Origin of the sequence: Acidianus manzaensis (assembly GCF_002116695.1) — an archaeon.
GTDB classification, from domain to species: Archaea; Thermoproteota; Thermoprotei_A; order Sulfolobales; family Sulfolobaceae; genus Acidianus; species Acidianus manzaensis.
The window spans coordinates 1529082-1585456 of sequence record NZ_CP020477.1; the positions used below are offsets into that span (position 1 = coordinate 1529082).

73 protein-coding genes, 5 tRNA genes and 1 pseudogene (2 of these 79 cut by a window edge) are annotated in these 56375 nt (G+C 30.7%); 68 read left to right on the plus strand and 11 right to left on the minus strand.

Annotation, left to right across the window (positions count from 1 at the left end):
* From B6F84_RS07410 to B6F84_RS07435, 6 genes are all read left to right on the plus strand, one after another.
* Window positions 1–814 carry the 3' portion of a ribosome biogenesis/translation initiation ATPase RLI gene (locus B6F84_RS07410; RefSeq protein ID WP_148691657.1) on the plus strand. The gene continues 989 nt to the left of window position 1, outside the view, so the window shows 814 of its 1803 coding nt (coding positions 990–1803); the start codon falls outside the window, past its left edge; the stop codon is at window positions 812–814.
* Between the two features lie 31 nt (window positions 815–845).
* Window positions 846–1997, plus strand: coding sequence for a fructose-1,6-bisphosphate aldolase/phosphatase (gene fbp / locus B6F84_RS07415; RefSeq protein ID WP_148691658.1), 1152 nt, complete (start codon window positions 846–848; stop codon window positions 1995–1997).
* 43 nt (window positions 1998–2040) lie between these two features.
* Window positions 2041–2271, plus strand: coding sequence for a 30S ribosomal protein S17e (locus tag B6F84_RS07420; protein ID WP_148691659.1), 231 nt, complete (start codon window positions 2041–2043; stop codon window positions 2269–2271).
* Window positions 2268–2516, plus strand: coding sequence for a Urm1-like protein (urm1, locus tag B6F84_RS07425; RefSeq protein ID WP_148691660.1), 249 nt, complete (start codon window positions 2268–2270; stop codon window positions 2514–2516). The genes B6F84_RS07420 and urm1 overlap by 4 nt, the downstream gene beginning before the upstream one ends.
* 3 nt (window positions 2517–2519) lie before the next feature.
* Window positions 2520–2882 (plus strand): hypothetical protein, encoded by a 363-nt coding sequence (locus tag B6F84_RS07430; protein ID WP_148691661.1) that lies wholly within the window; start codon window positions 2520–2522, stop codon window positions 2880–2882.
* A 164-nt stretch (window positions 2883–3046) separates the two neighbouring features.
* Window positions 3047–4528 carry a DNA-translocating ATPase CedD gene (locus tag B6F84_RS07435; RefSeq protein WP_236748918.1) on the plus strand — a complete coding sequence of 494 codons (1482 nt, stop codon included), beginning with the start codon at window positions 3047–3049 and terminating at the stop codon, window positions 4526–4528.
* Here the strand turns inward: B6F84_RS07435 and thsB are convergent.
* Both thsB and B6F84_RS07445 read right to left on the minus strand, forming a co-directional pair.
* A complete protein-coding gene (gene thsB / locus B6F84_RS07440; RefSeq protein ID WP_148691662.1) occupies window positions 4525–6183 on the minus strand; it encodes a thermosome subunit beta in 1659 nt (552 codons plus the stop codon). The genes B6F84_RS07435 and thsB overlap by 4 nt on opposite strands.
* An 84-nt stretch (window positions 6184–6267) precedes the next feature.
* Window positions 6268–6780, minus strand: coding sequence for a TFIIB-type zinc ribbon-containing protein (locus tag B6F84_RS07445; RefSeq protein ID WP_148691663.1), 513 nt, complete (start codon window positions 6778–6780; stop codon window positions 6268–6270).
* A gap of 62 nt (window positions 6781–6842) precedes the next feature.
* Here B6F84_RS07445 and B6F84_RS07450 point away from each other — a divergent pair, with 62 nt between their 5' ends.
* From B6F84_RS07450 to psmB, 3 genes are read left to right on the plus strand one after another with little or no spacing between them, the layout of a single operon-like run.
* Window positions 6843–7229, plus strand: coding sequence for a ribonuclease BN (locus B6F84_RS07450; RefSeq protein ID WP_148691664.1), 387 nt, complete (start codon window positions 6843–6845; stop codon window positions 7227–7229).
* 6 nt (window positions 7230–7235) lie between these two features.
* Window positions 7236–8525 (plus strand): histidine--tRNA ligase, encoded by a 1290-nt coding sequence (gene hisS / locus B6F84_RS07455; RefSeq protein WP_148691665.1) that lies wholly within the window; start codon window positions 7236–7238, stop codon window positions 8523–8525.
* A 36-nt stretch (window positions 8526–8561) separates the two neighbouring features.
* Window positions 8562–9152, plus strand: coding sequence for an archaeal proteasome endopeptidase complex subunit beta (gene psmB, locus B6F84_RS07460; protein ID WP_148691666.1), 591 nt, complete (start codon window positions 8562–8564; stop codon window positions 9150–9152).
* Between the two features lie 8 nt (window positions 9153–9160).
* Here psmB and B6F84_RS07465 read toward each other — a convergent pair whose 3' ends face one another.
* A complete protein-coding gene (locus B6F84_RS07465; protein WP_148691667.1) occupies window positions 9161–9535 on the minus strand; it encodes a DNA-directed RNA polymerase subunit G in 375 nt (124 codons plus the stop codon).
* A gap of 54 nt (window positions 9536–9589) precedes the next feature.
* Here B6F84_RS07465 and B6F84_RS07470 point away from each other — a divergent pair, with 54 nt between their 5' ends.
* The gene (locus B6F84_RS07470; protein ID WP_148691668.1) at window positions 9590–10027 is read left to right on the plus strand and encodes an Lsm family RNA-binding protein; all 438 of its coding nucleotides are present in this window, start codon (window positions 9590–9592) and stop codon (window positions 10025–10027) included.
* On the plus strand, window positions 10027–11511 hold the full coding sequence (gene tgtA / locus B6F84_RS07475; RefSeq protein ID WP_420807155.1) for a tRNA guanosine(15) transglycosylase TgtA: 1485 nt from the start codon (window positions 10027–10029) through the stop codon (window positions 11509–11511). Before B6F84_RS07470 ends, tgtA begins: the two co-directional genes overlap by 1 nt.
* Here tgtA and B6F84_RS07480 read toward each other — a convergent pair.
* From B6F84_RS07480 to B6F84_RS07490, 3 genes are read right to left on the minus strand one after another with little or no spacing between them, the layout of a single operon-like run.
* A complete protein-coding gene (locus B6F84_RS07480) occupies window positions 11491–12204 on the minus strand; it encodes a proteasome assembly chaperone family protein (protein WP_148691669.1) in 714 nt (237 codons plus the stop codon). The two genes, tgtA and B6F84_RS07480, sit on opposite strands and share 21 nt — an antisense overlap.
* A complete protein-coding gene (locus B6F84_RS07485) occupies window positions 12188–12703 on the minus strand; it encodes a PUA domain-containing protein (RefSeq protein WP_148691670.1) in 516 nt (171 codons plus the stop codon). Before B6F84_RS07485 ends, B6F84_RS07480 begins: the two co-directional genes overlap by 17 nt.
* Window positions 12700–13872, minus strand: coding sequence for a proteasome-activating nucleotidase (locus B6F84_RS07490; RefSeq protein WP_148691671.1), 1173 nt, complete (start codon window positions 13870–13872; stop codon window positions 12700–12702). Before B6F84_RS07490 ends, B6F84_RS07485 begins: the two co-directional genes overlap by 4 nt.
* A gap of 106 nt (window positions 13873–13978) precedes the next feature.
* On the opposite strand from B6F84_RS07490, the gene B6F84_RS07495 reads away from it, so the two are divergent.
* From B6F84_RS07495 to B6F84_RS07520, 6 genes are all read left to right on the plus strand, one after another.
* On the plus strand, window positions 13979–14443 hold the full coding sequence (locus B6F84_RS07495) for a multiprotein bridging factor aMBF1 (RefSeq protein ID WP_148692866.1): 465 nt from the start codon (window positions 13979–13981) through the stop codon (window positions 14441–14443).
* Window positions 14440–15531 (plus strand): GTPase HflX, encoded by a 1092-nt coding sequence (gene hflX, locus B6F84_RS07500; protein WP_148691672.1) that lies wholly within the window; start codon window positions 14440–14442, stop codon window positions 15529–15531. The genes B6F84_RS07495 and hflX overlap by 4 nt, the downstream gene beginning before the upstream one ends.
* Window positions 15532–15624: 93 nt before the next feature.
* A complete protein-coding gene (gene tfe, locus B6F84_RS07505) occupies window positions 15625–16137 on the plus strand; it encodes a transcription factor E (RefSeq protein ID WP_148692867.1) in 513 nt (170 codons plus the stop codon).
* Entirely contained in the window at window positions 16118–17092 is a 975-nt protein-coding gene (locus tag B6F84_RS07510; RefSeq protein ID WP_148691673.1) for a DNA cytosine methyltransferase, read from the plus strand. Before tfe ends, B6F84_RS07510 begins: the two co-directional genes overlap by 20 nt.
* Complete coding sequence (locus B6F84_RS07515) at window positions 17064–17528, plus strand: RecB-family nuclease (protein WP_148691674.1); 465 nt, start codon at window positions 17064–17066, stop codon at window positions 17526–17528. The genes B6F84_RS07510 and B6F84_RS07515 overlap by 29 nt, the downstream gene beginning before the upstream one ends.
* Window positions 17529–17557: 29 nt before the next feature.
* Window positions 17558–17632: transfer RNA gene (locus B6F84_RS07520), tRNA-Val, on the plus strand.
* A 27-nt stretch (window positions 17633–17659) separates the two neighbouring features.
* Here B6F84_RS07520 and B6F84_RS07525 read toward each other — a convergent pair.
* Window positions 17660–17875: pseudogene (locus B6F84_RS07525) on the minus strand (putative integrase); the annotation flags it as partial.
* Between the two features lie 280 nt (window positions 17876–18155).
* Here B6F84_RS07525 and B6F84_RS07530 point away from each other — a divergent pair.
* From B6F84_RS07530 to B6F84_RS07555, 6 genes are all read left to right on the plus strand, one after another.
* Window positions 18156–18383: an LSM domain-containing protein gene (locus B6F84_RS07530; protein ID WP_148691675.1), complete on the plus strand. Its 228-nt coding sequence runs from the start codon at window positions 18156–18158 to the stop codon at window positions 18381–18383.
* Window positions 18384–18398: 15 nt separating this feature from the next.
* Window positions 18399–18584 (plus strand): 50S ribosomal protein L37e, encoded by a 186-nt coding sequence (locus tag B6F84_RS07535; RefSeq protein WP_148691676.1) that lies wholly within the window; start codon window positions 18399–18401, stop codon window positions 18582–18584.
* Window positions 18584–19498, plus strand: a complete 915-nt coding sequence (gene speE, locus B6F84_RS07540) for a polyamine aminopropyltransferase (RefSeq protein ID WP_148691677.1) — start codon at window positions 18584–18586, stop codon at window positions 19496–19498. The genes B6F84_RS07535 and speE overlap by 1 nt, the downstream gene beginning before the upstream one ends.
* Window positions 19499–19531: 33 nt before the next feature.
* Window positions 19532–19638 (plus strand) — tRNA-Ser (locus B6F84_RS07545).
* 4 nt (window positions 19639–19642) lie between these two features.
* A tRNA-Leu gene (locus B6F84_RS07550) sits at window positions 19643–19727 on the plus strand.
* A gap of 493 nt (window positions 19728–20220) precedes the next feature.
* Complete coding sequence (locus tag B6F84_RS07555) at window positions 20221–21873, plus strand: hypothetical protein (protein ID WP_148691678.1); 1653 nt, start codon at window positions 20221–20223, stop codon at window positions 21871–21873.
* 798 nt (window positions 21874–22671) lie between these two features.
* On the opposite strand, the gene B6F84_RS07560 is transcribed toward B6F84_RS07555, so the two are convergent.
* Together B6F84_RS07560 and B6F84_RS07565 are read right to left on the minus strand one after the other, a co-directional pair.
* Window positions 22672–22756, minus strand: a tRNA-Tyr gene (locus B6F84_RS07560).
* 446 nt (window positions 22757–23202) lie between these two features.
* A tRNA-Leu gene (locus B6F84_RS07565) sits at window positions 23203–23317 on the minus strand.
* A gap of 90 nt (window positions 23318–23407) precedes the next feature.
* Between B6F84_RS07565 and B6F84_RS07570 the strand changes: the two genes are divergently transcribed.
* Genes B6F84_RS07570 through spn form a run of 8 tightly spaced genes read left to right on the plus strand, consistent with a single transcriptional unit; the run spans window position 23408 to window position 28460 of the window.
* Window positions 23408–23704 (plus strand): 50S ribosomal protein L21e, encoded by a 297-nt coding sequence (locus B6F84_RS07570; protein ID WP_148691679.1) that lies wholly within the window; start codon window positions 23408–23410, stop codon window positions 23702–23704.
* 6 nt (window positions 23705–23710) lie between these two features.
* Window positions 23711–24052, plus strand: a complete 342-nt coding sequence (locus B6F84_RS07575; RefSeq protein ID WP_148691680.1) for an RNA polymerase Rpb4 family protein — start codon at window positions 23711–23713, stop codon at window positions 24050–24052.
* 44 nt (window positions 24053–24096) lie between these two features.
* Window positions 24097–24723, plus strand: a complete 627-nt coding sequence (locus tag B6F84_RS07580) for a DUF655 domain-containing protein (protein WP_148692868.1) — start codon at window positions 24097–24099, stop codon at window positions 24721–24723.
* Window positions 24720–25373, plus strand: a complete 654-nt coding sequence (locus B6F84_RS07585) for a 16S ribosomal RNA methyltransferase A (protein ID WP_148691681.1) — start codon at window positions 24720–24722, stop codon at window positions 25371–25373. Before B6F84_RS07580 ends, B6F84_RS07585 begins: the two co-directional genes overlap by 4 nt.
* Window positions 25325–25930, plus strand: coding sequence for a HemK2/MTQ2 family protein methyltransferase (locus tag B6F84_RS07590; RefSeq protein WP_148691682.1), 606 nt, complete (start codon window positions 25325–25327; stop codon window positions 25928–25930). The genes B6F84_RS07585 and B6F84_RS07590 overlap by 49 nt, the downstream gene beginning before the upstream one ends.
* Window positions 25902–26594: a tRNA (cytidine-2'-O-)-methyltransferase TrmJ gene (gene trmJ, locus B6F84_RS07595; protein WP_148691683.1), complete on the plus strand. Its 693-nt coding sequence runs from the start codon at window positions 25902–25904 to the stop codon at window positions 26592–26594. Before B6F84_RS07590 ends, trmJ begins: the two co-directional genes overlap by 29 nt.
* 32 nt (window positions 26595–26626) lie before the next feature.
* Window positions 26627–27265 carry a 30S ribosomal protein S3ae gene (locus tag B6F84_RS07600; protein WP_148691684.1) on the plus strand — a complete coding sequence of 213 codons (639 nt, stop codon included), beginning with the start codon at window positions 26627–26629 and terminating at the stop codon, window positions 27263–27265.
* Window positions 27237–28460: a bifunctional sugar-1-phosphate nucleotidylyltransferase/acetyltransferase gene (gene spn, locus B6F84_RS07605; protein ID WP_148691685.1), complete on the plus strand. Its 1224-nt coding sequence runs from the start codon at window positions 27237–27239 to the stop codon at window positions 28458–28460. Before B6F84_RS07600 ends, spn begins: the two co-directional genes overlap by 29 nt.
* On the opposite strand, the gene B6F84_RS07610 is transcribed toward spn, so the two are convergent.
* Window positions 28450–29652: a redox-regulated ATPase YchF gene (locus B6F84_RS07610; RefSeq protein ID WP_148691686.1), complete on the minus strand. Its 1203-nt coding sequence runs from the start codon at window positions 29650–29652 to the stop codon at window positions 28450–28452. The two genes, spn and B6F84_RS07610, sit on opposite strands and share 11 nt — an antisense overlap.
* A gap of 69 nt (window positions 29653–29721) precedes the next feature.
* Between B6F84_RS07610 and B6F84_RS07615 the strand changes: the two genes are divergently transcribed.
* The 15 genes from B6F84_RS07615 to B6F84_RS07685 all read left to right on the plus strand — a co-directional run bounded on the left by B6F84_RS07615 (window position 29722) and on the right by B6F84_RS07685 (window position 40633).
* Window positions 29722–30369: a 50S ribosomal protein L15e gene (locus B6F84_RS07615; protein WP_148691687.1), complete on the plus strand. Its 648-nt coding sequence runs from the start codon at window positions 29722–29724 to the stop codon at window positions 30367–30369.
* 3 nt (window positions 30370–30372) lie between these two features.
* Window positions 30373–30813, plus strand: a complete 441-nt coding sequence (locus B6F84_RS07620; protein WP_148691688.1) for an RNA-binding domain-containing protein — start codon at window positions 30373–30375, stop codon at window positions 30811–30813.
* Entirely contained in the window at window positions 30788–31345 is a 558-nt protein-coding gene (locus B6F84_RS07625; protein WP_148691689.1) for an RNase P p30-like protein, read from the plus strand. Before B6F84_RS07620 ends, B6F84_RS07625 begins: the two co-directional genes overlap by 26 nt.
* On the plus strand, window positions 31326–31760 hold the full coding sequence (locus tag B6F84_RS07630; protein WP_148691690.1) for an Rpp14/Pop5 family protein: 435 nt from the start codon (window positions 31326–31328) through the stop codon (window positions 31758–31760). Before B6F84_RS07625 ends, B6F84_RS07630 begins: the two co-directional genes overlap by 20 nt.
* Before the next feature lie 96 nt (window positions 31761–31856).
* Window positions 31857–32585, plus strand: a complete 729-nt coding sequence (gene psmA, locus B6F84_RS07635; RefSeq protein WP_148691691.1) for an archaeal proteasome endopeptidase complex subunit alpha — start codon at window positions 31857–31859, stop codon at window positions 32583–32585.
* Window positions 32586–32594: 9 nt separating this feature from the next.
* Complete coding sequence (locus B6F84_RS07640; protein ID WP_148691692.1) at window positions 32595–33293, plus strand: ribosome assembly factor SBDS; 699 nt, start codon at window positions 32595–32597, stop codon at window positions 33291–33293.
* A gap of 5 nt (window positions 33294–33298) precedes the next feature.
* Window positions 33299–34039 (plus strand): exosome complex RNA-binding protein Rrp4, encoded by a 741-nt coding sequence (gene rrp4 / locus B6F84_RS07645; RefSeq protein WP_148691693.1) that lies wholly within the window; start codon window positions 33299–33301, stop codon window positions 34037–34039.
* Window positions 34017–34751 carry an exosome complex exonuclease Rrp41 gene (gene rrp41 / locus B6F84_RS07650; protein WP_148691694.1) on the plus strand — a complete coding sequence of 245 codons (735 nt, stop codon included), beginning with the start codon at window positions 34017–34019 and terminating at the stop codon, window positions 34749–34751. The genes rrp4 and rrp41 overlap by 23 nt, the downstream gene beginning before the upstream one ends.
* Window positions 34751–35581: an exosome complex protein Rrp42 gene (gene rrp42 / locus B6F84_RS07655; RefSeq protein WP_148691695.1), complete on the plus strand. Its 831-nt coding sequence runs from the start codon at window positions 34751–34753 to the stop codon at window positions 35579–35581. The genes rrp41 and rrp42 overlap by 1 nt, the downstream gene beginning before the upstream one ends.
* Before the next feature lie 16 nt (window positions 35582–35597).
* Window positions 35598–35816 carry a 50S ribosomal protein L37ae gene (locus B6F84_RS07660; protein WP_148691696.1) on the plus strand — a complete coding sequence of 73 codons (219 nt, stop codon included), beginning with the start codon at window positions 35598–35600 and terminating at the stop codon, window positions 35814–35816.
* Between the two features lie 473 nt (window positions 35817–36289).
* Entirely contained in the window at window positions 36290–36514 is a 225-nt protein-coding gene (locus B6F84_RS07665) for a hypothetical protein (RefSeq protein ID WP_236748921.1), read from the plus strand.
* Window positions 36514–36900 carry a prefoldin subunit beta gene (locus B6F84_RS07670; protein ID WP_148691697.1) on the plus strand — a complete coding sequence of 129 codons (387 nt, stop codon included), beginning with the start codon at window positions 36514–36516 and terminating at the stop codon, window positions 36898–36900. The genes B6F84_RS07665 and B6F84_RS07670 overlap by 1 nt, the downstream gene beginning before the upstream one ends.
* A 27-nt stretch (window positions 36901–36927) precedes the next feature.
* Window positions 36928–37620, plus strand: a complete 693-nt coding sequence (xpf, locus tag B6F84_RS07675) for a 3'-flap repair endonuclease Xpf (protein ID WP_187152777.1) — start codon at window positions 36928–36930, stop codon at window positions 37618–37620.
* 76 nt (window positions 37621–37696) lie between these two features.
* A complete protein-coding gene (locus B6F84_RS07680) occupies window positions 37697–39907 on the plus strand; it encodes an elongation factor EF-2 (protein WP_148691698.1) in 2211 nt (736 codons plus the stop codon).
* Between the two features lie 6 nt (window positions 39908–39913).
* Window positions 39914–40633: an HAD family hydrolase gene (locus B6F84_RS07685; protein ID WP_148691699.1), complete on the plus strand. Its 720-nt coding sequence runs from the start codon at window positions 39914–39916 to the stop codon at window positions 40631–40633.
* On the opposite strand, the gene B6F84_RS07690 is transcribed toward B6F84_RS07685, so the two are convergent.
* The gene (locus B6F84_RS07690) at window positions 40616–42040 is read right to left on the minus strand and encodes a M28 family peptidase (protein WP_187152657.1); all 1425 of its coding nucleotides are present in this window, start codon (window positions 42038–42040) and stop codon (window positions 40616–40618) included. The two genes, B6F84_RS07685 and B6F84_RS07690, sit on opposite strands and share 18 nt — an antisense overlap.
* Here B6F84_RS07690 and B6F84_RS07695 point away from each other — a divergent pair.
* The 22 genes in view from B6F84_RS07695 to B6F84_RS07800 are tightly spaced (at most 48 nt apart) and all read left to right on the plus strand, a layout consistent with a single transcriptional unit that may run on beyond the window.
* Entirely contained in the window at window positions 42039–42632 is a 594-nt protein-coding gene (locus tag B6F84_RS07695) for a DUF447 domain-containing protein (protein ID WP_148691701.1), read from the plus strand. The genes B6F84_RS07690 and B6F84_RS07695 overlap by 2 nt on opposite strands.
* Window positions 42633–42645: 13 nt before the next feature.
* Window positions 42646–43656 (plus strand): isocitrate/isopropylmalate dehydrogenase family protein, encoded by a 1011-nt coding sequence (locus B6F84_RS07700; protein ID WP_148691702.1) that lies wholly within the window; start codon window positions 42646–42648, stop codon window positions 43654–43656.
* A gap of 27 nt (window positions 43657–43683) precedes the next feature.
* Window positions 43684–46860 carry an isoleucine--tRNA ligase gene (gene ileS, locus B6F84_RS07705; protein ID WP_148691703.1) on the plus strand — a complete coding sequence of 1059 codons (3177 nt, stop codon included), beginning with the start codon at window positions 43684–43686 and terminating at the stop codon, window positions 46858–46860.
* Complete coding sequence (locus tag B6F84_RS07710) at window positions 46860–47600, plus strand: putative RNA uridine N3 methyltransferase (RefSeq protein WP_148691704.1); 741 nt, start codon at window positions 46860–46862, stop codon at window positions 47598–47600. Before ileS ends, B6F84_RS07710 begins: the two co-directional genes overlap by 1 nt.
* 48 nt (window positions 47601–47648) lie before the next feature.
* Window positions 47649–48671, plus strand: coding sequence for a 50S ribosomal protein L3 (locus B6F84_RS07715; RefSeq protein WP_148691705.1), 1023 nt, complete (start codon window positions 47649–47651; stop codon window positions 48669–48671).
* A 4-nt stretch (window positions 48672–48675) separates the two neighbouring features.
* Entirely contained in the window at window positions 48676–49473 is a 798-nt protein-coding gene (rpl4p, locus tag B6F84_RS07720) for a 50S ribosomal protein L4 (protein WP_148691706.1), read from the plus strand.
* A complete protein-coding gene (locus B6F84_RS07725) occupies window positions 49470–49721 on the plus strand; it encodes a 50S ribosomal protein L23 (protein WP_148691707.1) in 252 nt (83 codons plus the stop codon). The genes rpl4p and B6F84_RS07725 overlap by 4 nt, the downstream gene beginning before the upstream one ends.
* Before the next feature lie 10 nt (window positions 49722–49731).
* A complete protein-coding gene (locus B6F84_RS07730; protein ID WP_148691708.1) occupies window positions 49732–50448 on the plus strand; it encodes a 50S ribosomal protein L2 in 717 nt (238 codons plus the stop codon).
* A 33-nt stretch (window positions 50449–50481) separates the two neighbouring features.
* Window positions 50482–50904 carry a 30S ribosomal protein S19 gene (locus B6F84_RS07735; protein ID WP_148691709.1) on the plus strand — a complete coding sequence of 141 codons (423 nt, stop codon included), beginning with the start codon at window positions 50482–50484 and terminating at the stop codon, window positions 50902–50904.
* Between the two features lie 5 nt (window positions 50905–50909).
* A complete protein-coding gene (locus B6F84_RS07740) occupies window positions 50910–51380 on the plus strand; it encodes a 50S ribosomal protein L22 (protein ID WP_148691710.1) in 471 nt (156 codons plus the stop codon).
* Window positions 51380–52069, plus strand: coding sequence for a 30S ribosomal protein S3 (locus B6F84_RS07745; RefSeq protein WP_148691711.1), 690 nt, complete (start codon window positions 51380–51382; stop codon window positions 52067–52069). The genes B6F84_RS07740 and B6F84_RS07745 overlap by 1 nt, the downstream gene beginning before the upstream one ends.
* On the plus strand, window positions 52053–52307 hold the full coding sequence (rpmC, locus tag B6F84_RS07750) for a 50S ribosomal protein L29 (protein ID WP_148692870.1): 255 nt from the start codon (window positions 52053–52055) through the stop codon (window positions 52305–52307). The genes B6F84_RS07745 and rpmC overlap by 17 nt, the downstream gene beginning before the upstream one ends.
* On the plus strand, window positions 52304–52561 hold the full coding sequence (locus tag B6F84_RS07755; RefSeq protein WP_148691712.1) for a ribonuclease P protein subunit: 258 nt from the start codon (window positions 52304–52306) through the stop codon (window positions 52559–52561). Before rpmC ends, B6F84_RS07755 begins: the two co-directional genes overlap by 4 nt.
* Complete coding sequence (locus B6F84_RS07760; protein ID WP_148691713.1) at window positions 52554–52892, plus strand: 30S ribosomal protein S17; 339 nt, start codon at window positions 52554–52556, stop codon at window positions 52890–52892. Before B6F84_RS07755 ends, B6F84_RS07760 begins: the two co-directional genes overlap by 8 nt.
* 1 nt (window position 52893) lies before the next feature.
* Window positions 52894–53310 (plus strand): 50S ribosomal protein L14, encoded by a 417-nt coding sequence (locus B6F84_RS07765; protein WP_148691714.1) that lies wholly within the window; start codon window positions 52894–52896, stop codon window positions 53308–53310.
* A 12-nt stretch (window positions 53311–53322) separates the two neighbouring features.
* A complete protein-coding gene (gene rplX, locus B6F84_RS07770; RefSeq protein ID WP_148691715.1) occupies window positions 53323–53697 on the plus strand; it encodes a 50S ribosomal protein L24 in 375 nt (124 codons plus the stop codon).
* A gap of 2 nt (window positions 53698–53699) precedes the next feature.
* A complete protein-coding gene (locus B6F84_RS07775) occupies window positions 53700–54416 on the plus strand; it encodes a 30S ribosomal protein S4e (RefSeq protein ID WP_148691716.1) in 717 nt (238 codons plus the stop codon).
* Between the two features lies 1 nt (window position 54417).
* Window positions 54418–54945 carry a 50S ribosomal protein L5 gene (locus B6F84_RS07780; protein ID WP_148691717.1) on the plus strand — a complete coding sequence of 176 codons (528 nt, stop codon included), beginning with the start codon at window positions 54418–54420 and terminating at the stop codon, window positions 54943–54945.
* 12 nt (window positions 54946–54957) lie between these two features.
* On the plus strand, window positions 54958–55122 hold the full coding sequence (locus B6F84_RS07785; protein ID WP_148691718.1) for a 30S ribosomal protein S14: 165 nt from the start codon (window positions 54958–54960) through the stop codon (window positions 55120–55122).
* A 6-nt stretch (window positions 55123–55128) separates the two neighbouring features.
* Window positions 55129–55530 carry a 30S ribosomal protein S8 gene (locus B6F84_RS07790; protein ID WP_148691719.1) on the plus strand — a complete coding sequence of 134 codons (402 nt, stop codon included), beginning with the start codon at window positions 55129–55131 and terminating at the stop codon, window positions 55528–55530.
* 11 nt (window positions 55531–55541) lie between these two features.
* The gene (locus B6F84_RS07795; RefSeq protein WP_148691720.1) at window positions 55542–56084 is read left to right on the plus strand and encodes a 50S ribosomal protein L6; all 543 of its coding nucleotides are present in this window, start codon (window positions 55542–55544) and stop codon (window positions 56082–56084) included.
* Window positions 56084–56375: the 5' portion of a 50S ribosomal protein L32e gene (locus B6F84_RS07800; protein WP_148691721.1), read on the plus strand. 107 nt of this gene lie beyond the right edge of the window; 292 of the gene's 399 nt are visible here — the first part of the coding sequence; the start codon lies at window positions 56084–56086; the stop codon falls past the right edge of the window. Before B6F84_RS07795 ends, B6F84_RS07800 begins: the two co-directional genes overlap by 1 nt.

Below are 56375 nucleotides of genomic sequence, written 5' to 3' on the forward strand. Positions count from 1 at the left end.
TCTAACTGATTTGGATTTTTCTAAATCCAATAAAATCAAAATAGAATGGTCAGAAATTAGAAAAAAAATGTCAGATTTCTCACTTGATGTCAATTCTGGTAATGCTCGTGAAGGAGAGATAATTGGTATTGTTGGCCCAAATGGAATAGGTAAGACTACTTTTGTAAGGATATTAGTTGGAGAAATTACGCCAGACTATGGTGAAGTCTCTCCTCAAGGTCTATCTTTATCTTATAAACCTCAAAAACTCGTTCCTGAATATGAAGGTACTGTTCAACAATTCTTGGAAAATGTAAGTAAAGATATCTTATCTACTTCTTCCTGGTTTTTTGAGGAAGTAATAAGAAAATTGAATTTACATAGAATTCTAGAATCAGAAGTAAAGGATTTAAGTGGTGGAGAATTACAAAAACTTTATGTTGCAGGTGCATTGGCTAAAGAAGCTGATATTTATGTATTTGATGAGCCTTCATCATACCTAGATGTAGAAGAAAGATATACAATAGCTAAAGCTATAAAAAGAATTGTAAGAGAAAGAAAAACTGTAGCTTTTATTGTAGATCATGATCTAGCAATTCATGATTACATTGCAGATAGAATTATAGTATTTTGGGGAGAGCCAGGTAAAGAAGGATTTGCAAATTCTCCAGATAGCTTAAGAAAAGGTATGAATATATTTCTTAAAAATATGCAAATAACTTTCAGAAGGGATGCAGATACTGGAAGACCAAGAATAAATAAAATCGGAAGTTATCTTGATAGACTTCAAAAAGAAAAAGGAGAATACTACTCAATGGAATCTGTTAAAGACTAAAGCTTAATAATATGTATAGAGAAGATATCATATGAGAACTACAATAAGCGTCATAAAAGCAGATATAGGAAGCTTAGCTGGGCATCATGTAGTACATCCTGATACCATGGCAGCAGCTAATAAAGTACTTGCTGAAGCAAAAAAGAACGGAATAATTGCAGACTATTATGTTACTAATGTTGGAGACGATTTAGAATTAATAATGACACATACAAGAGGAGAACTTGATACTAAAGTTCATGAAACTGCATGGGACGCGTTTAAAGAGGCAACTAAAGTAGCCAAAGATTTGGGATTATATGCAGCAGGACAAGATTTACTATCTGATACATTTTCTGGTAACCTAAAAGGTATGGGTCCTGGTATGGCAGAGATGGAAATAGAAGAAAGACCAGCAGAACCATTTGTCGTATTTATGGCAGATAAAACAGAACCTGGAGCTTATAATTTTCCACAATATAAAATGTTTGCAGATCCTTTCAATACTGCTGGATTAGTTATAGATCCAACAATGCATGAGGGGTACAAATTTGAAATTTTAGACGTATATGAAGGAGAATCTGTAACATTACAATCACCAGAGGAAATTTATGATATATTAGCTCTTATTGGAACTCCATCTAGATATGTAATTAGGAGAGTATACAGGAAAAGTGATGGTATGATAGGTGCTGTAACTTCTATAGAGAGGCTTAACTTATTAGCAGGAAAATATGTAGGTAAAGATGATCCAGTTATGATTGTTAGGGTCCAGCATGGATTTCCCGCATTAGGCGAAACATTAGAAGCTTTCTCATTTCCGTATTTGGTACCTGGTTGGATGAGAGGAAGTCATTATGGTCCATTAATGCCAGTATCTCAAAGAGATGCTAGAGCTACAAGATTTGACGGACCACCAAGATTAATAGGTTTAGGTTTTAACGTTAAAAATGCCAAATTAGTTGGACCAAGTGACTTATTTGATGATCCTGCATTTGATGAAACAAGAAGATTAGCCTCGCAGATAGCAGATTACATGAGAAGACACGGTCCATTTATGCCACATAGATTAGAACCAACAGAAATGGAGTACACCACGTTACCATTAGTTCTAGAAAAATTAAAGCCTAGATTTAAGAAAGAATCAGACGTTGTAAAGGCAAAGCAGAGCATATATGAGAAAGAAACTGAATCAAGTGACTAAATTTTATAAAGTAGTTATTCTTTAATTTTTCTAGTGATGATTAATGGGTAATATTTATACGAGAGATATAAAGAGAATAAGTGCAGAATTATATGAAAAATATAGTACCGAAATAACTACTGATTATGCTAAAAATAAGGAAATAGTGAAAAGATATGTAGACGTGTATTCAAAAAAAGTAAGGAATAGGATTGCAGGATATTTAACTAGATATGCAAAAAGAGCTAGAAATGTTAGAACAGAAGTTAGTGAAGAGGTTACAGATGAGGAGTGACAAAAGTAATTCTTTTAGGTCCTTTAAGTCAAACCTTTGGTTTTAAAGAAAAGGAAATACAAGCTAATACTTTATTTGATATAATAAATGCTGTAGATTCTGGAAAGCATATTTTAATTGATGGAGAAAAAATTAGGTCAGGATTTATTATACTTATTGATGGTATAGATTCTAGATTATATTCAAATGCTAATATAAAACAAGATTCTGTAATTAGTATAATACCGGTAAATCATGGCGGATAAACAATGATAAATATCTTAAAAGTAGTTTTTAATGAGAACTTAAAGAAACAGATAAAATTTGACGGACACTGTATAACGCAAATAGTAAAAAATCTTCCATCTAATGCAGTACTAAGACAAGCGTGCTATATTTTTTTTCAGACATATAGAAAGTCAAAAATAAAAGATCCAACGTTATATTTTCTTTCATTATTATATTCTGATTTTCAGATTAGCAAAGTAATAGAGTATAATAAGTTAAATGAAGGCGATAACGTATATATTATAACATGTTGTAACGAAGTTACAAGTAGAGATGTTATATCTATTTTATCAAATAACGAGCGACTAATGCTAACTAGGAATGCAATAAATTCGGCTTTCTGAGTCTTATTTAAATTATTATTATTTAAAATATGGATCTAAATAGATATGGTTCAATAGTCTTATTTATTCTTGGTATACTTATAATCTTATATCAACTTCATCTATTAGTTATTAATTTTACTTATGTGATATATTTTTCTATAATAGCTATATTAGCACTTATTTTGTTAATATTTTTAAGATCTAAGTTAGGAATATTTAGCGATATTATTATAAAAAATAATATTTTTATTATAAAAACTAATAATGATACAATTTATGGTATAATTGCCAAGATATTAGGAAAACAAGAATTAGATACTCAAAATAATAGTATATTACAACGCGAATTAGATAATCTCTTAGATACATTAGCTAGGCACTCATCAGAAATAGATTATACTATAATTACTTATGTTCATAAAAGAAGAAAAACTTCAGCATTAGTTCTCTTCAAAAAATGCGATAATTGTGAAGAAGAAATTCTAGAAGAGTACAAAACTATCCAAGAATTAGCTACATCTATAGCTCCTCACATAGTTTTGCAATTAGTTAAACCTACTAAAGATCTAATTCCAATGCCAAATAGTTTTGGAAATATAGCATATGCTAGAGTTTTCGATAGAGTTTATGATTCACCAAAATCAGAAGATAACAATATAGATTTTGATATAGAATTAGGAACTTTAACTACTCCTGAGTTATCTTCAGTGCCAGTAGGAATAAGAACTTCTGATGTTTTTAGACATATAGGGATTTTTGGAACTACTGGAAGTGGAAAATCAAATACTGCATCGATAATTGCATCTCAATTGTTAGAAAAAGGATTTAACGTAGTTATTCTTGATTGGCATGGGGAGTATATAGAAAGATCAAAAAATTTTAAAGTATTAAGTAATGATAGTTTAGTAAAATTAAATATATTAAAATTCAATAGTATAGATGATACTGTAGAGATTCTATCTGATGTATTACAATTAACTGATCCTCAAAGATTTATGCTATATATATTGTTAATGAAATTAAAAAAATATCCTAGCTTCAACTTAAAAAGTTTCATCTCCGTACTATCACAAATTGAGTCTACATCAAATTGGTCAAAAGAGGTAAAAATGGCATTAGCAAGAAAAATGTATCCTATATTTACTGCAGAAGGTAAGAAAATCTTTGCGTCATCTGACTCAAATGATATTACTACATTATTACAAAGTTATCACGGTATAATAGTTAATTTAAGCTCTATAAAGAATATAAAATTACGAAAAATTTATTCTTTATTCTTGATAAAATTAATTACTGATTTATATATGGATAACAAACAAGCTATGCCCATCATTTTAATAATTGAAGAAGCTCATAATTATTTTTCAACTGATAATGATTTCACAAATAAACTTATTAGCGAAGTAAGAAAATTTGGAGTAGGATTATGTATAGTTACTCAATCTCCTTCTTCGATTTCGCCGGAAGTTATGAAAAATACTAACATAAAGATTATTCATAGTATTAAATCTGATTTAGATAAGCATATAATTTCTGACTCAATGTCATTATCATCCAATCTTGTAAATATAATGGACAAATTAGATCCAGGAGATGCGATATTATCTGCACCTAATATAAAACAGCCAATAATAATAAAAATAAATAAAATAAATTATATTTAGTCTTCTTCTGATGATTTCTTTTCTCCACTTTCTTTAGAGCTTCCTCCAGATTTCTTCCCTGCTGCTACTAGATCATCAATTCTTAATACTAATGTAGCTGCTTCTGTAGCTGCTTTTATAGCATTCATTTTTACTAATGCTGGATCTATAACTCCTTTCTGCCACATATCTATTGGTTGGCCTGCGTATAAATCTACTCCAATCCACTTGTTGTTTTCATTTTCATGTAAGCTTCTTAACTTCATTAATAGATCAATAGGATCAAATCCTGCATTCTCTATTAATATCATAACTAAATTCTCTAGTGCAGTTGCATATGCTTCAATTGCTAATTGTTCTTTTCCTCCAACTTGAGGTGCATATTTTCTTAATCTTTTTGCTATTTCTATTTCTATTGCTCCTCCACCTGCTACTGCTTTTCCATCTTTTATTACATCTGCTACTGTACCTAATGCGTCTCTTAATGCTCTTTCTGTTTCATCTACTACTCTTTCTAATCCTCCTCTTATTAAGATGCTTGTTGCTTTTGGATTCTTAGCTCCTTCTACGAATACCATTTTATCTTCTCCTATCTTCCTTTCTTCTACTAGTGCTGCATAACCTAAATCTTGAGATGATAATTCATCAATATTTGATACTACTCTTCCTCCGGTTGCCCTAGCTAATTTTTCTAGATCGCTCTTCTTAGCTCTTCTTACTGCTAATATTCCTTTCTTTGCTAGATATGATTGTGCTACTTCATCAATTCCTTTCTGGCATATTATGACATTAGCTCCAGCTGCTACTATCTTATCAACCTTATCTTTTATCAAATTCTCTTCTTCCTCTAAGAATTTCTGCATTTGTGTTGGATCGTTTATTCTAATTTCTGCATCCAATTCTGGCTTTTCTACTTCTAATGATGCGTCTATTAATGCAATTTTTGCATTTTCTATTCTCTTTGGCATTCCTGGATGTACTACTTCTTTATCTACAATTATTCCATAAACTAATTGTGTATCATTTATTCCTCCTCCAGCTTTTTTAACTATTTGAATATTATCAAGATCGACATACCATTTATCTCCTCTTAATTCAGATACTTGTGTAACTGCCTTAACTACTATGTCAGCAAGGTACTCTCTTGCACCTGCTACTGCTTTGCTGCTTAATGAAGTCATAGCAACTTTCTTAAGTAGATCGGTGTCATTTACGCTTACTGCTTCACCTATTTCTTGAATTGTTTGCAATGCTACTTCTTCTGCTTTTTTATATCCGCTTATAATTATTGTAGGATGAATATCTTTATATAGTAACTCTTCTGCTTTCTTTACTAACTCTCCTGATAATATTACTGCAGTCTTAGTTCCATCTGCTGTTTCTTCGTCTTGGCCTTTTGCTATTTGTACTAGCAATTTTGCTGCTGGATGTTGAAGATCCATCTTATCTAGTATTGTTGCTCCATCATTTGTTATTGTAATATCTCCAAGGCTATCTACTAACATCTTATCCATTCCTCTTGGTCCATATGTGCTCTTTAATGCTTCTTCTACTGCTTTTACTGCAGCTATATTTGCTCTTACTGCTTCTTTTCCATATGTCCTAGAAGAACCTTCTTTTAAAATAATAACTGGAATACCTTCTGGAGTTGTTGCGACTGTAGCTGTAGATGCCATCTAGCTCACCTTTTCCACGAAAACATTAAAAGAGGTTATATAAAAACTTTGCGTTTTTCTATACGTTACTTAATTTTAAATAAGTTACTTTGTGAGTTCAATCTTTCTGTATTTTATATTTCTAGGAATTTTATATGTAATTTTCTTAAAATATTTCTCATTTATATGTAATTTTCTTAAAATATTTCTCATTTTGTTTCCTCTATATCCAGATAGATAGAAACTTATTGCTACTCTTGTCTTTATTTTTTTACCGCTAAAGTATCCATACTTTGTTAATTCATCATAAATTTTTCTAACAGAAGTATCCATATTAAGAAGTTGTAAAGCATAGATTCCATCCTCAGTAAGGTATTTATTCTTATTGCTTAAATCTATCTTATATTTGTTTTTATATCTTATATTATCTAAGATAGATAGAAACTCCTTTGTATTTTGATTTATAGTAAGCTTATTAAAATCTATTACTATTTCATTATTATTATATCTTTCATAGTCATACATTGAATCTATAACGCTGGCACAATCTCTACATATTACTGTTCCATTTTTTATATCCCATAATAGATTTGTTGATCCGCAATAAGGGCATTGCATAAATTACATATCATTTAAAGTATTGATGAATCTTTTTTACCTAATAGGATATGAAGAGGCATATGGATGAAAGTGAAATACAATTTTCAGACTTGATCGACTGCTTATATAAGAATTGTATCTCTGATACAAATATTTCATATATAGAAGAGAAATATAAAGATAATTCTAACATATGGAATCTTCTGTGCGTAGCTTATGATCTTAAGCTAAGAGGAAAACGTGTAAAAATTTCTAAGATACCAAATTTATTGGAAATAGTAGATTCTAAAGGGAAAGTAACTGATTTAATAATTATATATACTGAGAACGCGCCATTAGAAATTTTAGAGATGTTCAAATATTTAGATTTATCGAAATCAATGAGAGTTTCAATATATTTGGCTATTATAGATAAGTATGGTGATATAACTTATTATAATCTTTCAGAAGTATCATTATCGAAGTGAAATTTAATGATATCTTTTGAGCCAGTTAGGGGTATGAAAGATTATTTTGGAGAAGAAGCAGAAAAAATAGAATTTATTTTAAGTTCTTTTAGAGATATTGTTGAAAATTCGGGATATTCAGAAATAATGACACCTATTCTTGAAGATTTTAAATTATTCTCGTTAAAGGGAGGAGAAGAATTAAGAAATACCATGTATGTTTTTAAAGATAAGGCAGATAGAGAGGTAGCACTAAGACCAGAATTTACTCCAAGTGTTGTAAGAGCTTTTTTAAATAATTTTCAGCATTATCCTAAACCATTAAGATTATACTACATGGGTACAGTATATAGGTATGATGAACCTCAATTTGGTAGATATAGAGAATTTAGACAAGCTGGAATAGAAATGCTAGGAGAAAACACACTGAATAGTGATGTAGAAGTATTACATGTTCTATATCTTTTTTATAAGAAACTAAATTTGATAAAATCTATAAAAATAAAACTAAATAATATAGCTATTTATCGCCTTTTATTTAAATATTTGAATATACCAGATGATACTCAAGAGCATATACTTCATTTAATAGACAAAAATCAGATTTTAGAAGCAATGAAAATAATCTCTAATTTTGGTAGTAAGTTTACTAATATATTCCAAGAATTATTAAATAAAAGGCAATGGAGTGAAAAGGAATTAAACGATTTTTATTCTGATTATATGGAAAAAATTGGTATAAATGGATTGGATTTAGAATTTCAAAGATTAATTGACGTATTTAATATATTTAGTTCTATTAATATTAATATATCTTTAGATTTAAGCTTTGTAAGAGGATTAGCTTACTATTCTGGAATAATTTTTGAAGTAACTACCGATACTCTGCCATTTTCTATTGCTGGAGGAGGTAGATATGATAATTTAGTAGAATTATATGGCGGTCCTAATACTCCAGCTATTGGCTTCGCTATAGGGGTAGAAAGAACATTAGAAGCATTAAACTCGATAGAGCAAAAAATGAAAAAAAATAAGAAAAAAATAGTCGTAATACCATTAGACAAGTCTGTAATAGCTTACTCAATGGATATAATAGAAACTATAAGATCTAACAATATGATATGTGTACTTAATGCAAAGGACATTCAGCTATCGAAGCTTATTCCATTTTATGCTGAGCAAAATTATAATATAGCAATAATTATAGGTAAAAAAGAGAAGGAAAATAACAATGTAACTATACGCTATTTAGACAAGAAAACTCAAGAAAGTGTACCAAAAGAGCAGATAATAGAACGTTTAAGGCAAATAATATAAATGTATAATTTAGTAAAATAGTTGAGGAGATTATTTATGGAAGAACTTCCATCTACTGCAATTGGTATTAAGGTAAATGAAGGAATAGTATTAGCAGCAGAAAGAAGATTAAGTTATGGAGGATATGTATTAAGCAAATCTGCAAAAAAAGTATATAATGTTGATAGATTTGGTATTGCTGGAGCTGGACTTTTTGGAGATTTGCAAGCACTTACAAGAATAATGACAGCTAATATTAAAGAATATGAATTACATAATGAAAGGCCAATTTCAACTAAAGCTGCAGCAAAATTATTATCAATAATTCTATATCAAAACAAGTATACTCCATTTATTTCTGAAATAATTTTTGGAGGAATTGATGATAGCACGCCACAGTTATATGTGTTAGATCCGCTAGGATCGCTATTAGACGATGTTTATGCTGCTGTAGGTTCGGGTGCGAGGGTAGCTATAGGCGTATTAGAGGCAGAATATTCTCAAAGTATGCAATTAAGTCAAGCTAAGGAACTAGCAATAAAAGCAATAAAAGCATCTATAGAGAGAGATATAACTTCAGGAGACGGTATTGACGTATTAACAATAGATACGCGTAATATAATAAATGCAGAATTCGTTCCATATTAAATAAAAAATTAACTTTTTATTGCGCAAAAATATACATGATCCATTATATTAAATCCGTATTTATTAATGAAACTTTGTTGGCTTTCTATTCTTACTATTAATCCATAAAGCGAGATAATAGTTACATAGCCATGATCTGATTTTTTTTCTGTTACTATATATCCTTGGCCACAAAAATCGTTATCAGTAAAATTTGGTCTGGTTCTAGAAATTATAATAGTTACTTTTTCATCTTTATTAAAAATATTTATTTGTCTAGTAACATCTAGCGATATATTAATATTATCTGTATTAATTTTTACAATATATAGATCTCTTAATGCTCCGGCTTCAATAGAATTTACAATACCATCTTCTTTAAATTCTGTTGTATTACTTTGCACGTCTTTTCACTTCATTATTTAAATTCGTGTATATTAATTTTATGGGGATGATAGTTGAGTATAACAAGAAAAGCTGTATATGATATAAATTCCTTATTAGATAAAAACATAATTGTTAAATTAACTAATAATAAAACGTATATAGGGCAACTAGTATCTTTTGACCTTGCTCCGTTTTTAATTACCCTAGCCAATGCAAAAGATAATGAAAACAAAATGTTCTACAAGGTTATAATAAATGGCAATTTAGTATCTGAAATTATAGTACAATCTGAGCCAATTTTTAATCCGAAAGAGTTTGCAGATATAGTACAAAAATCATTGAATTTGAGACAAGCAGATATAAAAGTTTACGATGAAGCGGGTGTAGTAGTAATTCTAGATAAAATCAAAGTTTCAGAAAACGGTGTAGAAGGAAGTGGAGCATTAGCTCAGAGAATCTATGATTTATTTAATGAATATATAGAAAAGCGCAAAAAAGAGGTAGCTTAATGATAGGGGATTTTGAAGTAAAAGATGAAGACTTAGCTGGAAGAATAGGAATATTAGAGACTAAACACGGAAAAATAGAAACACCAGTATTTTTCCCTGTAATCAATGCTTTAAAATCTGAAATAGGAATAAATGATATCATCGATATAGGATTTAATAATTTTATTACAAATGCATATATTCTAAAAAAGAATAATTTAGTAACTACCGACATTCATGAAGAATTAAAATCTCAAAAATCTGTAATAATGACTGACTCTGGAGCATATCAAATTCTAGAATATGGGGAAATAGAAATTAGCAATAAGGAAATAGTAGAATATCAAAGTAAAATAAAGCCTGATATAGCTGTAATTTTAGATATTCCTACAGGCGAAGCTGAAAACGAATTAGAAGCTAAATATACTGTAGAGGAAACAATAAAAAGAGCTACAGAAGTAGAGGATATTATAACTAGTTCCTCTGATATAATTTGGACGCATCCAATACAAGGAGGCAAATATCTAGATCTACTAAAGTATTCTGCACAAAAAGCTAATAATAATGATAAATATAAAATGTTAGCACTAGGAAGTCCTACAGTAATAATGCAAAACTATGACTATACTTCACTAATAGATATGATATATACTGTAAGAAGCAATATTAGTAGAGGCAAGCCATTACATTTATTTGGTGGAGGAGTACCTCATATTATTCCTTTTGCTATAGCTCTTGGAGTTGATTCTTTTGATTCTGCATCGTATATTCTATATGCAAGAGATAATAGGTATATAACTAGAAATAGGACATTAAGATTAGATAAAATGGAGTATTTTTCATGTAGCTGTCCAGTATGTAGTAAGTATTCTCCTAAAGATCTGCTAGAAATGGATAATAAAAATAGAACACGATTACTGGCTATTCATAATTTATATAAAATATTAGAAGAAATTAGAGAAACAAAAATAGCTATTAAAGAAGGAAGATTATTCGAATATTTACAAGAAAAAGCATATTCACATCCATCAGTATATTCTGCATTTCTTAGAATACTTAAATATCATGACTATTTAGAAAAATATGATCCGCGTGTAAAAGGAGAAGTAAGAGGAATATTGCTGTATGATTCCAATTCCTTCTATAGACCAGAAATAATTAGACATGATAAATTTATGATGCAATTTAAGCCAAAGCATAATCTTGCAGTAATAATCTGCTATGATAATCTTAATGTTCCATTCATATATGATGATTATATAAAGGATATAGCTTATGAATATGAAAATGATGCAGATATATTTATAGCAGTACCATTTTATGGATTAATTCCCCTTTCAATTTCAGAGTCATATCCATTGTCTCAATTTGAAATTCCAACTGAGATTGACGATTTAACATTAAAACTTACAGAAAATAAGATTAATGAATTTATAGAGAAAAAATATAAACAAATAAAAATCTTCAATTGTGAAAAATCTAAGTTACATATAATGTCTGTCTAAGCCAGATTTATTTATTTCTTTTTGAATGCTTTCTAATTGCTTTTGTAATTCTTCTTCTAGTTTTTTAGCATCTTCATATAATTCTGTGGTATCTACATTAAATCCAACTATTTTATTTATAACTTCTACCGCAACAGCAGCTGCTGCAGGATCTATTCTATCTCTATCAGCATATGGTAATACTACATTAGCAGGTAAATCTAGCATTTCAGCATATATAGTAAATAATGCTAGCGGCCCTACCATAATCAATTGCTTTTCTAGTAATGGATAATCTAAATTTATTGAACTCTTTGATGTTTTTAACCATCTTAATTTTTCCTCTTTTTCTCTATATCTCTTATCTAAACCACCTATCAGTAATATGTTTTTAACACCTAACTTATTTAGCCATCTTATAGTATCTTTAGCGAAATCATTCCAATCTTTTTGAACAGGAACTAAATGATTTAGTAGGACAATCGTGTTATACTCTTTATCATAAAATAGATCTAATGGGGTAGCTATTCCATAATCATCAAGAAAAGTAACATCTCTTAAATTCTTAGTTGCTATAAATCCTATTCTTTGCATATTTCTTTTCAAAACTATATATCTTGAAGCTAAATATCCTACTTCTCCTATTGTCCTAAATCCAGTTATGAATGTAGCTCCTTTTAATTCATTTTCTGATAGTTTAAGTATTAGTTCCATTTTTATTCCTCTCCTTTACTACTAAAGCTATTCCTCTCTTATATTCCATTATCTCTTCAGCAGATAATTTTAATCTTCCTACAGCTATAACGTTATCATTCTCGTTTACAATAATTCCTTGATCTCCAGCTCTTAGTTCATGATCTATCTGCTTAACATGCTTACAAAAAACATTTCCCGATTCTTGAATAGCTTTAGCTATTTCGTTTGATACAACAAGTCTTAATTTATAAGGTTTTACACATTCTACAATTTTATTTGCAGAATTAATTGTTAATGAAAATAAATTATCTTGAGCTCTTAGTACTAAAAATAAATTCTTTCTATTATCTAGAATATTTCTTATTCTATCTGTGTTTATAGATCTTTGAATATAAAAGCTTTGTTCTGAAAAAATACAATCAGCAATATCATATCCGAACTGATATGAAAAAATATCTTGAAGATAACTTAACTCTTTTTTGCTTGCTCTTTTAGGTTCAGTTACAAATTCAATCATACGTACTTCTCTTCCCTTCCTTTATATTCAGATTTTTTCTTGCTTTTAATTCTATTAATTGCCTCTATAAATTGTTTCATACTTATTTCTCTTTTACCTTCTCTTATAGATATATAACCTGCTTCAGTGCATATATTTCTAATTTCAGCTCCACTCAATCCTTCACTTAACTTAGCTAGGGTATCTAAATCTATATCATTACTTACTTTCATTTTACTTGTATATATCTTGAAAATTTGCTTTCTTCCTTCAATATTAGGTAATGGAATTTCTATTAATCTATCAAATCTTCCAGGTCTTAGTAATGCAGGATCTAGAATATCTATTCTATTCGTAGCTGCTATTATTTTTACGTTATCCAATGGTTGGAATCCATCTAATTCTGCTAATAATTGCATTAATGTTCTTTGTATTTCTCTCTCTCCACTAGTTCCTAAATCTACTCTTTTAGCCCCTATTGCATCTATTTCGTCTATAAATACTATTGAAGGAGCCTTTTTCCTTGCTAGTTCGAATACTTCTCTAACTACCTTTGCCCCCTCTCCTACAAATTTCTGAGCAAATTCTGATGCTATGACATGAATAAAAGTAGCGTTACTTTCAGTTGCTACAGCCTTAGCTAACATAGTTTTTCCAGTACCAGGTGGACCAAAAAGTAAAACTCCTTTAGGTGGCTGAATTCCTAGTTCTTTAAATATCTCTGGGTTTTTCAATGGCATTTCTATTACTTCCCTTAACTCTTGAATTTGCTCATCTAATCCTCCTATTTCTGAATATTTTACGTTTGGTTTTTCTGATACTTCCATAGATTTTATAAATGGTTCTTCTCTTTCAGGTAAAATTTTTACTATTGCAGAACCTCTTTGATTCAAAGCTACAGACATACCTACCTTAATATCATTCATTGCAATCTCATTACTTACAGAAACTATTAGATTAGGACCAGATGTGCTTCTTACTACTACTTTTCCGTCATCCAATATATCCAATACCGTAGCCTCTATTAAAGGTGGACTTAATAATTTCTCTAGCTCTGATTTATAATAATTTAGTTCTTTTCTTAAACTTTCAGCTTCAGTTTGTAGCGCATTAATTTTTTCCTCTAATAATCTTATTATTTGTTCATAATTATCGGAATTATCCCTAGAAACATCTAATTCTCCAGACAAACTTAATCCATATCAGTTATTGATTAGATAGACTAAAAATGTTTGTCACTATTTATTACTTGTGAATACCCAAAAACAGCCACAAAGATATTGCGAGTTATGTGGAATGCCAATTTCAGGTAAAGGTATAACAGTAGTGTATGAAGGTAGTGTATTGACCATCTGTAATACTTGTTATTCTAAAATTAAAAAACACGCGAAAATATACGAAGAGAAGCCTAGTCCTAAACTAAATATTCAAAAAAATATTCCATCAAATAATACACAGAAAAGTCAAGAGATAGAAATAGAAATTGTAGATGATTATTTTAAGATAATAAAGGAAGCTAGAGAAAGAATGGGTTTATCTACTAAACAACTAGCAGAAAAAATGAAAGTTTCAGAAAATATAATAAAAAGGTTTGAACAAGGAAAACTAAAGCCAACTATAGATCAAGCAAAAGCTTTAGAAAAAATTCTTTCAATAAGAATTTTAATTACTGTATCACAAGAAAACGAAAATTCTAAATCGTCAAAAAATTTTGAATTAACTCTAGGGGATATAGTGAACTTTAGAGAGGACAAAAAATGAAAGCTATACTCTTTGTATCCGAAGACTTTAAAGAAGAAGCAGAAATCTTATCTGAGACAGCAGGATATGAAATAGATGCAATATATAAATTGCCAAAAAAACCAAATCCAAAATACTATATTCAGGAAAATAGAGTAGATGAAATTTCAGGTTTAAAAAATATAGATGCAGTAATAATATTTGATTTGCTTAAGCCTAGATACTTTATTAATTTGAATAAAGTATTAAATGGAATAAAAATACTTGATAAATTATTATTATTATTAGAAATTTTTGCTTTACATGCAGGATCTAAAGAAGCTCAACTACAAATAGAACTAGCAAAATTAAAGTATGAACTACCTATAATTAAAGATGTCTATAAAAGGCATAAGATATCAGAGCAGCAAGGTCTTTTAGGTGCAGGAGTTTATGGAGTAGAATCAATTTTAAGATTATATTATAGAAAAATATCTAGAATTACAAAAGAACTTGAGCAAATGAAAAATATAAGAGAGCTTCAAGTACAAGACAGAGAAAAACAAGGTTTTCCCACACTAGCAATAACTGGATATACAAATGCAGGAAAAACATCCATTTTTAACGCTTTAACTGGATTAAAACAGAAAGTAGATTCCTCAATGTTTACGACAACTTCACCAAAGAGATATAGAATGACATTCAATAGTAAAAGCATACTATTAATAGATACAGTAGGTTTTATAAGAGGAATTCCTCCACAAATAATTGAAGCATTCTTTGTAACTTTATCAGAAATAAAATATGCTGGAATGATATTGCTTGTAGTCGATATTTCTTTAGAAGATACATTATTATTAGAAATGATAAAATCATCATTTAATATATTAAGAGAACTAGGAATTTCCGGAAAACCAATACTTATAGCAGCAAATAAAGTAGATAAACTAAAAAATAAAGAAGATATAAATAATAAGTTAGATCTAATTTACAAAGTAAGTAGTGAGATTTATTCTCCAATACTCGGCGTAATACCTACATCAGCAAAGACCATGTATAACATTGAAAATCTTAAGATAAAAATTAGTGAAGCCGTAGCTGAATACTATGATACTAAAAAAATTAATTAAGTTGATATATAAACTTTTGTCAAAAGATATAAATGTGAAAAGCAAAAGATATAGTAGTGAATAGTTTTGGCCTCCTCTGACGTAGACAACCTAATACTAAATTTAGCAAAAGATCTATTAGGTGAAGATATATCAGACTTATTACAATTCTTATTATCAAAGAAGGTAGAAATGACTGATGACGAAATAGCTAACGAGCTAGGTATAAAAGTTAACGAAATCAGAAAGAAACTTTATCTTCTTGCAGATCAAGGATTAGTAAGTTATAGAAGAAGTAGAGATAAAGATACTGGATGGTACGTATATTATTGGAAAGTAAATGTTGACCAAATAAACGAAGTGTTAATAAATAGAAAAAGAGAAATATTAGGAAAATTAAAGTCTAGGCTAGAATATGAATCTAATAACGAATTTTATATCTGTCCAGAGGATAAGAGCAAATATCCATTCGAAGAAGCCTTCGAAAACGAATTTAAATGTCCAAAATGCGGATCACAGTTAACCTATTATGACTCTCTTAAAGTTAGGAAAATTCTAGAAGAAAAAATTAATCAGCTTGAATCTGAAATAGAAGAAGAGACAAAACGTGGAGCCAAAAGTAGTTGATTTATTTAGTGGAGCAGGAGGTTTCTCACTAGGCTTTAAACTACATAATTTTAAAATAATACTATCAATTGATATAAATCACTCAGCAGCTAGAACTTATGCAACAAATTTTCCAGATACTATAGTTTTAGAAGAAGATATAAGAAACATTAATGGCGAAGACATACTCGAATTAACAAACAATGAAAAGCCAGATATATTAATAGGTAGCCCTCCTTGTGAGGGATTCACTGGAGCTAATCCAAATAGACTAAAAAATCCAGTAGATCGTCTATATCTTGATGAAAGAGGTTCATTAACACTAGAATACATAAGACTACTAGGAGAATTAAAACCTAAAATTTTTGTTATGGAGAACGTCCCAGCTATTGTAGAAACAAAAAGCTTAAGAGACGCAATACTTACTGAATTTAGTAAAGTAGGATATGATAACATTTACTTTAATTTTTTAAAAGCAGAAGATTACGGAAATCCGTCAAAAAGACTAAGAGTATTCATATCTAATATAGAAATATCTCCAACTAAACATAATGAAAAAGTTACAGTAAGTCAAGCAATAATGGATTTAGAAGACAAAATAGGTCAAATTCCTAATCATGAAATTCAAGAATTAAATGAAAAAAAGCTAAAACAGATAAGTAAACTACGATTTGGAGACTATTTAACTATGTATAAAAGCAGCAGAGGAGAAATTCCAATTTATATAAGACTCAATCCATTCGATATAGCCCCTACAGTTTTAGGTAATTCTAGATTTATACATCCATATTACGACAGATTCTTAACAGTAAGAGAGCAAGCCAGACTAATGTCATATCCAGATAATCATATATTTATTGGAAGTAGAGACGAACAATACAACCAAATAGGAGAAGCAGTTCCAGTAGCCTTATCAGCCTCTATAGCATCTTATATAAGGGGATATATTGATGGATATAATAATAGGTTTACATAATACAACAAGCTCTCAAAGACTAATAGATTTTGCAAAAGTTATATTCAATTTTGATATTAAATATTTTGTAATTACAAAAGTAAGCGGAACAGCAGCTCAAGTAGGTATACCAGAAGTAAGCAGATTAGCCTTTAAAAATAATAAATCAATAATAATTTTACCAGATCTGAAAGATGCTATTGATTTATTAAAGCCAACCCAAACATTACTAATTGGATATAATCAAGGACAAGAATTTAAATCCGATTTTATAGACAAAAATGTAAATGGTACCTACTATATCGTATTTTCTGGAATAGAAAGTGGATTTTCTAAATTAGAACAATCACTCGGTACAACTTTTAAAATTCCATACCTTAACTCTGATATAGGAGCCAACGCATTAGCCTCAATATTCTTATATTGCTATCTTCAGCAAAAAAAGGAGAAAATTTAAATAGCGTATTTTTTAATATGTATGTTGTTGGGCCCGTCGTCTAGCCTGGTTAGGACGTTGCCCTTACAAGGCAAAGGTCCTGGGTTCAAATCCCAGCGGGCCCACTGTGGGGATACACCACACCCCAAACTATTTTCTTTCATTTTAAGATATGATTCTACTATGTCATCTAAAGGACCGACGTAATGTTCCTTTCCGTCAGTACTCGACACTCTCGATAAATAGACATAATACCGTCTTTTAACTTCACGTATAATTATATCACCAAATGTATAAGTCTTCTTTTTATTAGCCGACACCCCTAAAACCCCACTCTTAATTTTACATTTCCCATTTTCATTTTTCATTACTGATGATATATAAGAAAAAATATTAGATTTTTACCATGATGTCGTCATGTAGTTAAAAATTTTACATATATAAGTTCCCTTTATCAAGATAGACTTACAATTAATTATACTGAAAAACCTAGAAATTATTTATACCTATCCGACGACACTATGGATTTTTACTGTTTCCATTATTAAGGAATCCTTCAAATTTCCTTTTTAAAGACGATAATAGAACCTTTTAACCAGAAAGATAGATTTTAAAATAAGGTCCACGTAATGCTTTTTAGGTGAAAATTTGGCAGAAACTGCTCACAAAGTTCTTGCAGAATCAGTAGGCAGTGTAGTTCTAGTGAAGTTGAAAGGCAATAAGGAAGTAAGAGGATTACTAAAGAGCTACGATCAGCACATGAACTTAGTTCTATCAGATTCAGAAGAAATACAAAGCGATGGAAGCGGTAAGAAGATAGGCACAATAGTTATAAGAGGAGATAATGTAATACTTATATCTCCAATACAGCAATAGCAAAGGTGAGATTAGATGAAAGGTACACCTTCATTTGGTAAAATGAATAAAGGGGCAACACATATAAGATGTAGAAGATGCGGAAGAAACTCATATAACCCGAGAAAGCATTATTGTGCAGCATGCGGATTTGGAAAGTCTAAGAGAATAAAAACGTACAGCTGGAAAAATAAGAAAATAAATGGGGTAAGACTAGTTTAATGAGCTCATTCGGTTGGAGTTGGCAATTAGAGTGGCAAAGTCCATGTGAATTCCATGCACATTTGATTAATAGAGTAATTGTAGATTTAAAAACTGAATTTCAAAGAATAATGGTAGTAGAATTTGCAACATACGGTAAGGCTCTAATTATTGACGGTAAAATTCAATCCAGCGTTGCAGATGAGTTCATATATCATGAAACCTTAGTACATCCTCTATTATTAAGTATAGAAAATCCTAAAAATGTTCTAATTTTAGGTGGAGGAGAAGGTGCAACTCTAAGAGAAGTTCTAAAGAACAATTTAGTTGAAAAAGCTACAATGGTTGATATTGATAAAGCAGTTATTGATTTTGCCAAGCAATACTTAACTGAATGGCACCAAGGTTCATTTGACAATAAAAGAGCAAACATAGTAATATCAGACGCAAAGAAGTTTATCGATAACACAACAGAATCTTATGACGCAATAGTTCTTGATCTTACAGATCCAATTAAAGGAAATACATCATATAAACTTTATACAAAAGAATTCTATGAAGAGATTAAACACCATTTAAATAAAGGAGGAGCTATAGTTACTCAAGCTACTTCTCCATCATTCTCATTAGACGTATTTTCGACTATAATGAATACATTAAGAAACACATTCAAACTAGTTAGCGCATCAATAGTTTATGTTCCTTCATTTGATGGATTATGGGGATTCGTATATGCATCAGATTACGTTAATCCTATAGTATTAACCAGAGATCAAATAGATAAAAAAATAAAAGAAAGAATAGTGGGAGAACTAAGATTCTATGACGGAGAGACTCATAATACAATATTTAATATTCCTAAGCACATAAGGAAAGTTATACAACAAGAAACTAGAATATCTACGGAAAATAACCCGATATATGTACCAGCTTGATTTTTAAGTATAAAATTAAAAAAGTTATATGATGCCGGGGTGCCCGAGCGGAATAAGGGGGTAGGCTCGAGATCTTTCCAGCGTTAGATGAGCGACCTACTGTCCGAAAGGACTCGCGGGTCCGAATCCCGTCCCCGGCGCATTGCGAGGGTGCCCGAGCTAGGTCAAAGGGGGTAGGTTCAGGCCCTACTGGCGAAGGCCTGCGTGGGTCCGAGTCCCACCCCTCGCATTTCCAGAGTGTATTTTGTATCTTTTTCTTTTCTGATCTAAATTGCATATACAGCTTATACTCCATAAAATTGTACACATGATGTTTGATTAACATTTAACGAAACTAGATGAGGTATTACTTTCCTTAAAAAACTTTTTAGGTATTTTTGAATTAATGAAAAAACCTTACTCCAAAAAGATAAAAGAAGCATCTTATATAAGCAATCCTGTAAAAGTCTAATCTAATCTCGATCGAGGGGAATGATCGATCTGATATCTTATAGCAGTTACGGAAAATCCCCTCAATAACCTTTTCAAAAAATAAGGAATCTTTGATCAAATTAGACTTATTTTTAAATACATACACTATAAAAAAGAATTAATCCTATTTAACTCTTAAATTAAACCATTTCAGTAGTCCAATCTAAGTTCTACTCTAATCTTATTCTTAAAACATTTAAGATCCCTTTGTTTGGATAAATTATATATAGGATAAAAAAGAAAAGATAATTGTGTCTTCAACAATATTACAAGATGAAGAATTACAAGAAGCAAACGAAGGACAAGCAGGAGAAGAAATTCTAAACTACGAATACACAAAAGGCTATATCGATAAACTCGATCTCCTATTCCAACAGTATAGTAATACAGCATGCTACAACATAATGTCATCAGCAATAGCAAACAAAATCATAACAAAAGAACAAGCACAAGAAATATCAAACCAATCAGCATGCACAATAAAAGGAGAATACGAAGCATACAACCAAAACAAATTCTGGCTATACCCAGCAATAGCAACAACAGAAGGAATAGGATCAACCACACAATCCATAATAAACATCATAAGACAAGGAATAGTAGTCAAAGAAACAGACGGAGACACATTCTACTACATAGGCGGATGCTCAAATTACTGGAGATCAGGAAACATAGTAATATTCCAAGGAGGAAAACAAATAGGAGGAGTAAAACAACACTCACCACAAATACTAGGAGGAGGAAAAATAAAAGGAGCACAACTAGACACATACTCAAGGGCAATGGAAGAAGGAACAATGGAAATATGCATAATACCACTACTACAACCAGCAAACGTTAACTGGATAAACCCAACACAATACACACTACCAAACACAAATTACCCAGAATCAATAAACCAAGTAGTACTAGGACCAAGAATAGCACACCTACTCACATACCAACCAAAAATAAACTACTACGCAATAGACTTAAAAAACACATTCTACTACATAGGTAAAGATAGGCATTATTATGTAAGTGGAGGTGTAATAAATTACTTGCATGCTACTAGTGGTACTTTTCCTTATGTTTATCCAGGATTTTATATAAATATAGAACCATTTGGTACCAACTTTAATCCGATAATATTCTTAGGAAGACTTCAAGTCCTTGCAGGCAACCCAAAACTATCACCACTATACACGAAAAGTGGGAAACTATACCCTGACTCCTATGATTATTGGCCGAGTAGCATGTTTGCTATTAATAAGGTTTCTATTGGTTGTCCTGTTTTTACTAGTTCTTGGGTTGGTGGTGATTCTTGTAGTAATTATGGTGTTTTGGGTTTGGTTTCTGGTATTTCTGAGTTTTGGCCTGAGGTTGATGGTAAGATAAGTAGTGATAGGAGTTTGTTAAATTCGATTCCTCCTGATGGTTTTGAAATTGGTTTGTATTCTTTGCAGTTGATTAAGCTTCCTTCTGATTTTTCAAGGGGTAGTATTTTGGATTTTGCTAAGGGGTTGAGGCAGGATGAGGCTGTTAGGGTTGGTTTGGAGGGTATTAGTAGGGCTAGGAGGGCTATTTCTGCTTTGGTGTCTTCTGGAATTTTGTATGGTGTTGCGTTTTCGGCTGTTTTAGCGGTTGAGGAGTGGGATAGTGAAGGGCAGATTGTTAGTGATGCTAGGCAATATGTTGATAAGTTGAATAGGGTTTATAATGAGGCTTTATCTTACGTTTCGTCTTGTATGGAGTCGTTGCCAAATATTCTTAGGAATGAAAAGGTGATGTATGTTCAGCAGGTGCAGGAGTATTTGAATGGGGTTATGGATTCTGTTAATGCGTTAGCGGATGATAGTGAGATTGTAGCATATTTGATTGGGAGTGCGATGGATTATCTTGAGTCTCAGGGAATATATTGTTAATTTTTTTTTGTAAAGTCTAGGCGGGTGTGTCAAGTGGGGTAAAAGTGTGGGGTAGGACTTGATTGTACAATTCTGCATGGGTGGGTGTTAGTTTGCTTCTTTGGTTTAGTCTGGTATTTCTGCAAATGAGCTGTTTTATTAACAAACAAAAATGTTTTTATTTAAAGTATAATAATTTTTAGTTAATTTAAACAGGAAGTTTTGATAAATTAATTTTTTATTGATTTTAAATTTTGGTAATAGTTTATGAATGGACAAATGTACTTTAGGTATCATTAGGAAGAATATTAAGTTAGATTTTTTCTTCTTTTATCTCATGTTTTTATCGAGCTTATTTCTTAGATTTTTGGATTTGATGGATATTGTTATAGTTATTACTTGGCTTATGAGTATTTGGGCACGTGTTGGTAATTTTTCTTTCTACTTACTGGTTATTATAGACTAATTTATATGATAGAATGTACTATTTGGGAATTGTTATATGAGTTCTTAACTTTGTTACTTTCTTTATCCTAATTAAGGAGTTATATTGTTATTGTAATTGAGATAAGGTCATAAAGAAGTAGATGATTATTGTATTTACTATTCCAGAATATAACTTTATGAACGTTAAACTTAGAATATAACATTAGTAACTAGAACAAAATATTTAGGAGGAAATAAAGAACCATTCTCTAAACGAATTCTTCAACTCTTTAATATAGAGATGATAAAAAATTTTTAATATAAAATGCAATATGAACTCTCCTCTTCAGAAAATATCTTAAAATTTATAACATCAACAGTAACATAATTGTATCCCGCCGCAGGGACTTGAACCCTGGACCACCCGGTATCAGCCCCTATCTACAGCCGGGCGCTCTAACCGCTGAGCTACGGCGGGGATTTGTTGTACGTTAATATCTATAGTTTTAGTCTCTATTTAAGTTTTATCCACTTAAAACGTACTATATTATTTTATCTTATCTTGTTATGTATAGCTAGAGAATTAATTCTCAAATCTGTCAAAGTGTTGAAAAGAAAAGTCAAATAGCATGGTATACTCTAAAAAAAGTATATATTATATATTAGATAGCACAGTAAATTTTTGGTCTTTCTAATTGGATTAATTATAATTAGGATCAAATAGATTAAAATTAGTGTATTTTTTATATAAGTTATTACTAATTTTCCTTATTTGGAGTATTTATCTAAATTGGGAGATTATATTTATCCGGTTATAAGAAAGATTTACAGGAATTTTAACTAGATTTTTATAAAGAATAAACTTGCTTGGTTAGATCTTGTTACTTATAGGCATTGTATATTTATCAGCTTTGTAATTTTAAATGCGGGGAGTGGGATTCGGACCCACGCAGGCCTTCGCCAGCGGATCTCTTATGCAAAGGGGGACTTAGGTAACAACTTAAGTCCGCCCCCTTTGACCATGCTCGGGCATCCCCGCATGCGCGAATATAGAATATTGTATTTCCCCTTAAATATCTTTCCCATAAATTTAATTTGGCTTTCTATGTATGCTATTGTGGGATAGTTAATGGTAGCCCATTCGAAAGGAAACAGGACAAGATCTAGAAATTTATTGAAGAAATCTCCAAGAGAAAGAGGATCAATTCCTTCGTTGAGTACGCTTATGTATGATTATAAGATAGGGGATAAAGTTGTCATTAAGATAAATCCATCGATTCATCATGGTATGCCTCATAGGAGGTATCATGGCAAGGTTGCTGAGGTTATAGGTAAGAGGGGTAAGGCTTATTTAGTTAAGCTTTATCTAGGTGATAAGGAAAAGGTATTGATAGTATCTCCAGAGCATATGAAGTTATTTAAGTGAGCCAGTTTGTCTTCTGTTACAATTATTGAAGAGCATTATATTCCATACTCAGTAGCTAAAAAATATATTTTGGAAATGATTAAGAATAATGAAAATAGTAGTGTAGTTCAGAGAACTTATGAGTATCTTAATTTGATCTCTAAATGCTCTGATGAAGATGCATTAAAAGTTATGGAAGAGTTAAAGGAAGTTGTGGAAAGGGAGGATACTAGGGCTTTACTTGCTAGTATATGTCCTGAAAGTCAGGATGATGTTAAGGCTATCCTTCAAATTGAAGGTAAGAATTATTCTGATGATGATATTACTAAGATAATTGAAGTGATTAAGAAGCATTTGCAAAAAGGTTGATATTTTTTATTAAGCTTAGTGTAATTGATTATAGTGAAATGATGATACAAAGAAAGAGACCTAGAGAAAGGTTTGTTTATGTACTAGATTATATGAAAGAAGGTAATCCTCTAGATAAACATAGGACGCATAAGAATAGGCCTATCGCTCAACTACTTGGGTATGATTATTTTATTTTAATGGAAGGAAGTGTGAATGGAGAAGATTTACAAATTGAAGATAAGATTGATTTAGATAATAATAGATCTATTCGAATTGATTTTACAATTTCTTATGAAGATTTAACGTCTGTAGCTAAGGATACTCTAGTTAGAGTGTTGAAAAAGACTATAATGGATAGGGAGCAAACATTTGTAGAATTTTTTAATAAATCTGAGTCTTTAACATTAAAATTGCATGCTCTTGAGTTGTTACCTGGAATAGGTAAGAAGACTTTACGAATTATTTTAGACGAAAGAAAGAAGAAGCCATTTGAGAGTTTTAAGGATATTGAAACTAGGGCTGGGATAAAGAATATACCAGATGTATTACTAGAGAGGATAATGATTGAAATAACAAGGAAGGATAAGTACTATCTGTTTGCATATCCTGTAGAGACTGAGTATAATAGAAAGCCTCAAGAGCAATATATTTATATAGGTTATTTGGAAAAATTAAGGCAAAAATCATGATATTATCACAAAATTTTTTAGTTGATAAATATTTTATTTCTAAATTTGTTTCGTATATTGCTAATGAAAGACCGTTAATTGAGGTAGGTTGTGGTCATGGTAATATTTCGCGGTTTATCCATCCAGACGTCTGCATTGAGATAGACGAGAGGTTTAAGGATGAATTGAAAGATTATAACTTAGTTATAGCTGATGGGCGTAAAATGCCAATATTAAGAGGTCAGATAGTTTCATCTTTGCCTTATTCTATTACTGAAGATTTTTTTAATGAAATAGTTCAAATAAACGAAATAAATAGACTGGTACTTATTTTACAAAAGGATTTTGTTGATAAGATAAAATTTTATTCTACATTTATATCTTTTATATTGAATTTTTATTTTGATATAATTTTGTATGATATAATACCTCCTTACTCATTTAGTCCTAAGCCTAAAGTATTCTCTATTATCTCTATATTTAATAGAAAGAGGAGATTTAATCCAATTGTAAATAATGCATTGAGATGTGTGAGTAATTATAGGAATAAAAAGTTAAAATCGGCAGCTAAGTTATGTGGTCTAGTATCTGGAGAAGAAAAAAGAGTGAGGGAATATAAGCCTTGTCAAGTTTTAGAACTATTGAATTCTCTGGGTATAAGCTATGCATAAATGACGAAACTTATGAGCCTGCTGAAGATACAGAACTCATATTAGATATTCTGGAAGTAAATAAGGGACAAAAAGTAGTTGAAGTAGGTTCTGGTAGCGGAATTTTAAGTATACGTGCAGCCTCTTTAGGAGGTAAGGTTATTTCTATTGATATAAATCCTTTTGCTGTTGAATCCACTTTATGTAGTATAAAGTTAAATAATGTAGAAAATGATATTAATGTAATTAACTGTAATATGTTATCATGTATAAGGGAAACAGTGTTTGATGTAGCAATTTTCAATCCTCCTTATTTGCCGTATGAAGAATATAATTCATGGATTTCATATAGTTGGTCTGGTGGTAAGTCTGGAGTTGATGTTTTAATTCGATTTTTGAAACAAGTAAAGGCAAAAAAGATTTATACAGTATATTCTAGTTTATCTGATGAAGATAAACTTTTAGACTTTATTAACAAGAATAAAATTAAAATTTCTAAGAAAGTGGAGAAAGTTTATGATTATGAAAGAATTATAGCTATTCAACTTGATGCTCAGAGTAATTTTAGTAGAGCCTGAAGGAGAATATAATGTAGGATTTATAGCTAGATTATGTAAGAATTTTTGTGTAGATGAGCTATACATTGTTAATCCTAAATGTGATTTAAAAGAGTCATTGAAGTTTTCCGCAAAAGGATATGATATATTGAATAATGCTATTATAGTTAATAATTTTGATGACGCAATAAAAGGATTAAGTATAAAAATAGCTACATCTAGTATTGCAGATTATGAAGGAGATATTTTAAGAAAATCAATAAAATCTTGGGAGATTAATGATATTATTAGCAAAGCTGATAAAGTAGGATTAATTTTTGGCAGGGAAAGTGTAGGGCTTACAAGAGAAGAAATTAGTAAATGTGATTTTCTCTTGCATATTCCAGCAAACCCAGAATATCCAGTGCTTAATTTATCTCATGCTGTAGGGATAGTATTATATGAAATATGGAAAACTAAGGGTAAAATAAGGAAAAAATATGTGAGTTATAATGAATTACTTCTTATAGATAAGTATACTAATATTCTATATAATTTGATTAAGAAGACAAATGGAGATTATTCATTATATTTAGCTATGAAGAGAGCATTATTCAAAGGTGTAGAAGACGATGAAGATGCTAAAATTATTGTGAGTTTTTTACGTAAGCTATATAATAAAATAACGCATGATGAAAAAGAATGATCTTATATACTCTTGTTTAAATGTATCATAATATGTCTAGTAAATCAAGATCTGCCAGCTCAATAAGAGATAAATGGAAGCTTAAAAAATGGTATAATATAATTTCTCCTAAATTATTTGGAGAAGTATCTTTAGGATCTACGCCAGCATTTGATGCATCAAGTACTATTGGAAGGAAAATAGAAACTACATTATATGATTTAACTGGAGATTTTAGCTTAGTATACGTTCACTTGTATTTTAAAATAAATAGAAATGAGTCAGACAAATTGTTTACAACATTTTATGGTCATGAGCTATCTAGAGATTATGTAAGATCCTTAGTTAGAAGAAAGAGTTCCAAAATTAATTCTATAGTAGAGGTTAATACTAAAGACGGATATGTGCTTAGGGTAAAAGGCTTAGCTTTAACTACATATAGAATACATAGAGATCAAAGGTCAGCCATAAGGAAAATAATGGATGATATGATAAGAAAATCAGCAGAATCGCACACATTTGATGAGTTTATACAAGAAATGATATTTGGCAAACTAGCTAGTGATATGTTTAACGAGGCAAAGAAGATAGCTCCATTAAGGAAAGTTGAGGTAGAGAAGTCTAAGGTAGTTTCGATACCTTCAGTGGAGGTAAAGAACACGGTTGAAGTCAGTAATTCTAGCAGCAGGTAAGGGCGAAAGATTAGATCCTTTAACGCAAACTAGACCTAAGGCATTTATGCCTATTTTGGGTTCTACTGTAATAGAGCGTATTATTTCTTTTCTTGAGGAATTATCAATAAAGGATATTATTGTAGTTGTATCTAAGGATCTTCCTGTTGAATATAACGAATTTATTTATAAGTTGAATAAATTTTCAAATGTAAAGATTGTAATGCAAGATACAAGATTATACGGTACTGCTGCTGCTTTATTACCTCTAAGGAGTGAAATTAACGATTCATTCTTGTTGATATATGGTGATTTATTAATAGAAAAGGAAGCGATAGAAAATATCCTAAATTCTGAATATAACTCAATTTTAGGAGTAGAAGTTAATAATCCTAAGGATTATGGTGTATTAAATATTAGAGATCAAAAATTTTTAGATAAGATCGTAGAAAAGCCAGAAAATCCTATGTCAAATTTAATAAATGGCGGTATATACAAATTGGATCAAAAAATTTTTGATTATATCGATAAAATAGGTAAATCTATAAGGGGAGAATATGAATTGCCTGATGCTTTAAATCTTATGGCTACTGAAAATAAAATTGAAGTAGTTAAATATAATAAAACTTGGATGGATATAGGTAAACCATGGGAAATAATTGATGCTAATAAAAAAATTTTAGATGTTGAAAAATCTAAAAATAATGGAGAGGTAGAAGATGGAGTTGTAATTAAAGGAAAAGTAATAATAGAAAATAATGCAAAAATATTACATGGGACTTATATTGAAGGTCCTGCTTATATAGGTTCAAATTCTCTAATAGGTCCAAATTCTTATATTAGACCTTATTCTATAATATGTGGGAATAATAGAATAGGTGCTTCGGTAGAGATAAAGGAATCTGTGATAATGGAAAATACTAAAGTTCCACATCTTAGTTATGTAGGTGATAGCGTATTGGCAGAAGATGTGAATTTAGGAGCTGGAACACTAATAGCAAATCTTAGATTTGATGAGAAGGAAGTAAAAGTTAATATAAAGGGTGAAAAAATAACTACAAAAAGAAAGAAATTTGGTGCAATAATAGGTGGTCATGTAAGAACTGGAATAAATGTAACTATATTGCCGGGAATAAAAATAGGTGCTTATGCTAGAATTTATCCTGGAGCTATTGTCAATAGAGATGTTCAAAAAGGAGAATTCTTTAAGTCTTAGCTAAAGTAGAAATTATTTTTACGACATCTCTATCTTGTAATTTATAATCTTCTCCTATTCTCATTCTTTTTCTAACATCTATAGCGTACAAGAAGCCTTTAGCTAAATCAGAGTGAATTATTGATGCTAGATCTCTTGGATTTGATCCTTTCTTTATTAGAAAGGCATCTGGTAAAACATTTCCGTTCTTATCTGTTAGTTTTTTCTCGTCCTCAACTGGATATACTACAATCATACCTAAGGCATCGAATATTGCAGAATTTATAGCTTGTTGAACGCCAGTATTGCCATAAATATCTAAAACGTTATTTTTTATGTACTCTAGCGCTTTCAAGTGTTTTTCGTTCAATTCTTTTACAATTTTGAAATTGGACTCTCCCGGTATATATTCAATGAGACCATTTTTACTAGCTTTTCGTAAAGCTAATTCTGCTTCTGCACTTGTAGGTACTACGTATTTGTATTTTTCTTTCAAATGTTCTATATTTTTCTTACTTATACTTATATCGGCTTTATTTGCTGCAATTACTATGGGTTTTGTAATTTCTCTAAGTTTTATTCCAAAGTTTCGTATATCTTCTTTTGTCCATTGCATTAGCTTCAGATTCTCTAGTTTACTTTCTTTTAATGTTTGTATTATTTGCTCTCTATTTATAGATAGACCAGAAAGTTTACCCAATAATGACTCTATAATATCCTTTCCACTAAGATCTGTAATTCTGGCAAATTTTTCCCAATCTTTTTCTACTATCGAGATAAACCATTCGTTTATTTCATCTTCTATAAATTGTATATCATCTTCTGGATTTCTACTACCAGGTGATACTTGAACTCCTTCTTCATTGGTTGATCCACTGGCATCTATAACGTGAATAAGAACATCCGCCTTTCTTAAGTCGTCTAAAAATTTATTTCCTAATCCTCTTCCTTCGTGAGCACCTGGAATAAGTCCTGCTACATCTACGAGTTTTACCGGAATAAATCTATAATCTCCTATACAAATAGAGTTTTTTGGATTGCATTTTACATGAAAATCTACATGTGCGCATAAAGATTTTACATAGGCTATGCCAATATTAGGCTCAATAGTTACAAATGGTCTATTTGCTATTTCTACATCTACGAGTGTAGCTGCAGAAAAAAATGTACTTTTACCTACGTTAGTTTTACCTATGAGTCCGATAGTTATCATAATATATTCCCTATTGTTTAAACAGTACACTTTATTAATTAGTTCTTCTACTTTGCTGATAGAAGAATAATGGCTTTGTCAATGTATGATTATATTTCACAAACATGGCAAAACAAGGAATGGAAATCTAGTATTCTAAAAAGAAGAATACTAGAGTGGAGACATGAAAATACAATAGTGAGAATAGATAAACCTACAAGATTAGATAGGGCTAGAGAATTAGGCTATAAGGCTAAGCAGGGCTTTGTTGTAGTTAGAGTAAAAGTAAGAAGAGGAGGAATGAATAAGATAAGACCAAATTCTGGAAGAAGACCAAAAAGAATGGGTATCTATGGTTATGGTCCAGGTAAGGGATATAAGTGGATTGCAGAAGAGAAAGCTAATAGAAAATATCCTAACTTAGAAGTATTAGGAAGTTATTATGTTGGTGAGGATGGAATATATAAGTATTATGAAGTAATTCTTATAGATCCTTCCCATCCAGTAATTAAAAATGATCCAGATTATAAATGGTTGCAGGATCCATCTAATAGGGGAAGAGTATTTAGAGGATTAACATCTGCAGGACGTAAAGTTAGAGGATTACATAAGAGTAGAGGTCTTAAATATACTGTATATCATAAGATTGTAAAGAAGCAAAAAGAAAGAGAACAAAAGAAGAGACATGAGGCTAATAAGTATTATAGGTTGCAGAATTATAAGATACCTGGCAAGTAAAAAATGAAAGTTAGTAGTATTTCTATTTTAGTTTTCTGTTATGAAACAGAGGATTATGATAAGATAATAAATGCTATAAACCTATTTTTTAAGGATTTCATGGATTATATTACTGTTTCAAAAAATTCGGTTGATGGTCATTATGGGGATAAGATAGTTCTAATTAAGTATGAAATAAAAGGTAAGATAGCGGAAAAATTATTTTCTTATATATTGTCGAATTTAGATAGAGCAGACTTGTTATATTTTATTTCTACTATTGACGATAGACTTGAAAAAAGTAAAATACACATGAGAATTGATAAGCAAAAATTTTTATCAGAACAAAAGCTATCGCTTAGAGATAGTGACGATATAATAAAAATTATTATTAGTTCTGTTGGTGGTACAAAAATTGTTAAAAAAGAGTTGAACGATCTTGTTAATAGAAACTTGCATACGTGATGATAGATTATCAAAGTATGTATATTTATTAGGTTATCATGATTTTATTCAAGAAGGAAATGGCGGAAAAATAAGAAGACTGACCATTTACGCTAATAGTAAGGCTGAGCTGTTACATAAGATTAATCAAATAAAATCTACTAAATATATTATCTTTTGTAAAACAAACAATGCAGAAGTTTTAAGGGAATGTATTAAAAGGGAAAAAATATCTGCTATAGTTTTAGATTCTTCGAATATAAATATATTTAGAAAAAAATCAATCTTAAATATGATAAGGACTAATAATAAAATAGTTGATGTGTGGCTTCCTTTCTCCTCATCATATGTTATAAGTAAAGTGATAATTTGGGGATATAAGTGGATTAATAATATTCTTTTTTCATCATGTGCTTCTAAATTTAATGAAATTTGGAGTCCATTATCTAAAATAAATTTTCTCGTATGTCATGGTGCAGATGAAGAATTAGCTACTTATTGGATATTAATGTCACCATTGGTGTTGATGAGTAATGCTTCAAGCAATAATTGATTTAATCCTAATAATTTGGCTTATTATCTTAACTTTTCTAGTTTTTAAACGAAGTAATATAACTAAGGTTAAAATTATAAAAAATAAACAGGATATAAGATCAAAAAGATATATAATTTTCTATTTAGTAACTGAATCTAATATAAGTGTAAATAGAAATAAACTTGAGGAAGAAATTAGGAATTCTATAAAAGAATTTATGGGTAGAATGTGGCTTGAAATAGCTAATCCTAAAGTAATACTTTATTTAGACGATAAAAAACAAGGTATAATATCTACTAATAGAGTAGGATATAAATCAGTATTAGCTTCATTACCTTTTGTAAAGAGTATAGATGGATCAGAAATATTAATAGTTCCAAAGAGGACAACAGGTAGTTTAAAAAGGGCAAAAAAACTACTTGGTATAAGATGATGAAATTTATAGATCTGTATTATGATGTGCCTGCGACGATCTGATAGATGTAACACTTTTATTAATAAGTAGGCTATTTATAATCTGTGATCAAAATTGGCTTTCGGACCAGCCGCAATGGGATATGATAGAGCAATAACGATATTTTCTCCAGATGGGTCGTTATATCAAGTAGATTATGCGTTTGAAGCAGTAAAGAAAGGATGGACTACTTTAGGTGTAAAAACAAAATCAGCAGTAGTAGTATTAGGTGAAAAAAAGAAAGCATCTCAATTGTTAGACCTAGACAATATAGAGAAAGTGTTCATGTTAGATGATCATGTAGGTTGTAGTTTTGCAGGATTAGCATCTGATGGCAGAGTACTAATAGATTATGCAAGAGACTCAGCATTACAACATAGATTAATTTATGATGAGCCCATAAGTATTGAATATCTAACAAAATTAATTTCAGATGTAAAGCAGAAATATACTCAATATGGTGGCTTAAGGCCATTTGGAGTAGCATTGATTATAGGAGGAGTAGATAAAGGAGTTACAAAATTGTTTATGACAGAACCTAGTGGACAATTTATGCCATATCAAGCAGTTGCTATTGGGCAAGGAGGTTATGCAGCAACGGAGTATCTAGAAAAGAATTATAAAGAAGATATTGATATTGAATCTACTATATTACTAGCTCTTAACGCATTAAAGTCTACATTAAAGCCAGGAGAAAAATTAGGACCAAGCAATATAGAGATAGGTTATGCTTCATCAGATGCTGGATTATTTAGGAAGCTTACTACTGAAGAAAAAGCTCAATATCTACAAAAATTGGGGTGAAAAAAATTAATGGTGAACAAGGATTATGTAGTAGTGAAATATGAAAGTCATGGAGAGAGATTTGAAATTCTAGTTAAGCCAAAAGAGGCTTTATTATTTAGATCTGGAAAGTCAATATCTCTTTCTGATACAGTAATATCAGATACTATTTATAAAGATGTAAAAAAAGGACTGAAAGCTTCACCTGCTTCGCTAAAGAAAGTATTTGGAACTACTGATTTTGAAACAGTCGCAAAAGAAATTTTGTTAAAGGGAGAATTACCTGTTACCGCGGAGCAAAGAAAAGAGATGATTGAATCTAAAAGAAAGCAGTTAATTGATTTTATTCATAGGAATGCGATAGATCCTAAATCCGGTTTACCTATACCACCTACTAGAATTGAAGCAGCACTTGAACAGACTAAATTCCAGGTAGATCTTAATAAAGATATAGAAAGCCAGGCTATGGAGGCTATACATGGGCTTGCTAGAATTATGCCTATAAAGATTGCTAGAGCTATTCTAGAAATAAAAGTTCCACAGAAATACAGTTCTAAGGTTAAATCTCAGTTGCATAATTTAGGTAATGTAAAGAAAAGTAATTGGCTATCAGATGGATCTTTAATAGCTGAGATAGAAATTCCAGCAGGAGCTCAAGAAGAAGTTATAGATAAGTTAAATTCAATTACCAAAGGAGAAGTAGAAGTTAAAGTTAATCAAGTAAAGTGATAGCAATGAGCAATAACTCAAATAACTCAAAAATGTATTACCAGTCAAGAGCAATAGTAACTCCAGGAGATATATTAGCTGAAGGAAATTTTCAAATAGCATGGTCACCATATATATATAAGCAAAATAATAAGTATTTTTCATCAGTTATAGGCATATTTGAACCTAAAGGTAACGTATTTGAAGTAATACCGTTGGAAGGATCTAAATATTTTCCTAAGATAGGTGATACTGTTATAGGTCTTGTAGAAGATATAGAATTATATGGATGGACAGTCGATATAAAAGCTCCTTATTCTGCTTATTTACCAGCTTCTACATTATTGGGAAGGCCAGCTAATCCCGGAGAGGACTTACGAAAATACATAGATGTAGGAGATTATGTTATGGCTAAAGTAGAGAACTTTGATAGAACTACTAGTCCTACTTTGTCAGTAAAAGGAAAAGGATTAGGAAGATTAAATGGAGGGAATATAATAGACATAATGCCAGTTAAAGTACCTCGTGTTATAGGAAAAGGAAGGAGTATGTTAGAAGTTTTAACAACAGAAACCGGATGTGAAATTATAGTAAGTCAAAATGGAAGGATATGGGCTAACTGTCCATCAAAAGATATGGAAGATATTTTATTTTTTTCCATAAGAACAATAGAACGTGAATCTCACATTAAAGGTTTAACTGATAGGATTAAAAATTTAATAAATGAGAAAAAAGGTGAATTAAATGCTACAAATTCAAAAGCCTAAATTAATTTTAGATAATGGATTAAGACTAGATGGTAGAAAGCCAGACGAATTAAGACCTATGAAAATGGAGATTGGTATTTTAAAAAACGCAGACGGCTCATCATTAGTAGAAGTAGGTAATACAAAGATAATAGCAGCAGTATATGGTCCAAAAGAAATGCATCCAAGACACCTTGCATTACCTAATAGAGCAGTTTTAAGAGTTAGATATCATATGACTCCATTTTCTACTGATGAAAGGAAAAATCCAGCCCCTAGCAGAAGAGAGATAGAATTATCTAAAGTAATAAGAGAAGCTTTAGAAGGTACTATATTAGTTGAGCAATTTCCTAGAACATTAATTGACGTATTTATGGAGGTTATTCAAGCTGATGCTGGTACAAGACTAGCATCATTAATGGCTGCATCTTTGGCAGTAGTAGATGCAGGTATTCCGGTAAAAGATTTGATAGCTGCAGTTGCAGTAGGTAAAGCAGATGGTATTGTAGTCTTAGATTTAAATGAACCAGAAGATATGTGGGGAGAAGCTGATATGCCAGTAGCAATGCTCCCGTCATTAGGTCAGATAAATCTAATACAACTAAATGGAAATATGACACCAGAAGAATTCAGAAAAGGAATGGAATTAGCTAAAAAAGGAATAGATTATATATATAATTTAGAAAAAGAGACAATTAAAAATAAATATGCAGAATTTAAGGAGGAGGCATAATGTCAATTACCCCATCTAACGAAAATATAATACCTTTGATAAAGAAGGAAAGTATTTTAGCATCATTAGATCGTGGAATTAGGCTAAATGGAAGAAAACTTAACGAGTATAGGCAGTTATCTATAATTTTAGATTATGCTAAAAAGGCAGATGGTTCTGCATTAGTAAAGCTTGGAGATACTGGTGTCTTAGCTGGAGTAAAAATAGAAGCGGAAGAGCCATTTGAAGATACTCCAAATCAAGGAAATCTAGTAGTTAATGTCGAATTATTACCATTGGCATATGAAACATTTGAACCGGGCCCTCCAGATGAGAATTCTATAGAATTATCAAGAGTTGTAGATAGAAGCTTAAGAGATTCTAAGTCAATAGATTTAACTAAATTAGTTATAGAGCCAGGAAAAAAAGTATGGACTGTATGGGTTGATATATATGTTTTAGACTATGGTGGAAACATACTAGACGCTTCTACAATCGCTGCTATAGCAGCACTTTATAATGCAAGATTTCCTAAAGTGGTAAAAGAAAATGATGAAATAAAAATAATTAGAGAAGAGAAAGGAGATAAACTTCCTATGAACTATCCAGTAGTTACAGTCTCAGTAGCGAAAATAGGCAATCATTTTGTTGTAGATCCAGATCTAGATGAAGAAGGTATAATGGACGCCAAGATTTCATTTTCATATACTCCTGATGGAAGAATAGTAGGTATGCAAAAGTCTGGTACTGGTTCATTTACATTTGATGAAATTGATCAGGTCGAGAATCTAGCCAGGGCATCAAGTCAAAAAATATTAGAAGAACTTAAAAAGCAATTAAATATACAATAATTGAGGTTTGCTAGAAATGGCTAAATACAAAGTTGTTGGAATAGCAGGTAGATATGGAGCACGATATGGAGCTACGTTAAGAAAGACATGGAAAGAAGTTATGGAAAAAAGATATCAAGATTATCAATGTCCATCGTGTAAGACTGTAGGCAGTGTTGAAAGATTAGCATCAGGAATATGGTACTGTAAAAAATGCGGAAATAAATGGGCTGGATTTGCATATACACCATATTGATATTTTAATAACTAGTAGTAGGGAATCCTCATCTAGATTGCGAAATTTTTTGAACGATTTGGAATTAATTATACCTAATTCTATAAAAATTAATAGAGGCAAGCTAAGCAATGATGAATTATTCAAGATTAGCAAGTCTATGATGTGCAAGTACTTGATTATTGTAGATTCGCTTAAAGGCAATCCTAATAAGATATTAGTCTACGATGCACAACTTGATTTTTTAAAATATTCACTAGATTTAAAGGGCGTATCTACTTTATCAGATTTTAAAATAAAGCGAAAGAAGATTATTAGTAAGTTTTGCTTAGGTAAAGTAGAGTGCAAGAATATAATTCAATTATTCTTAGATTTAAATCTTATATCTTTAACACGATGTAACTCTTTTATTAACGTTATTAAGAAAGATGATTATTGTGAAGTATCTTTTATAGATAAATTTCAAAAGTATGTTGGTCCTATATTAAGGATAAATGATTTCAATATCAATCAGCCTAGATAATGTAGATAATAATATTATACCATTGCTGAGCAAGTCAATACTTATGGAGAAAATTGATAAAAACTATGTAACTATAGAGTATCCATTAAAAATAAAGATTAATGCAGAGAGTATTAGTAGAGGAAGAGCTATAATGAACTCTTATATATTTTGGATCTACACAATTCTAAGAACATTAGAAGAGGTGGAAAAATAATGGCAGAAAAAATACCTCCAGAACTTCAAACCCAAATAGTAAAGCTACAACAATTACAAGCACAATTAGACAGATTAGCGTATGAAAAAAGCGTTATAGATAACGAGTTAAGAGAAGTGAATAAAGTTTTAGAAGAACTGTCTACATTGTCAGCAGATACAGCCATTTATAAAATAGTAGGAAACGTGCTTGTGAAGAAAGATAAGTCTACGATAGAAAAAGAGTTAAATGATAGAAAAGAAATTCTGGAATTACGATCAAGGACTTATCAAAAACAAGAGACATTATTAAGGAATCAGTTCGAGGAACTACAGAAAAAAGTTAATGAATTAGTGCAAAGGTATTATCCTCAATCAGGACAATCTTCTGTTCCTCCAAAAGCTTAAAGTATTTTTTATATTATTTAAAATATGATAATGGCAAGAATCTATGTCGATGATAGAGAAAAAAATAGTGGTATACCAGATCTCTTAAAAGAATTCGGTGCAACTGTTATCATTCAACAACTAAGTGTAGGAGACTATGTAATAGGTGAAGATATTGCAATTGAAAGAAAGAGTGTTTCTGATTTAGTTCATTCTATTTTTGATAAAAGATTTTTTGATCAAATAACTAGGCTAAAATCATCATATAAAATGCCTATTTTGCTTATAGAGGGAAATTTAGAAAGAATTCGTGAAATTACAGAAAAATGGAAGGCAATAAATTCTGCTTTAATTACAGCAATAGCTGAATATGATATAAAAGTTATATATTCCTTAAATAAGAGCGATTCTGCATATGTAATTTTTAAACTTTCGGAAAAATATCAATCAAATTCAATAAAGAAGAATAGAATAACTCTTCATGATAAGCCAAAATTTGAGAACATTAAGGATATGCAACTATACTTTATAGAATCTCTTCCTAATATTGGTGAAACTAATGCTAAGAAACTTCTTGAAAAATTTTCTACAGTAAGGAACATATGTAATGCATCAATTTCAGATTTAGAAAGAGCTTTAGGAAGTAGGAAAAAAGCTGAAGAGATTTATAAAATACTAAATACTCCATATATTTCTTCTGCTGATAATAACGAGAAAAAATCACTACTTGACTTCCTATAGGTCACGTAATAAATAGTAGACACATTTTAATATTACTTATAAAAAGTAGTAATTAAGCTCGTGTTGGTGATTAAGTTTGGCAAAGTACAAGACAACAGAACAAGTTCTTGGTCTAATGAAAGATAGAGAAAGAGTAAGAAACATAGGTATAATTGCTCATGTAGATCACGGAAAAACTACTACTAGCGACCAATTACTTGCTTCTTCAGGAATTATTTCCCCAAAAGTAGCTGGTGAAGCTTTAGCATTAGACTATCTATCTGTAGAGCAACAAAGAGGTATCACAGTAAAATCAGCAAACGTAAGCTTATACCATGAAGTAGAAGGAAAAGGATACGTAATAAATCTGATTGATACACCAGGACATGTCGACTTTAGTGGTAGAGTAACAAGAAGCCTAAGAGCATTAGACGGTTCAATAGTTGTTGTCGATTCAGTCGAAGGTGTTATGACACAGACAGAGACTGTATTAAGACAAAGCCTAGAAGAAAGAGTAAGACCAATTCTATTTATAAATAAAGTAGATAGATTAGTTAAAGAGCTGAAATTAGGACCACAAGAGATGATGCAGAAGTTATTAGATATAATAAAAGAAGTAAATGGTCTCATAGATATGTATGCAGAGCCTGAATATAAAGAGAAATGGTCGATAAATCCTACTGCAGGTAATGTAGTATTTGGTTCAGCTAAGGATAAATGGGGATTTAGTTTACCTATTGCGCAGAAAAAAGGAATAAACATGAAAAATGTTATAGACGCTTATACAGCTTCAGATAAATCAAAAATCGAAGAATTAGCATCTCAAGTTCCGATTCATGAGGCATTATTAGATACAGTAATAAAATTCATACCAAATCCTATAGAAGCTCAGAAATATAGAATACCTAAGATTTGGAAAGGCGATTTAGATAACGACTTAGCTAAAGCTATGTTAAACGCTGATCCTAACGGACCCATAGTTATGATGATTACTGATATGAAAGTTGATCCACATGCAGGATTAGTTGCTACTGGTAGAGTTTTCTCTGGTACTTTAAGATCTGGAGAAGAAGTATGGTTAGTTAATGCAAAAACGTCTCAGAAAGTATTACAAGTTAGCATATATATGGGACAATCTAGAGAATTAGCAGATGAAATTCCAGCAGGAAATATAGCAGCTGCTTTAGGCTTAGATAGAGCTAGAGCAGGTGAAACTTTAATAGATGTAGGATTCAAAACCTTACAGGGAAGCTTTGAGAGCTTACATTATGTTTCTGAACCAGTAGTAACAATAGCAGTAGAACCTAAAAATCCAAAAGATTTAACTAAAATGATTGATGCCCTAAGAAAATTAACTATAGAAGATCCTAACTTAGTAGTAAAAATAAATGAGGAAACAGGAGAATATTTACTATCAGGTATGGGATTCCTGCATCTAGAAGTTTCATTGCAATTACTTAAGGATAATTATGGAGTAGATGTTACAACATCGCCTCCAATTGTAGTCTATAGAGAAAGTATAAGGACAAAAAGTCAAGTCTTCGAAGGAAAATCGCCAAATAAGCATAATAAATTCTATATTAGTGTTGAACCATTAAACGATAAGACAATAGAGTTAATCAGTAATGGTACAATTAGAGAAGACATGGATTCGAAGGAAATGGCTAAGATATTAAGAGATGAGGCAGAATGGGATTACGATGAGGCAAAGAAAATCATAGCTGTAGATGAGAATGTAAACTTATTTGTAGATATGACTAGTGGAATTCAGCACTTAAGAGAAATAATGGATACTTTACTACAAGGTTATAGATTAGCTATGAAAGAAGGTCCATTAGCACATGAGCCAATACGTGGAGTAAAAGTTGTATTGCATGATGCAGTAATACACGAGGATCCAGCACATAGAGGTCCTGCTCAAATATTTCCAGCAGTTAGAAATGCAATATTTGCTGGATTTTTATCATCTAAGCCTACACTTCTGGAACCATTACAAAAACTAGATATCAGAGTTCCATTAGAGTTCATAGGAAATGTAACTGCAGTACTAACTAGAAAGAGAGGTAAAATATTAAATATGACTCAAGTTGGTAATACGTCAAGAATTTATGCAGAGATTCCAGTGTCAGAATCTTATGAGCTAGCAAGTGAGTTAAGAGGAGCTACTGGTGGTAGAGCTTTCTGGGGAACAGAATTTAGCAGATGGGCTCCAATTCCAGATAGTTTGTTGATGGATGTTATTATGAAAATAAGGGAGAGAAAAGGATTGCCAAAACAATTGCCAAAGATTGAAGATTTCTTATCGTGAAATAATATGGAAGAATATAATATATTTTCAGATATTAAGGTACTAATTTTTGATTTTGATAATACTTTAGTGGAGTTTGAATCAAACTCTAAGAAGGCATTATCTGCTGTAGCAAAAGATATGTATGATTATTTTAATGATATTGGGTCTTCTCCAAATTTAGAAAAAATACAATCTACACTGTTTGATATTTCAAGCAAATTAGATAGTGAAGGCATATACGATAGAAACAAATGGTGGGAAGAATCACTATCATTATTAGGTTTAAAAGCTAGTAAAGATCAGCTCTATGAATGGACTTCATTATATTGGTCTATTGCATCTACAAATCCTCCATATAGAGATTCAATAGAATTATTAGAGTATTTAAAGGAGAAAAAATATAGAATTGTAATATTAACAAATAGTGATGGAGAAGGAGGAAATAAAAAACAGAGGATAGAAAAATCATCTTTATCTAAATACTTTGATGCTATAATTATTGCAGGAGAAAATGGAATAAAGCCTAAACCTAGCTTGCAAGCATTTGTATTAGCTTGCGAGCAATTTAATGAATCACCATCTTCTTGTTTGATGGTTGGAGATGATCCAGTAAAGGATTGTTTAGGAGCAAAAAAGGCTGGATTAAAATCAGTATTAATAGATAGAGATGGGAAAATTAAATTTGCTGAACTATATGCAGATTATGTAGTAAGAAATTTAACTGAATTAGAGGAATTTTTTTGATATATCATATATAATATTAATATATTCATTTTCGAATATTTTTTTCATTTCATTAACATATTCTTCTTTATCTGATGAAATCTCAATAGCTGGTTTACCTTCTAGATATACTTGACTTTTTACATCATGTAGACCAATTAATTTATGAAATAGTGAAGTTATTATAAATGGTTTCTCAAGATCTAATATACCTCCATATAGTTTTAATAGATTTTTGTAAGTTTCATAATCTAGGTTGTCTATAACATTGATTAATATGCTTTTTAGTCCTATTGGTAATTTTTTAGCTGTATTTTTAATTTCCTCTTTCATTTCATTGTAATCTATTAGTATCTCTGATGAGATTATTTTATTTATATTATCTACTATATTAGAAATATATTTTTCTTCAGATGTGCCAACTATATCATCTACAGTATGATAATCTTTATCATGCCCTTCTATCGTTAAAGAAGGAACACCACTTTTAATGAATGAATACCCATCACTGTATATTTCTATGTTACTTTTATGTCTAATGGAGAGATTGTTAACTATGTTTGAAATACCTGGAGTGGCTTTGATTAAAGGATTTTCTGGATCTATATTATCTAAATTTATATTTAATATTATATTATCTAATTTTTTTAAATAATTATTTATAAAGTATCTTGAACCATAGCTCCATGAAAATGACGTATATCCTAATGCTCCCATTTCTTCTGCAGTAAAACTAATGAGATGTAATTCGTATTTCTCAGATTTTATTTCTGGTAGTAAAGATACTGATAAAAGATTATCATGTTCTCCATTGAAGAAATGATCGTGATGGGATGTAACAAAAATTTTTTTATCGCTCTTAGAATTTAATATTACCTCTAAAATATATCCAATACTTTCTCTTATGTTAACTTTAGATTTTATTACAATTTTATTATCTATTTTGCTTAATTCCTTGCTAGAAATTATTATTGCTGGAATTTTAGGAGGTGAAGTGGGAAATAAGTTTAAATAAGGTGTGTTTTTTATTACGAATTTACTTTTTTTATCAGTAGCAAAAATTACTGCACTACAATTATATTTGTTACTAAGGAAATAGTATTTATTTATTTCGTAAATATGATTCAAATTGATTAGTATTGCTTTATTTTCATTACACTCTTTAAAATCTTTTACTATATCTACTTCTAGGTCTGCACTTGGAGAATAAGGTAAGTATTCGCAATCTATTATATCTTTTGAGTAAATTTCATGGCTCTCTGAATAATTTAGGACTGGAATTGGAATTATATTTATTTCATCATAATAATTAAAAAAACTCTTTATTTTAGAAACAATTTTTCTTTCCTTCTTATCTCCAGCAATTATTTCACCATAATCAGCTAACTCTTTTATCCTATTGAGTATCATTACTATTCTAGATACCATGAATAATTTGGAAGTAATAAAAAGCATTTTTCCACATGATGGAATCTATGAAACTATATTAGGCACTAATGGCGATAAGGGTTATAATTTATCTCCTATTGGAATTATAGTAAATAATTATCAAATTACTTCAAAAATATATAAAAACACTATTACCTATTATAATATTCTGAGATATCCATATTGTTCCATTAATATTCTGAATGATCCTAAAATCTTCTATTATTTATTATTTAATAGAAAAATTGATTATGATGTGAAAAACGGTTTACCCAAAATAGGAGATAATGTATTGTTTGGGTCTTGTGAAGTTATAGAGGATAATGCATCGTTCATCTTACTTGAAATAAAAATATTTGACTATGATGTAAGCCCAACAATAAAAGAGGCATTTAGTCGTGGAGATTCATTATTTATAGATATGTTAGTTCATATAACTAGGTTAGATATACTGCCTAAAAATGAGGTAGAAGAGTTAATTAAAATAATATCTTATGAAATGAGAACAATTAAAAAAATCTCTCCTAATTTAGGTAACATCTTAGACGAAATTAAAGACTATATAAACTCTAAAGGTTTTAAGCTAGAGTAATATCTTATTGCATATGTATAGAATTGCTTTAATACCTGGCGATGGGGTAGGACCAGAATTAACATATAAGTCTAAGAAAATTATATCAAAGTTAGTAGAGATATATAAACTTGATATTCAAATTAATGAAGTAGAAGCTGGAGATATTGCTGTAAGTAAATATGGCGATCCTTTACCTAAAGATACTTTAAAAACAATAGATAAATCAGATATAATTTTAAAAGGTCCAGTAGGAGAGAGCGCAATGGATGTTGTAGTACGATTAAGACAGATGTATGATATGTATGCTAATATAAGACCAGCAAAATCATTACCTAATGTTCCAAATAAATATGGAAATGTAGATATATTAATAGTAAGAGAAAATACAGAAGATCTGTACAAAGGATATGAATATTATGTATCGGAAGATTCTACAGTAGGAATGAAAATAATAACTAAGAAAGCCTCTGAAAGAATTGCAAAAGTAGGTTTAAAATATGCTAAACAACGTAAAAACAAAGTTACTTGTGTACACAAAGCTAATGTAATGAGAATTACGGATGGATTGTTTGCTAAAACTTGTAGAGAAATACTAAAAAATAACGTAGAATATAATGAAATGTATGTTGATGCTGCTGCAGCAAATTTAGTTAGGAACCCATTAATGTTCGATGTTATAGTAACTACAAATGTTTATGGAGATATTTTAAGTGACGAAGCAGCACAAATAGCAGGAAGTTTAGGCTTGGCACCATCAGCTAATATAGGTGATAATAAGGCATTATTTGAACCAGTACATGGAGCAGCTTTTGATATAGCAGGTAAAGATATAGTAAATCCTACTGCATTTTTACTTTCTGTTTCTATGATGTTTGACCATTTATACAGTTTATCTAATGACAAAAAATACAAGGATGCATCAAAGTCATTATCAGATGCAATATATAGAGTTTATGAAGAAGGTAAAACTTTAACTCCTGATATAGGTGGTTCATCTAAATTAAGTGAAATAATTGATAACATATATGGCAAGATACAATAGCGTATAATTTTTAAGCTAATATTTTTTATAAGAGTTTGGTGGTACGAATTATCTACAGTAAAACCGTTATCTACTAAATTTGATCTTAAATCTATAGAAAATGAAATTATATCCTATTGGGATTCGAATAATATATACAAAAAATTGAAGGAATATAATAAGAATAGGCCTAATAAATTCTTATTTATAGATGGACCACCTTATCCATCAGCACCAATACCGCATATAGGTACTATATGGAATAAGGTAATAAAAGATTCAATATTACGTTTTAAACGTATTGAGGGTTATAGGGTATACGATCAACCAGGCTATGATACACATGGTTTGCCAATAGAAGTAGCTGTAGAGAAAAAATTTGGTATAAGTAGAAAGCAAGAAATAATAGAAAAAGTTGGGGTAGACAAATTCATTAACATGTGTAAGGATTTTGCGCTAGAAAATGCAAAGTCTATGACTAATAATTTCAAGAATGTTGGAGTTTTTATGGATTGGGACAATCCTTACTATACACTTGATAATGAATATATAAGTAATTCATGGTCACTTATAAAAAGAGCAAATGAGAAAGGATTATTGCAAAAGGATGTTGAAGTTCTACACTGGTGTCCCCGTTGTGAGACGACTTTGTCAGATTATGAGGTTTCAGAATACAAAGATATAGAAGATCCATCGATTTATGTTAAATTTAAGATTTTAGGAGAAAATGATAGATATTTGGTAATATGGACTACGACTCCATGGACTATTCCTTCTAACGTATTTGTAATGATAAATTCTGAATATGAATATGCTGATGTTCAAGTAGGTAATGAAGTTTACGTAATAGCTAAAGATAGAGTAGAAAGTGTTATGAAAGAAGCTAAAATAAAAAACTACAAAGTAATTCGTACATATAAAGGCTCTGAACTAGTAGGAATTAAATATCAGCATCCTTTGAAAGACATAGTAGACGCTCAAAAAGATTTAGATGACTATCATAAGGTTGTAGATGCTGGAAATGTAGTTACACTAGAAGAAGGTACTGGTCTAGTGCACAGTGCGCCTGGTCATGGCGATGTAGATTTTGAAATAGGCAAAAAGATGGGCTTCCCAATAGTAATGTTAGTAGGAGATAGAGGAGAATTTTTAGAGAGAGCAGGAAAATATGCAGGAAAATATGTAAGAGATGCATCAAAAGAAGTTATAGAAGATCTAAAATCACGTAATGCTTTATTATATTCATCTACTGTAGTACATAGATATCCTATATGTTGGAGATGTAAGACACCATTAATATTAAGAGCTATAGAACAATGGTTTATAAAAGTTACAAAATTAAAGTCTGATTTACTTAATGAGATAGATAGAGTAAACTGGGTTCCAGAATGGGGTAAAACTAGAATTGGAAACATGGTAAAAGAACTTAGAGATTGGGTAATAAGCAGGCAAAGATTTTGGGGTAATCCATTACCAATATGGGTATGTAAAAATGGTCATATAAATGTAATAGGTAGCGTAGACGAGCTAAAGAAAAATGCGATTAATGAAGTTCCAGATGATTTGCATAGACCTTGGATTGATAATGTAGTTATACGTTGTAAAGAATGTGGAGAGGAGGCACATAGAATTCCTGATGTAGCTGATGTATGGTTTGATAGTGGTGTAGCATTCTTTGCTAGTTTGGGTAATAATTGGAGTAAAACATGGAATGAAATAGGTCCAGTAGACCTAGTATTAGAAGGTCATGATCAGTTAAGAGGTTGGTTCTTTAGTCTTTTGCGTTCAGGAGCTATACTCATAGGTAGAGCTCCTTATGATTCTGTCTTAGTTCATGGATTCATGCTAGACGAACAAGGACGTGAAATGCATAAGAGTTTAGGTAATTATGTTGAACCAGAAGTAGTCATTAATAAATATGGTAGGGATGTACTGAGATCATGGCTATTAAGAAATACTACCTGGGAAGATGCTAAGTTCTCATGGAAAGCAATGGAACTAACATTGCGTGATATCCATATAGTATGGAATGTCTATGTATTTGCTAGTACTTACATGAGTTTGGATAATTTTGATCCAACACAATATAATATGGAAGATATAAAGAATAATTTAAGAGTAGAAGATCTCTGGATATTATCAAGATATTATAATATGCTAAGAAATATAAAAACTTCTATGAAAAATTTCAAAGTTCATGAAATGGCAAACTATCTATTTGATTTCATAATAAACGATATAAGTAGATTTTACTTAAGACTTGCTAGAAAAAGAGCATGGATTGAGTATAATGATCCAGACAAAATTGCAATGTATTATGTTTTATATAATATATTAAAAGGATGGATTATTATTGCATCTTCAGTAATACCATATACTGCAGAAAAAATATACAAAGAATTTGTAGTAAATGGAAAAGAATCAGTTAGTATGGAAGATTTTCCAGAAATTCAAGAGGAATATATAAATAATGACATAGAAAAAGCTATAGATATAATAAGAGAGATAGAAGAAGCTGGCCTAAACGCTAGAGCAAAAGCAGGAATAAAACTAAGATGGCCAATAAAGAAGGCATATATATTTATGAATTCCGAAGAAAAACTAAAATTAATCCATACTGCATCTGAAGTTCTTAAGTCCGTTCTTAATGTTAAAGACGTTGAACTAAATGATATTTCACAATATTCTAAATTCACTGAAACTTTAGCATTTCCAAATCCTGGAAAAATAGGGAAGGATTTTAAGCAATTTACACCGAAAATAATAGAATATATAAATCTTAATCAAAAAGCAGTAGCGGATAGTATAATAAATAAAGGTTATCATGAGGCTATTATAGATAGTACTACAATTAGGCTTGACAAGTCGCATATACGCTTGGAAGAAACTACTTTAGAGGGATATGTTAATTCTAAATTTAACGATGGTATTCTTGTAATTTCAAAAGAAATAAGTCAAGAAGAGGAAGAAGAAGGAATAGTAAGAGATATTATAAGAAGAATTCAATTTATGAGAAAGATGCTTAACCTTAATGTAACAGACTATATTGAAATATCTATATTCCCTCCGGAAGATAGAAAATCTATAATTGAAAAATGGAAAGAATATATAATGAATGAAACTAGAGCTAAAAATCTAAAAATATCAGAAGCTACTGGATCATTAGTAGAATCATGGGAGATTGAAGATCAAGACTATAAAATTGGAATATCCAAAGTGTCTTAATGTATCCTTTTCCTAGACATAAGGAATTAAATTTAGCAATATATTCTTCATTTTTTTCAAATAAATCATCACTGACTGAGAAAACAATATATTCTTCAATACTTTTTAGAGCTCTTATAGAATTTAGGATATCTAAATTGTATATTATTGATTCTAATAAGAGAATTTTTTCGTTAGTAAATAAGCTAGCAATGTATTCCTTGACTCCTCCGTATCTAAAAAAGGAAATTTCATTTAATAAAGATCTAGGCAAAGCAGGATTATTATCTCCAATGAATCTCATATATCATTTAGTTCATAAATTTCCAGTAGAGGGAGAGATAAGACAAGGTAAAAATGGAAATTATGGTATTAAAAACTTAAAAGTAAAAAAGAAATATGATACTATTTTGGTAATAAATTCAATTAGCGGAAAAGCCATTCAATATCCAAGAATTTATTATAATGGATTTAAAATTTACGAATCTTCATTTGATGAACTTATCAAAAAGGAAAACATAATAATAGGAAGTAGAAGTGGTAAAAATCCATTAGAATACAAATCTCAAATAAAAAAATCTTATGAAGAAAAAGGGCTTACATTAGTTATAGGTCCTCCAGAAGGCATGCTCTTATCTTTAATCGGAAAAAGATATTTAGATATATCGTTTAATTTTATTCCAAAGCAAGCTGTTTCAGATGTTAGAGTAGAGGAAGCAGTTATTTCAGCTCTTGCAGTACTTAATTTTATTTTAGAATAGATACTTTTATAACTTATTAGTAGTGCATGATTAAAGAAGGGGAAGAGGATGGGTCATCGAAAATTAGCGTCACCTAGGAGAGGTTCAGCTGGTCTTAGACCTAGGAAGAGATCTAATGAGATACTTCCTACTCCCAGGTCTTGGCCTAGTGTTAGTTCTTCTAGTTCTACGCTTCTTGGTTTTGTTGGATATAAAGCTGGAATGACACATGTTTATTATGTTAATGATATTAAAGGTTCTTCAGAATTTGGAAAAGAAGTATTTACACCAGTTACAGTAATTGAGACTCCACCAATTTTACCAATAGCATTAAGAGCGTATATATTAGGAGATAATGGAGAACCAGAAGTATTTACTGATTATTGGATTCCAGATATTCCAAAAGAAATTTCAGAGAGGAAAATTAAAAATCTAAAACTTAATAAAGACAAATTAAATGACTTGCTTGAGAAAATTAAAGCAAATCAAAATAATATACTATACTTAAGAGCTATTGTATCTACTCAACCTAAATTAGTGCCGGCATTAGGTAAGAAAAAGCCAGAGATCGTAGAAGTTCAAATTGGAGGAGGAGATATTTCTTCACAATTGAATTACGCTTTAAGTATTTTGGGTAAGCAAATTAGCGTTGGAGATGTATTTAAAGAAGGTCAGTTAATAGATATTCTAGGAGTAACTAAAGGTAAAGGATTCCAAGGCGTTGTAAAGAGATATAGTGTAATGGAATTACCAAGATGGCACAAAAATAGAAAAGGAAGTAGAAAAGCTGGAACTAAAGGTCCATCTATGAGTACTCCAAGCTATACTCCTCAACCTGGTCAATTAGGTTTTCATAGAAGAACTGAATACAATAAAAGAATATTAAAGATAATAAACAATCCTGATGAGATAAATCCAAAAGGAGGATTTGTAAAATATGGATTAGTAAAGAATACTTCCTTACTATTACAAGGGTCTACTATAGGGGTAAGAAAAAGACCATTATTCTTAAGATATCCAATCAGGCCATATGAAATACCTGTAGAAATTCCAAAAGTTACTTATGTGAGTTTAAATAGTAAGCAAGGGTGAGAATATGTTAGTACAATTTAATACGAAAAAAGTTAACATAATAAATTTGGATGGAAGTAAAGGAAATGAAATAGAATTACCTGAATTTTTCTCTTATCCAATAAGGAAAGATCTGATAAGAAGAGCTTTTCTTTCTTCCTTAACTAAGTCAATACAACCTAAAGGAAGAGATCCAATGGCAGGTAAGAGGACTACAGCAGAAAGTTTTGGAATAAACTTAGGTCTAGCTAGAGTACCTAGAATTCATGGTTCAGGTGAAGCAGCATTAGCTCCTAATACAGTAGGAGGTAGATTAGCATTTCCCCCGACTACTGAAAAAATTATTGCTGAAAGAATAAATAAAAAAGAAATGAGAAGAGCTATAATTAGTGCTTTATCTGCTACAGCAATTGCAGAAGTTGTGAAGTCTAGAGGACATAGAATATCCAATGATGCTGTCTTACCAATAATAGTTTCCAATGAAATTTTAAAAATAAATAAAACAAAAGATGTAGAAGATTTTCTGGAAAAAATTGGTTTAGGTAATGAACTGGAGAGGCTACACGAAAATATAAAAATAAGAGCAGGCAAAGGTAAGATGAGAGGAAGAAAATATAAGGTGCCAAGAGGTCCTTTGTTTATAATACATGAGAGTTCATCATTAATTAAAGCAGCTAGAAATATACCAGGAGTTGATGTTGTGTTAGCTAGTGAAGTAAGTGTAATTCATTTAGCACCAGGTGGAAATCCAGGTAGATTAACCTTATATGACGAAGATTCGTTAAAGATTCTAAAAAATAGATTTAGTGGTGAATTACAATGAAGTATGTTAAAGAGGTTTTATCAACGGAGAAAGCTACTAAATTAATAGAAAATTCTAACACATTAACATTTATTTTGGATAGAAATTCAGATAAGAAGAGCATAAAATCTGAAATAGAGAACACTTTTAATGTAAAAGTAGAAAAAGTAAATATAGTAATAACACCTACTGGAGAAAAGAAAGCTTATGTAAAGATAGCTTCAGAATATAAGGCTACTGATGTAGCCCATAAATTAGGTATATTATGAGGTGATATGTATGGGAAAAAGTTTACTTCAACAAAGAGCAGGAAGAGGTAATATAAACTTTAGAAATCCCGGTTGGTTAAGAGTAGGAAAAGTTAGATACTTAAACATAGATGGATATCATATAGGAAAAGTAGTAGATATCTTACACAATCCTGGAATGTTGGCGCCAGTAGCTAAGATAAAGTTAGATAATGGCAAATCATTTTACATGCAGGCAGTTCAAGGTATGTCAGTAGGTCAAAAAATAGAAATTGGAGGAGATGTGAATTCTGGTAATGGGAATATTGTAGAAGTTGGAAAGTTGCCAGAAGGCACAATAGTATGTAATGTGGAAGCAGTAAAAGGAGATGGCGGTAGATATGCTAGATCAGCAGGTTCTTATGCTATGATTTTAGGAAAAAGTGCAGATAAAGTGTTGATAAGATTACCTTCTGGTAAGATAAAATCAGTCGCGTCAAACGCTAGGGCTACAATAGGCACAGTAGCTGGAGGCGGAGCTTTAGATAAACCTATGCTAAAAGCTGGGAATGTATATTGGAAATATAAGGTTAAAGCTACTAAATGGCCTATCGTAAAAGGAGTTGCTATGAATGTAGTAGATCATCCACATGGTGGTGGATTGCACACTAGTGTAAGTAGGCCTAGTACAGTATCTAGAAATGCACCTCCAGGAAGAAAGGTTGGTCATATAGCAGCAAGGAGAACAGGGAGGAAGGAAAGAAAGTGAATTTTATTAGCTTGAGAAAGATAGGTGAAGATAATGGCAGTTGAGATTCCAGTTGAATGGCAGAAGTTCACATATAGAGGTAAATCATTAAATGAATTAATTAATATGCCAATGGATGAATTTATTAAGCTTCTCCCTTCTAGGCAAAGGAGATCATTAACTAGAGGATTTACTAATCAACAGAGGAGATTATTGGAGAAAATTAGAAAAATGAAGAAAGATGGAGATACTGATAAGACAATAAAGACGCATGTGCGTGATTTGGTAATTTTACCTGAAATGGTAGGATTAAAATTTGGAGTTTATAATGGGAAAGAATTTGTAGAGTTTCAAGTTTTACCTGAAATGATAGGTCATTATCTTGGAGATTTTGCAATAACAATAAAGAAAGTAGAACATGGAGAGCCTGGTCTGAAGGCAACTAGATCAAGCCTATTCTTAGCAATGAAAGGATGATAGTCATGGCTGACTGGGTTTATCCACAATTAAAAATAGATGAAACGAAAATTGGAAAAGCCGTAGTAAGAGAAGCACCAGTATCAATAAGAGATCTATATAATGTATGTAAAGCTATAAGAGGAATGAAAGTTAAGGATGCTAGAGCATTCTTAGAAAGAGTGCAGAACAAAGAGGAAGCTTTACCTTTCTGGAGATATTCGCATGGCTCAGCACATAGAGATAATATAAGCAGTAAATGGAAAATAAAAAATGGTAGATATCCAGTTAAAGCAATAAAATATGTATTAAAAGCATTAGATAATGCTGAATCGAATGCAGTTGCTAAAGGTCTAGATACAGATAGTATAAAAATATTGCATATAGCAGCACATAAAGGGATTACTTTGAAGAGATACATGCCAAGAGCGTTTGGTAGGGCTACGGCAAAAAATAGAAGGACGAGTAATATTGAAGTAATAGTAGGTGAAGAATAATGGTAAACGTAAAGAAATATTTCTTACAGAAATCGATGACGAAAGTAATGGTGGATGAGTATCTAGCAAAACAGTTCTATATGGCTGAATATGCAGGAGTTGATATAATAAAAACGCCTATGGGGACTAGAATAGTAATATACGCTAGTAGGCCAGCTATGATAATTGGGAAAGGCGGTAAAACAATAAAGCAATTAGCTCAAATATTTGAGAAGTTATTTAATTTAGAAAATCCACAAATAACAGTAACTAATGTAGATAATGCAGAATTAAATGCTAGAGTTATGGCATTTAGGTTAGCAGTAGCATTAGAAAAAGGTTATCACTTTAGAAGAGCAGCATTTATAACTATAAGGAGAATAATGAGTGCAGGAGCATTAGGAGCAGAAGTTATAGTTAGTGGTAAAATTACATCAGAAAGGGCTAAATATGAGAAACTGAAAGAAGGAACAGTATACAAATCTGGAAATAGTTTAGAGACTATGGTAGATAGGGCGATAGCAATAGCGACTTTAAAGCCAGGTATATTTGGTGTAGAAGTTTTGATAACTAAGCCATTAAGACCTATAGATAAAATTGAGCTTAAGGAAGCACCTGCTTCAGTTTCGGGTGAAGTTACAGTTACTAATGTTAAAATAATAGATGAAAATAATACTGGTGGTGAAGAACAAAATGCCCCTCAAAGCTAAAGATTTAAGAAATATGGAATTAAAAGACCTTAAAGAAAAATTAGATGAACTTTCTGAAGATTTGCTAAAACATAAGGCTGAAAGTAGGATGGGAACTATAAAGAATACTTCTGCTATTAGAAATGTAAAGAAGGATATAGCTCGTGTATTAACTGTAATGAATGAGAAAAAAGCTTCCATAAGTTCTTCTAAATCAAATGTTAAAACTAATAATGAAGCTAAGTTAAGTAAAAAATGATTTTTGACCTTATAGGTTATAATATTAGGGTCTTATTTCACTCTAATACTAATTTTATTGGATTGAAAGGAAAAGTTATTTATGAGACTACAAAATTTTTATATATTCGAGTTAACTCGAAAGTTGTTAAGATATATAAGGCAGATGGAATTTATGAGATAGATTTTAAAGCGACTTCTAAAATTATGGTTGGTTATATGTTAGTTGGAAATCCAATCAAAAGAATAAAGAAAAAGGTGAAATTGGATGAGTAGTAATGCAAAAAATGTTGGTATATTAAATATATCTGCACCTACGTCAACATGTGATGATAAAAATTGTCCATTTCATGGTAGTTTGCATGTTAGAGGTGCAGTTCTGGAAGGAAAGTTAATAAAATTTAGAGCTAATAGGAGTGGTGTAGTAGAGCGCACATACCTATTTTATAATAGTAAGTATAAGAGGTATGAAAAAAGAAGAAGTAGAATTCATGTTCATATACCTCCTTGTTTAAGTCTAAAGGAAGGAGATAATGTTATAATTGGTGAATGTAAGCCAATTTCTAAGTCAATTGCTTTTGTAGTTTTAGGAAAAGTAGGTGAGTAAAATGTCAGAAAAATTGCAAATGTTAGGTTCAAGAAAAGGATTTACCCCAGCTTTACAACTGAATAGTATTGTTAATGTAGCTGATAATAGTGGAGCTAAAGAAGCTATGATAATAGGTGTATATAACTATAGGGGAGTACTAAGAAGAGTTCCATTTGCTAATATAGCTGATTTAGTTATAGTTTCTGTAAAAAAAGGTACACCAGAAGTTAGAAAGCAAAAATTTAAAGCAGTAATAATTAGGCAAAGAATGCCATTTAAGAGACCTGACGGAACATGGATATCCTTTGAAGATAATGCTGTTGTTATAGTAAATCCTGATGGAACGCCAAAAGGTACAGAAGTTAGAGGCCCAATTGCTAGAGAAGCTGCAGAAAGATGGCCAAAAGTAGCTAGCTTAGCTACTATGGTTATTTAAGGGTGAATAATTATGGTGTCTTCAAAACCATCAAAACAAAGAATTCTAATGTATAAATCTCCTTATCACGTGCGCAGAAAGATGTTGACAGCTAAAGTTTCTGAAGACGTGTTCAATCAGTTAAACATAAAAAGAATAGAAGTAAGAAAAGGTGATACTGTAAGGGTTATGAGAGGAGATAATGTTGGTTATGAAGGGAAAGTTGCTGATGTGAATACTAAAACTGGTAGAATTGCTATTGAAGGATTAACAAGGAAAAAAGCAGATGGTACTCCAGTATATATTTGGATTCACGCGTCTAAAGTTATTTTAACAAAATTAGATTTATCAGATGCTAAAAGGAAAGAAGCAATAGAAAGAAAAGCAAAAAAGGGAAAAGGTGAATAAAAGTGCCTCATATTACGAGAACGCAAGCTCCTTGGTTCTTAAAATTAAGTAAGAAAGAGTATAAGTGGACAGTAAAAAGTAATCCTGGGCCCCATGCATTATCAAAGAGTGTGCCTTTAGCCTTAATACTGAGAGATTATTTGAATTTTACTATAACATTAAGAGAAGCAAAAACTATTATTAGTGAAGGGAAAGTTCTAGTTGATGGCATACCTAGAAAAGATTATAGATTTCCAGTTGGGTTAATGGATATTGTAAGTATACCGTCATCTAATTTGTACTATCTAATGGTACCAAATAGGGCAAGATTTATGTTACCTATGCCTATATCTGAAGAAGAATCGAAATATAAACTAGTCAGAATAATGAATAAAACAGTAGTTAAAGGAGGTAATATTCAACTAAATCTAGAAGATGGAAGAAATATTCTAATAAATAAAGAAGATTCTTCAAAATACCCTACATTATCAACTTTAAAGATAGAATTACCATCTCAAAATATACTTTCGACGTATCTGATGAATGAGAATATGTATGGAATAATAGTTGGCGGTAAAAATACTGGTGTTCATGGAAAAATAGCAAAAATAAGAAAATCTCAATATAAAGTTAGAAAATATTCTATTGTCAGCATTCAAAGGCAAAATGAATTATATGAAACTAATTTAGAAAACGTTATGGTTATAGGAGAAGAAAAGCCAGAAATAAAGGTGGAGTAACATGACAGAACAAGTACAATTAAATACTATGAAAAGAATAAAAATAGCAAAAGTTACAGTAAATATTGGTTTAGGAGAACCAGGAGAGAGGTTAACTAAGGCTTATCAATTATTACAAGATCTTACTGGGGCAAAACCTGTATATACTATAGCTAAAAAGTCAATTAAAGAGTTTAGCGTTAGAAAAGGTCAATCTATAGGAGTAAAAGTAACATTGAGAGGCGAAAAAGGCATAGAATTTTTAAAAAGAGTTCTTCCAGCTATAAATTATAGATTAAAAGCTTCTAGCTTCGATAATATGGGAAATGTAAGTTTTGGAATAGCTGAACATGTTGTAATACCTGGTGTAAGATATGATCCTGATATTGGTGTATTTGGAATGGACATAGCTATTACTTTAGAAAGGCCTGGATACAGAGTAGAGAGAAGAAAAAGAAAGGCTTCCAAAATTGGAAAATCACATAGAGTAAATAAAAATGAAGCAATGAATTTTTTAAGAGATACTCTAGGTATTACGATTGTAGAATGATTGGTGAGAAGTATGGGTAAATTCAGACCTCCAACAGAAAGAAAACATGGAAAAGGAATTCAAGTGTGTAGGCGTTGTGGAAGTACAGATTCAGTCATTCAAAAATACGATATATATCTGTGTAGGCAATGTTTTAGAGAAGTAGGTTACAATTTAGGATTTAAAAAATTGAGGTGAAATAGTATGACAGTAACAAATCCTTTATCAAATGCATTAGTTACCTTATATAATAATGAGGTAAGGCGTAATAAACAAGCTATTCTTACTCCTGGATCTAAATTAATTATAAATGTGCTTAGAGCAATTCAGAAAGAGGGATATATAGGTGAATTTGAGTATATTGATGATGGAAGATGGGGAAAAGTAGTAGTTCAACTGCTTGGTAGAATAAATAAATGCGGTCCTATATCTCCTAGATATTCTTTAGCCTATAGAGATATGATTAACTTGCCACAGCATATAAGGAGTTATTTACCATCAAAGGAGATTGGAGTTATTCTAGTCTCTACATCTAAAGGCGTGATGACACATAAAGATGCAGCAAGGCAAAGATTGGGAGGTATTGCATTAGGATATATATATTGATGGTGATTTATATGCAAGTTCTTGTTACTGAATCATTAAAAATTCCAGAAGGAATAAATGTATCAATTAACAATGGAAAGCTCGTAGTTAAAGGTAAAAAAGGAGAGTTACAAAGAGATATTTCATCAATAAGAGGTATAGAAATAAGTATAAAAAATAATATAATAACTATAGAATCTACGTTTGCTAATAGAAAGACTAAATCGTTAGTTTATACATTACTAAGACATATTCAAAATATGTTTATTGGTGTAACCAAAGGTTACAGGTATTATCTAAAGATAATATTTACGCATTTCCCTATGTCAGTAAAAGTAGTAGGAGATGAAGTGCAAATAACAAATTTAATTGGAGAAAAAAATATTAGAAAAGCAAAAATATTAGATGGAGTTAAGGTAACTGTAAAAGGAGAAGATATAGTAGTTGAAGGTATAGATCTTGAAAAAGTTGCACAGACTGCAGCCAATATAGAACGTGCTAGTAAAATTTCGGGTTTTGATAGGCGTGTATTTGGAGATGGTATTTTCATTTATAAAAAAGAGGTGATTGAATAATGGAATCTAGCTTAAGTAAAGAAAAGATATATAAAATGAAGTTGAAATATAAATCAAAATTGCCTAAGTTTCTCAGATACGATTGGGATAAATATTTTAAACTGGAACGCCAAGAAAAATGGAGAAGACCTAGAGGAATAGATAATAAAACGAGGCTGAAATATAGGGGTTTTATGCCGTTAGTTAATCCTGGATATAGGACTCCTAACACTATAAGGTATTTACATCCATCTGGATTAAAGCAAGTAATTGTACATAATTTAGATGAAGTAGAGAAATTGAAAGATCAAA

Excerpts from the sequence above, each read along its gene's own strand:
- fbp (WP_148691658.1), top strand. The coding sequence starts at position 846 with ATGAGAACTACAATAAGCGTCATAAAAGCAGATATAGGAAGCTTAGCT.
- B6F84_RS07420 (WP_148691659.1), top strand. The coding sequence starts at position 2,041 with ATGGGTAATATTTATACGAGAGATATAAAGAGAATAAGTGCAGAATTA.
- B6F84_RS07430 (WP_148691661.1), top strand. The coding sequence starts at position 2,520 with ATGATAAATATCTTAAAAGTAGTTTTTAATGAGAACTTAAAGAAACAG.
- thsB (WP_148691662.1), bottom strand. The coding sequence starts at position 6,183 with ATGGCATCTACAGCTACAGTCGCAACAACTCCAGAAGGTATTCCAGTT.
- B6F84_RS07445 (WP_148691663.1), bottom strand. The coding sequence starts at position 6,780 with ATGCAATGCCCTTATTGCGGATCAACAAATCTATTATGGGATATAAAA.
- B6F84_RS07450 (WP_148691664.1), top strand. The coding sequence starts at position 6,843 with ATGGATGAAAGTGAAATACAATTTTCAGACTTGATCGACTGCTTATAT.
- hisS (WP_148691665.1), top strand. The coding sequence starts at position 7,236 with ATGATATCTTTTGAGCCAGTTAGGGGTATGAAAGATTATTTTGGAGAA.
- psmB (WP_148691666.1), top strand. The coding sequence starts at position 8,562 with ATGGAAGAACTTCCATCTACTGCAATTGGTATTAAGGTAAATGAAGGA.
- tgtA (WP_420807155.1), top strand. The coding sequence starts at position 10,027 with ATGATAGGGGATTTTGAAGTAAAAGATGAAGACTTAGCTGGAAGAATA.
- B6F84_RS07480 (WP_148691669.1), bottom strand. The coding sequence starts at position 12,204 with ATGGAACTAATACTTAAACTATCAGAAAATGAATTAAAAGGAGCTACA.
- B6F84_RS07485 (WP_148691670.1), bottom strand. The coding sequence starts at position 12,703 with ATGATTGAATTTGTAACTGAACCTAAAAGAGCAAGCAAAAAAGAGTTA.
- B6F84_RS07495 (WP_148692866.1), top strand. The coding sequence starts at position 13,979 with ATGCCAATTTCAGGTAAAGGTATAACAGTAGTGTATGAAGGTAGTGTA.
- hflX (WP_148691672.1), top strand. The coding sequence starts at position 14,440 with ATGAAAGCTATACTCTTTGTATCCGAAGACTTTAAAGAAGAAGCAGAA.
- B6F84_RS07535 (WP_148691676.1), top strand. The coding sequence starts at position 18,399 with ATGAAAGGTACACCTTCATTTGGTAAAATGAATAAAGGGGCAACACAT.
- speE (WP_148691677.1), top strand. The coding sequence starts at position 18,584 with ATGAGCTCATTCGGTTGGAGTTGGCAATTAGAGTGGCAAAGTCCATGT.
- B6F84_RS07570 (WP_148691679.1), top strand. The coding sequence starts at position 23,408 with ATGGTAGCCCATTCGAAAGGAAACAGGACAAGATCTAGAAATTTATTG.
- B6F84_RS07585 (WP_148691681.1), top strand. The coding sequence starts at position 24,720 with ATGATATTATCACAAAATTTTTTAGTTGATAAATATTTTATTTCTAAA.
- trmJ (WP_148691683.1), top strand. The coding sequence starts at position 25,902 with ATGCTCAGAGTAATTTTAGTAGAGCCTGAAGGAGAATATAATGTAGGA.
- B6F84_RS07600 (WP_148691684.1), top strand. The coding sequence starts at position 26,627 with ATGTCTAGTAAATCAAGATCTGCCAGCTCAATAAGAGATAAATGGAAG.
- B6F84_RS07610 (WP_148691686.1), bottom strand. The coding sequence starts at position 29,652 with ATGATAACTATCGGACTCATAGGTAAAACTAACGTAGGTAAAAGTACA.
- B6F84_RS07615 (WP_148691687.1), top strand. The coding sequence starts at position 29,722 with ATGGCTTTGTCAATGTATGATTATATTTCACAAACATGGCAAAACAAG.
- B6F84_RS07620 (WP_148691688.1), top strand. The coding sequence starts at position 30,373 with ATGAAAGTTAGTAGTATTTCTATTTTAGTTTTCTGTTATGAAACAGAG.
- B6F84_RS07630 (WP_148691690.1), top strand. The coding sequence starts at position 31,326 with ATGCTTCAAGCAATAATTGATTTAATCCTAATAATTTGGCTTATTATC.
- B6F84_RS07640 (WP_148691692.1), top strand. The coding sequence starts at position 32,595 with ATGGTGAACAAGGATTATGTAGTAGTGAAATATGAAAGTCATGGAGAG.
- rrp4 (WP_148691693.1), top strand. The coding sequence starts at position 33,299 with ATGAGCAATAACTCAAATAACTCAAAAATGTATTACCAGTCAAGAGCA.
- rrp41 (WP_148691694.1), top strand. The coding sequence starts at position 34,017 with ATGCTACAAATTCAAAAGCCTAAATTAATTTTAGATAATGGATTAAGA.
- rrp42 (WP_148691695.1), top strand. The coding sequence starts at position 34,751 with ATGTCAATTACCCCATCTAACGAAAATATAATACCTTTGATAAAGAAG.
- B6F84_RS07660 (WP_148691696.1), top strand. The coding sequence starts at position 35,598 with ATGGCTAAATACAAAGTTGTTGGAATAGCAGGTAGATATGGAGCACGA.
- B6F84_RS07665 (WP_236748921.1), top strand. The coding sequence starts at position 36,290 with ATGATTTCAATATCAATCAGCCTAGATAATGTAGATAATAATATTATA.
- B6F84_RS07670 (WP_148691697.1), top strand. The coding sequence starts at position 36,514 with ATGGCAGAAAAAATACCTCCAGAACTTCAAACCCAAATAGTAAAGCTA.
- B6F84_RS07685 (WP_148691699.1), top strand. The coding sequence starts at position 39,914 with ATGGAAGAATATAATATATTTTCAGATATTAAGGTACTAATTTTTGAT.
- B6F84_RS07695 (WP_148691701.1), top strand. The coding sequence starts at position 42,039 with ATGAATAATTTGGAAGTAATAAAAAGCATTTTTCCACATGATGGAATC.
- B6F84_RS07690 (WP_187152657.1), bottom strand. The coding sequence starts at position 42,040 with ATGGTATCTAGAATAGTAATGATACTCAATAGGATAAAAGAGTTAGCT.
- B6F84_RS07700 (WP_148691702.1), top strand. The coding sequence starts at position 42,646 with ATGTATAGAATTGCTTTAATACCTGGCGATGGGGTAGGACCAGAATTA.
- B6F84_RS07710 (WP_148691704.1), top strand. The coding sequence starts at position 46,860 with ATGTATCCTTTTCCTAGACATAAGGAATTAAATTTAGCAATATATTCT.
- B6F84_RS07715 (WP_148691705.1), top strand. The coding sequence starts at position 47,649 with ATGGGTCATCGAAAATTAGCGTCACCTAGGAGAGGTTCAGCTGGTCTT.
- rpl4p (WP_148691706.1), top strand. The coding sequence starts at position 48,676 with ATGTTAGTACAATTTAATACGAAAAAAGTTAACATAATAAATTTGGAT.
- B6F84_RS07725 (WP_148691707.1), top strand. The coding sequence starts at position 49,470 with ATGAAGTATGTTAAAGAGGTTTTATCAACGGAGAAAGCTACTAAATTA.
- B6F84_RS07730 (WP_148691708.1), top strand. The coding sequence starts at position 49,732 with ATGGGAAAAAGTTTACTTCAACAAAGAGCAGGAAGAGGTAATATAAAC.
- B6F84_RS07735 (WP_148691709.1), top strand. The coding sequence starts at position 50,482 with ATGGCAGTTGAGATTCCAGTTGAATGGCAGAAGTTCACATATAGAGGT.
- B6F84_RS07740 (WP_148691710.1), top strand. The coding sequence starts at position 50,910 with ATGGCTGACTGGGTTTATCCACAATTAAAAATAGATGAAACGAAAATT.
- B6F84_RS07745 (WP_148691711.1), top strand. The coding sequence starts at position 51,380 with ATGGTAAACGTAAAGAAATATTTCTTACAGAAATCGATGACGAAAGTA.
- rpmC (WP_148692870.1), top strand. The coding sequence starts at position 52,053 with ATGCCCCTCAAAGCTAAAGATTTAAGAAATATGGAATTAAAAGACCTT.
- B6F84_RS07755 (WP_148691712.1), top strand. The coding sequence starts at position 52,304 with ATGATTTTTGACCTTATAGGTTATAATATTAGGGTCTTATTTCACTCT.
- B6F84_RS07760 (WP_148691713.1), top strand. The coding sequence starts at position 52,554 with ATGAGTAGTAATGCAAAAAATGTTGGTATATTAAATATATCTGCACCT.
- B6F84_RS07765 (WP_148691714.1), top strand. The coding sequence starts at position 52,894 with ATGTCAGAAAAATTGCAAATGTTAGGTTCAAGAAAAGGATTTACCCCA.
- rplX (WP_148691715.1), top strand. The coding sequence starts at position 53,323 with ATGGTGTCTTCAAAACCATCAAAACAAAGAATTCTAATGTATAAATCT.
- B6F84_RS07780 (WP_148691717.1), top strand. The coding sequence starts at position 54,418 with ATGACAGAACAAGTACAATTAAATACTATGAAAAGAATAAAAATAGCA.
- B6F84_RS07785 (WP_148691718.1), top strand. The coding sequence starts at position 54,958 with ATGGGTAAATTCAGACCTCCAACAGAAAGAAAACATGGAAAAGGAATT.
- B6F84_RS07790 (WP_148691719.1), top strand. The coding sequence starts at position 55,129 with ATGACAGTAACAAATCCTTTATCAAATGCATTAGTTACCTTATATAAT.
- B6F84_RS07795 (WP_148691720.1), top strand. The coding sequence starts at position 55,542 with ATGCAAGTTCTTGTTACTGAATCATTAAAAATTCCAGAAGGAATAAAT.